The following is a 56,394-nucleotide window of genomic DNA, read 5'->3' as shown; positions in this document are numbered from 1 at the left end:
GCGTCCTCGGGGGTGCCCTTCGGGGCGCGCAGGAACCAGTACGACAGCACCGGTACGACCGTCAGCGAGACGAGGAGGGAGGCCAGCAGGGCCGCCGTCACGGTCAGGCTGAACGAGCCGAACAGCTCACCCACCATGCCGCCGACCAGGCCGATCGGCAGGAAGACGGCGACCGTGGTGAGCGTCGAGGACGTCACCGCGCCCGCGACCTCGCGGACCGCCTTGAGGATGGCCTCCTCGCGCTCCTCGCCGTAGCCCAGGTGCCGCTTGATGTTCTCCAGGACCACGATCGAGTCGTCCACGACCCGGCCGATGGCGATGGTCAGGGCGCCGAGCGTGAGCATGTTGAGGGACAGGTCCCGCGTCCACAGCACGATCAGCGCGAGCACGACCGAGAGCGGGATGGACACCGCCGTCACCAGCGTCGAGCGCACCGACGCGAGGAAGACCAGGATGACGAGGACGGCGAAGAGCAGACCGAGGGCGCCCTCGGTGGTCAGGCCGTCGATGGCCTTGGCGACCGCCGGGCCCTGGTCGCTGACGACCGTGACGGTCGCGCCGGCGCCGAGGTCCGCGCGCATCTGCGCGAGCTTGTCGTCCACCGCGTCCGAGATGGCGACCGCGCTGCCGTCGCGGTCCATGGTGACCATGACCGCGAGGCTCGGCTCGCCGTTGGTGCGGGTCAGGGAGTCGGCCGGGGCCTGCTCCTGCTCGACCTCGGCGACGTCGGCGAGGCGGACCGGCTTGCCCTCGCCCTTGATCCGCAGGTTCTCGATCTGCTCCAGCGAGGTGAAGCCGCCGCCGACCTGGACGGTCCGGTTGGCGCCGTCCTCGTCGAAGGAGCCGGCCGGCACGGTGGCGCCGCCCGCCTGGAGGGCCTGGGTGAGGGACTGGAGGGTCAGCCCGGCCTTCGCGAGCTTCGCGTCGTCCGGGGTGACGCCGACCTGGAGGTCGCGCACACCGTCGACGGTGACCTGACCGACGCCGTCGATGTCCTTCAGGTCCGGTACGACCGTCCGGTCGAGCCGGTCGGCCAGGGCCTGCTGGTCCTGGTCGGCGGTGACGGCGAGCACGACGGTCGGCATGTCGTCCGTGGAACCGGCGACGACCTGCGGGTCGACGTCGTCCGGGAGCTGGACCCGGGCCCGGTTGACGGCCTGCTGCACATCGGCGACGAGCTGCTGGGTGTCGTTGCCGTACTCGAAGGACGCCATGATCAGGGCGTTGCCCTCGCTGGCGGTCGAGGTGACGCCGGTGATGCCGTCGACACCTTCGAGGCTGTCCTCGATGGGCTCGACGACCTGGTTCTCCACCACGTCCGGGGACGCGCCCTGGTAGGGGGCGAGGACGGACACCATGGGCAGTTCGATGGACGGCAGCAGTTGCTGCTTGAGCTGGGGTATCGCGATCGCCCCGAAGGCGAGCGCGATGATCGAAACAAGCCCGATCAGGGCTCTTTGCGCGAGGCTGAACCTGGACAGCCAGGACATGGGATCAGGGTCTCTCTTCTGTCGAGCAGAGCGGCTCCTACACCCTGAGCCATCCGGAACCCCTCATTCGTAGCCCCGAGGTCCCGTTCCTTATACGGCGCATACTCCGGGCGCAGTACGCCGGGCCGACGTCAGTCCACCCTTGGGCGTACCAGCCCGGACTCGTAGGCGATCACCACGAGCTGGGCCCGGTCCCGGGCGCCCAGCTTCGCCATGGCCCGGTTGACGTGGGTCTTCACCGTCAGCGGGCTGACCACGAGCCGCTCGGCGATCTCGTCGTTGGAGTGGCCCCCGGCGACCTGCACCAGCACCTCGCGCTCCCGGACGGTGAGCGCGTCGAGCCGTTCGGCGCGGGACGGGTCACGGTCCTCGTCGCCCCCGTCGCCCTGCGCGAGGAAGCGGGCGATCAGGCCCTTGGTGGCGGCCGGGGAGAGCAGGGCCTCGCCGCCGGCGGCGACGCGGATGGCGTTGAGCAGTTCGTCGGGCTCGGACCCCTTGCCGAGGAAGCCGGAGGCGCCGGCCCGCAGCGACTGCACGACGTAGTCGTCGACCTCGAAGGTGGTCAGTATGACCACCCGGACGTGGGCGAGGGAGGGGTCCGCGCTGATCAGGCGGGTGGCGGCGAGGCCGTCGGTGCCGGGCATCCGGATGTCCATCAGGACGACGTCGGCGCGCTGTTCCCTGGCCAGCGCCACGGCCTCGGCACCGTCGGACGCCTCGCCGACGACCTCCATGTCGGGCTCGGAGTCCACCAGGACGCGGAAGGCGCTGCGCAGCAGGGCCTGGTCGTCGGCGAGCAGGACACGGATGGTCATGCGGTCTCCCCCGGCTCTCCCGTGGTGGCGGTACGGGTCTCGACGGTCACACCGGCGCGCCTGGCTCGCCTGTCGTGGCCGTACGGGTCTTGACAGGCAGGATCGCATGGACGCGGAAGCCGCCGCCGTAGCGGGGACCGGTGGTCAGGGTGCCGCGCAGGGCCGTGACGCGCTCGCGCATCCCGAGCAGTCCGTGGCCGCCGCCCTCGACGGGGGCGTCTGGGTCGTGGACGCCGTCGTCGAGGACCGTGATCTCCACATGGGGTCCCACGCGGACGACGCTGACCTCGGCCTTGGCCTCGTTGCCCGCGTGCTTCTGGACGTTGGTGAGGGCTTCCTGGATGACCCGGTAGGCGGCGAGGTCGACCGCGGCGGGGAGGGTGGTGCCCTGGTCGGCGCGGGCGACCTCGACCTGGAGTCCGGCGCTGCGGAAGGTGCCGACGAGTTCGTCGAGCCGGTCCAGGCCGGGCGCGGGTTCGGTGGGAGCCTCGGGGTCGCCGGACTGTCGCAGCAGACCGACGGTGGCGCGGAGTTCGTTGAGCGCGGAGCGGCTGGCCTCGCGGACGTGGGCGAGCGCCTCCTTGGCCTGGTCGGGGCGCTTGTCCATGACGTGCGCGGCGACTCCGGCCTGCACGTTGACCAGGGCGATGTGGTGGGCGACGACGTCGTGCAGGTCGCGGGCGATCCGCAGGCGTTCCTCGGCGACCCGGCGGCGGGCCTCCTCCTCCCGGGTGCGTTCGGCGCGTTCGGCGCGTTCCTGGATGGCGTCGACGAAGGCGCGGCGGCTGCGGATGGCGTCGCCGGCGGTGGCGCCGATGCCGGTCCAGGCGAAGATCGCGAGGTTCTCCTGGGCGTACCAGGGGAGGGGGCCCGCGAGCATGGCGGCGCCGGTGAGGACGGTCATGGTGAGCAGGCCGAGGCGCCAGGTGGTGTGGCGGTCGGTGGTGGAGGCGACGGTGTAGAGCGCGATGACCGCGGACATGGCGACCGGGGCGCGGGGGTCGCCGGTGACGCTCTCTACGACGGCGACGGCACCGGTGACGGCGAGGACTGTTCTGGGGGCGCGGCGGCGGAAGACGAGGGCGATGGCGCCGATCGTGATCAGGAGCAGGCTGGGGACGTCGGGGCTGCGGATGCCCCAGGTGACGCCGTCCTTGCCGTGCGGGTCCACGAACGAGCCGGCCACCATGCAGATCAGGGCGCCGGCCGCGATGGCCGCGTCCAGTGCGAGGGGGTGCGCTTTGAGGTGGGCTCTGGCGCGGTCGAGGGTGTTCACGGCTGATTACGGTAGCCGGGCGTGCCTCCGGCGGAAGCACCGTGTCGAATCCGCGGGCCGGTGAGGGCTGGTCGCGCAGGTCCCCGCGCCCCTGACGCAGATCCCCGCGCCCCTGAAGGGGCGCGACACCGCACCGGAGACATCCTCAACCCGGGATCAGGCCATCGTCGCTCAACAGTTCCCGTACTTCCTCCAGCGTCGCGTCCGGGGACGGGAGGATGAGTTCCGAGGGTTCGAGGGAGTCGTCGGGCAGGGGGTCGCCGAGTTCGCGGACCTTCGTCAGGAGGGCTTGGAGGGTGCGGCGGAAGCCGGGGCCGTCGCCGTTCTCCATTTCGGCCAGCAGCTCGTCGTCCAGCTTGTTGAGTGCGGTGAGGTGGCTGTCGGCCAGCCTCACCTGCCCCTCCCCCATGATCCGTACGATCATGTCGCCCTCCTAGGCGTGGGCCCTACTGCTTGTCGAAGCGCGGGGTGTCCTGCGGCTGCTGCTGGGGCTGGGACTGGCCGTTGCCGCCCTCGATGGCCTGCTGCTGTGCCGAGGTGCCGCCCGCCAGCTCCGCCTTCATGCGCTGCAGTTCCAGCTCTACATCCGTACCACCGGAGAGCCGGTCCAGCTCGGCCTGGATGTCGTCCTTGTGCATGCCGGTGGGGTCGTCGAGGGCACCGGAGGCGAGCAGCTCGTCGATGGCGCCGGCCCGCGCCTGGAGCTGGGCGGTCTTGTCCTCGGCGCGCTGGATGGCCAGGCCGACGTCGCCCATCTCCTCGGAGATGCCGGAGAAGGCCTCGCCGATCCGGGTCTGTGCCTGGGCGGCGGTGTAGGTCGCCTTGATGGTCTCCTTCTTCGTACGGAAGGCGTCCACCTTGGCCTGGAGCCGCTGGGCCGCGAGGGTGAGCTTCTCCTCCTCGCCCTGGAGCGTGGCGTGCTGCGTCTCCAGGTCGGTCACCTGCTGCTGGAGCGCCGCGCGCCGGGACAGCGCCTCGCGGGCCAGGTCCTCACGGCCCAGCGCGAGCGCCTTGCGGCCCTGGTCCTCCAGCTTGGAAGACTGGGACTGGAGCTGGTTGAGCTGCAACTCCAGGCGCTTGCGCGAGGTGGCCACGTCGGCCACGCCGCGGCGCACCTTCTGGAGCAGTTCCAGCTGCTTCTGGTACGAGTAATCGAGGGTTTCGCGCGGGTCCTCGGCCCGGTCAAGGGCCTTGTTCGCCTTCGCGCGGAAGATCATCCCCATACGCTTCATGACACCGCTCATGGGCTTCGCGCGCCCCCTTCTGACGTCCAGCTCCAGCTCTGCGACAGAACCCACAGTACGGGCCCTGCATCCATTGACGCACTGTTCGGGGACGGATGCGCTCATCCCCAAGGACGACTGCGTTCGCTCCAGCTCCGGCGTGAGGAGTAGGTGCTCCCCGGGGTTCCCGGAAACGTGCACGACGTCCCCTCTGTCCCCTACATGACGACTGGTGTTGCCGATTCGTTCCCCACCGGACTGGGGTCCATGCGCGGGGACCCCGTACCCTTGGGTTTTGTGTTCCGTAGCCGTGCCAAGGATGAGAAGGCATCGGTCGCCGACAAGGCGCCCCTGACCGACTCCAATCAGCCCCGCGACCCGCAGGCCCCGAAGGGCAGGCCCACGCCCAAGCGCAGTGAGGCCCAGTCCCAGCGCCGCAGCGTCGCCAATACGCCGACCACGCGCAAGGAGGCGGCCAGGCGTTCGCGCGAGGAGCGCCGGCAGGCGCTGGCCAAGCAGCGCGAGGCGCTGGCGAGCGGCGACGAGCGGTATCTGCCCGCCCGTGACAAGGGGCCGGTGCGCCGCTTCGCCCGCGACTTCGTCGACTCGCGCTTCAACGTCGCGGAGTTCTTCCTCCCGATGGCCGTGGTCATCCTCGTGCTGAGCATGGTCCGGGTGGGCGCCCTGCAGAGCATCGCGCTGCTGCTGTGGCTCGTCGTGATCGTGCTGATCGTGCTGGACTCGATCGTCACCGGCTTCCGTCTCAAGAAGCAGCTGAACGAGCGCTACCCGGACGAGAACAAGCGCGGCGCCGTCGCCTACGCCCTGATGCGCTCCCTCCAGATGCGCCGGCTCCGGCTGCCGAAGCCGCAGGTCAAGCGCGGGGCGCGGCCCTGAGCACGACGCCGTTCTCCGGGGGCGCGGCGGATGCCTGGCTGAGCAAGCTGGGCGGACTGCGGGACGTCGTACGACAGGAGCTGGTGGCCCGGCAGCTCGATGAGCAGATAGCCGGGCGCTACCCGGTCGGGCAGCGACTGAGGATCCTCGACGTCGGCATGGGCCAGGGCACCCAGGCCCTGCGGCTCGCGCGGGCCGGTCATCAGGTGACCGGCCTGGAGCAGGACGCGCGGATGATCGCCGCGGCGCGGCAGTCGCTGGCGGGCGAGCCGGACGGGATCCGCGAGCGGATGTCGATCATCGAGGGCGACGGCCGGGACACCGGCGTGCACTTCCTGCCGGGCAGCTTCGACGTGGTGCTCTGCCACGGCGTCCTCATGTACGTCGAGGAGCCCGACCCGCTGCTGGCGGGCCTCGCCCGGGTGCTCGCCCCCGGCGGACTGCTCTCCCTGCTGGTCCGCAACGCCGACGCGCTGGCGATGCGCCCTGGCCTGTCCGGCGACTGGACCGGAGCCCTGGCCTCCTTCGACACCACCGCCTACCGCAACCGGCTGGGCCTGGACGTCCGGGCGGACCGCCTGGCCACCCTGACGGCGACGCTCGCCGGCATCGGCGCCCCGCTGCACAGCTGGTACGGCGTACGGGTCTTCACGGACACCGCCGCGGACGACGCCGAGATCCCCGCCGACGTGGAGACGCTGCTGGCGACCGAGGAGCGGGCGGGGCGCACGGACCCGTACCGCGGGGTCGCGGCGCTGCTGCATCTGTGCGGCGTGCGGGGCTGACGAGCAGTGCGGAGGGGGCGGCCGCTGTCGCCTCTACGGCTCCACGACCGCCCCTGCGCTCGCTCCTACGCCTCCTCGGCGTGCAGGCTCATCGGCCCGTAGATCTCCGTGGTGTCCTCGAACAGGCGCACCTGGTCCACTCCGCCGGCGAGGAGGTCCTTCCAGACCTCGCCGATCCAGGACTCGGCGTCTCCCTGGGTGGTGAACTCCTCCGGCTCCACGGGGGGTGCCGTCTCCGACCCGTCGGCCTTCTCGAAGCGCCAGATCCATGCTGCCATGCAGGCCTCCTCGGTGAGCTTGGTGTGGTCACCCTATGCGTTGGGACGGACGCGGCGAACAAGATCGGCGCCCCTATAGGGGGTCTCGAGTGAGCATGTCATCGGGGCACCGGCGAAAATCGGGACGTGGAACTGACGCTGCTCGGCACCGGAGCCCCCACCGGCCTCCCCCGCCCCGACTGTCCCTGTGCCGCCTGCGCCACCGCCCTCGGGGCGGAGGTACGGGCGGCGACCGCGCTGCTCCTCGACGGGGCACTGCTGCTGGATCTGACGCCGGGGGCGGCTTTCGCGGCGGCCCGGGCCGGGAAGTCGCTGGCCGGGGTGCGGCAGGTGCTGTTGTCGCACCCGCACGACGGGCCGGCCGTCGAGGTGCCCGCCGGGCTGCCCGCCCCGGCCCGGGTGCCGGACGGCCGGGAGCTCGCGCTGCTGACGGGCCATCGGGTGCGGGCCATGGCCATGGACGCCGGGGGTACGGGGTACGCGGTGACCGGGCCCGGCGGTCAGCGGCTGCTGTATCTGCCGCCCGGGAGCGCGCCGGCGGGGATCGAGGACGCGGACGTGGGAACGTACGACATGGTCGTCGCGGACGTGACCGGGCGGCCGGACGCGCTGGCGCGGCTGCGGGCGGTGGGGGCGATCAGGCCGACGACGGACGTCATCGCCGTACATCTGGACCATGACGTGCCGCCGGGGGGCGAGTTGCGGCGGCGGCTGGCGTCCTTGGGGGCGCGGGCGGTGGCGGACGGGACGACCCTGGTGGTCGGGGCGTACGAGGAGGTGCCGGACGTGCCGCGACGGACCTTGGTGCTGGGCGGGGCCCGGTCCGGGAAGTCGGTGGAGGCGGAGCGGCGGCTCGAAGCCTTCCCCGACGTCTTGTATGTCGCGACCGGGGGGCTGCGGGGCGGGGACACCGAGTGGGCGGCCCGGGTGGCGGCGCACCGGGAGCGGCGGCCGGGGTCGTGGCGTACGACGGAGACGTGCGACCTGGTGCCGTTGCTGGCGGAGGACGGGACGCCGCTGCTGATCGACTGCCTGTCGCTGTGGCTGACGGACGCGATGGACTCGGCCGGGGCGTGGGACGACGCGGTGTGGGCGGACGGGGGCGAGCGGGCGCTGCGGGAACGGGTGCGGGAGCTGACGGAGGCGGTGCGCTCCACTCGCCGTACCGTGGTGGCGGTGTCCAACGAGGTCGGCTCCGGAATCGTGCCGGCCACGGCCTCGGGTCGGCGCTACCGGGACGAACTGGGGCGGCTGAACGCGGCGTTCGCGAACGAGTGCGAGCACGTGCTGCTGGTGGTGGCGGGGCAGGCGGTCACTCTGCGCGGGTGACGAGGCGGGCGACGAGGCGATGGCCGCCGGTGCCGACGGGGATCCGGCGGGCGGTCACGATCTCGCAGTGCAGGGCGTCCAGTTCCGCGCGGACGTTGTCCGGGGGGATGAGGTGGCGGGGGCGGGTGCGCGGGTGGGTCCAGCGGCCCAGGAGCTGTGCGAGCGGGGTGTGGGGGTCGGGGAGTTCCAGCAGGAGGTGGCCTCCGGGGCGCAGTGCCGCCACCGCCGCGCGCAGGAGTGCGCGGGGGTCCTTGGCCTGTGGCAGGTGGCGCAGGACGCTGACGACGTCGTAGCGGCCGCGCAGATGGGCCATGAGGTGAGGGTTGGTCAGGTCGCCCGCGTAGCCCTCCTCCACGCGGTCCGCCGCCCGGGCCCGTTCCACCCTGCCGGTGGGGTCCACGCCGTCGAAGGACGTGTACGGGAAGACCTCCTTCGCCACCGCCGGGAACTCCGCGTCGCCCGTGCCGACGTCCAGCCAGCTCTCCGGTTCGCCATACGGCAGCATCGCGCGGGCGGTCGCGAGCAGCCGCCGGCGGCCGTACGCGCGCTCGCACCGGTGGCGCGTGGGGCCGGGGTTCTGGAAGGCGTGGGCGCAGTCGTGGCATGCGTCGAGCGTGTAGCCCTCGGCGCTGAGCCGGGTGCGCAGGCGGTGTGAGCCGCACCAGGGGCAGTCGTCGCGGCGCGGTGCGAGGAAACCGTCCGTCGCGGGGGCGAGTTCGGTGGGTGCGGACATGGGCGACTCCGGGCGCGAGGGGCGTACGACAATCCGCTGCAAAACGGAACGTATGGGATCGCGATCTTGGGTGCAACGACGTCGCGCCGGAGCGGGGGTGACGTGGCGGGGCGAGTGGTGGCCATGTGGCGATGTTCCGTTCGACCGGTGCCGGTACTGTTCGGCGAATGAGCTCGCTTAATCTCGACGACTTCACCGATCTGATCGAGCGCCCCGACGGTGGGGTGCGCCGCGACGCGGAGGCGCGCCGGGAGCGTCAGATCGTGCCGCCCGGGTCGCTGGGCCGCCTCGACGACCTGGGTGAGTGGCTGGCCGCGGCGCAGGGCGCCGTACCGGTGCGGCCGGTGGAACGGCCGCGGGTGGTGCTGTTCGCCGGTGACCATGGGATCGCCGAACTGGGCGTCTCGGCGCGGCCCGCGGGCAGCGCGGGGCAGTTGGTGCGGGACGTCCTGGAGGGCGGCCGGCCGGTGTCCGTGCTCGCGCGGCGCCTCGGCGTTCCGGTGCGGATCGTCGACATGGGCCTGGACTGCGACCCCGAGACCCTGCCCGAGGACGTCGTACGGCACCGGGTGCGGCGCGGCAGCGGGCGGATCGACATCGAGGACGCGCTGACGCTCGAGGAGGCGGAGGCCGCGTTCCGCGCCGGGGTCGCGGTGGCCGACGAGGAGGCGGACTCCGGTACGGATCTGGTCGTGCTCGGCGATGTGAGCGTCGGCGGCACCACCGCGGCGGGCGTGCTGGTGGCCGCGCTGTGCGGGACGGACGCGTCCGTGGTGACCGGGCGGGGCGGGCTCGCCATCGACGACCTGGCCTGGATGCGCAAGTGCGCGGCGATCCGGGACGCCCTGCGGCGGGCCCGGCCCGTGCTCGGGGACCAGTTGCGGCTGCTGGCGACCGTCGGCGGCGCCGACCTCGCGGCGATCACCGGGTTCCTGCTGCAGAGCGCGGTGCGGAAGATGCCGGTGATCCTCGACGGCGTGGTCGTGGCCGCGTGCGCGCTGGTGGGCCAGCGGGTCGCGTTCCGGGCGCCGGACTGGTGGCTGGCGGCGCACGACAGCGGGGAGCCGGGCCAGGCGAAGGCGCTGGACCGGATGGCTCTGGAGCCCGTCCTCACCCAGGGCGTGACCGTCGGGGAAGGCGCCGGAGCCCTGCTGGCGCTCCCGCTGGTCCAGGCCGCGGCGGCACTGGCGGCGGAGCTGCCGGAGAAGCCGGAGCCCGAGGAGAAGGCGGAGTCGGAGTCGGAGTCGGAGGAGAAGGACGACGAGTCCGGCGAGGCCGCACCCTCACAGTAGTTCTGGAGACCGCCGGTGAAGACGCCGTCGCCGGGGTTCCGGCCCCGCGCGGGGCGCTGAAGGCGCGTCAGGGGCGTTCCGGGTCCGGTTTGCCGCCGATCCAGTCCTGGACGGCGCGGCTGGGCCCCGCCCAGCGCTTGTCGTGGCGGTCGGCGCGCAGCTCGGACTTGGCGCGGGCGCGCGGGCGGCGGCCGTAGAAGCGGCGGAACCAGAAGGAGCCGGGGCGCGCCAGGCGGATCGCGCCGACGAGCGCGATGACCGGGATGATCACGCCGAAGACGGCCATCAGGGGCTTGCCCTTGAACAGGGCGACAAGGGCGATGAGGAAGTTCGTCGCGACCGTCCAGGCGAGGGTGCCGCGGTCCTGGACCTCCTCCTGGCTGAGGTCGTTGACGCCGAAGGGCACGAAGCCCACGAGGACCAGCCCGACGAGTGCGGCGGTGAGGACGACGACCTCGACGCTGCGGCGGCCGGCCTCGGTCCAGTAGACGTCGTCCAAGTGCAGGATCATCGCGAACTCGTCGAGGACGAGACCGGCGCCGATCCCGAAGACCACGGCGCAGGCGCCGGATCCGAAGCCGCGCCCGCCGGTCGCGACCGCGCCGAAGCCGCCGACGATGGTGAGGACCACGCCCGGGACGACGTGGTGGATGTGCACCCCGCCCGCCTCGACGTTGCCGAAGGGGCCTTTGCCCGCGCGGATGAGGCGTGTGACGACCCGGGTGACGACGAACGTGATGATGAACGCGCTCAGCGCGAGCAGCAGGGGCAGCTTGCCCGGTTCGATGATGTTGCGCTCCAGCCAGTGCCCCATGCGCCCCAGTTTGACCGGGGGTTCCGTCGCCCGCCCCCGAGATACGGCCGAAGGGGGGCTCACGTACCCTTCCGGCGTGTTCACCAGCCCTCTCCCGCACGGTCTCCGTTTCGCCTTCGGCACCCTCACCGTCCTTCCGGTCAAGGTGGAGCGATGGGACCGGGAGGCAGCACGGGGCGGGATGCTGAGCGCTCCCGTGGTCGGCCTCGTCGTCGGCGGCTGCGCCGCCGCCCTCGGCCTCGCGCTGCTGTTCCTGGGCGCCGGCCCGCTGCTCGCCGCCGTCGCCACCGCGGCCGTACCCGCCGTGCTCACGCGCGGGCTGCATCTGGACGGTCTCGCCGACACGGCGGACGGGCTCGGGAGCGGCAAGCCCGCCGAGGACGCGCTGCGGATCATGAAGCAGTCGGACATCGGGCCGTTCGGCGTGATCACCCTGCTGTTCGCGCTGCTCGCCCAGGTCGCCGCGCTCGCTCAGGTGTACGACGACTCCTGGGCCCGAGGCGCCCTCGCCGCCCTCGTCTCCGCCGTCGCCGCCCGGCTCGCCCTCACGCTCGCCGCCCGCGCGGGAGTGCCCGCGGCCCGGCCGGAGGGGCTCGGCGCGGCGGTCGCCGGAGTGGTGCCGGTGCGGTGGGCGACGACCGTGGCCGTCGGTGTCGTGCTGGCCGCCGGTGCCGCCGGTGCGCTTCTCGGCGCCGACGACGCCGTACGCACCGCCCTCGCGGTCCTCGTCGCCCTCGGCCTCGCCGAACTCCTCCTGCGCCGCTGTGTCCGCCGCTTCGGCGGGGTCACCGGGGACGTGTTCGGCGGCCTCGCGGAGACGGCGGCGACGACCGCGCTCGTGGTGCTGTCACTGGGCTGACCCGGCCTCCAGCCCGTGCGGCAAGGTCCCCCAGGGGTGATCCCCCGCTCCGGGCACCGCGCAGTGCACCGCGGCCCCGCGCGCCCGGGCCAGGGCCTCCGCGCCGGCGCCGGGAGGGACGCCGTACAGCAGATGGCCCACCCGGACCCCGGGGCCGTACGTCCCTTGCGGCGGGGGCTGTTCGCGGTACGTCGTCCAGGTGCCCTCGAAGGTGATCAGGAGGTCGGCGATCCTGGCGTACGACGGGTGCGGTGGGGTGCCGTGGTTCAGGGCGAGGGTGCCGAAACCGGCGCGCCAGGCCGCGGTCGCGAGGTCCTGGTAGTACGGGAACTCCTCGCGGGCCGCGGCGACTTGGTCCAGGAACACGCCGTCCGCGTCGTACCAGTCCCGGTGCCGTGCGAGGTCGCGGGCGACGTGGGCGTGCGGTCGGCGGCCGTAGGCGGTGTCGACGTAGCCGAGCACCCGGACGTCCGCTTTCCGCAGTCGGGCCGCGACCTCGGCGAACGCCGGGTCGGGTGTCTCGCCGGGGCCGCTGGCCGGGTTCAGGACGACCCCGTGGAGACGGGGTGCGGCCGCGATGATCGCCGCCCATTCGGCGGGGCGGACGGACGGGTGCTCGTAGTAGGGGATCAGCAGGTCGTTCATCGGTGGGCCGTCACTCTTCCCAGCAGGGCGCAGACCAGCGCGGCTTGGGCGACCGCCGCGGTGCCGTGGACGATCAGGCCGGTCCCGTGCGGGCTGCCCGTGTGGGTCACCAGGGCGAGCGTCTGGGCCACGGCCGCCGCGCAGCAGATCGCGGCCGCGCCGAGCACCGCGCCGAAGGACTGGAGCAGCAGGCCGGTCCACAGCACGACGCCGAGCAGGAGGAGGGCGGCGAGGTGGGCGACGGTGGGGGTGGGGGTGTGCGGCCACAGGGCGGCGGTGGTGAGGGTGAGCGCGGCGAGGATGGTCAGGTAGGCGGTGAGGCAGGCGGCGACTGTGCGGACGGTGGTGCGGCGGAAGGTCGTGGTGGTGCGGCTGTCGCGGAGGGCGGTGGCGGTGCGGCCGCGGAAGCGGTGCAGCAGCCATTCGGCGGGGCCCATGCTGAGGGTGAGGGCGACTGCGGAGGGGGCGGATTCGAGGGCTGCGTGTACTACGAGGACACCGGTGGCCAGGCCGAAGAGGGCGTACGGGAGGGAGCCGGTGAGGGAGCCCGGGGTGGGGGTTGCCGTGGGGGTGGGGGTCGCCGTGGGGGTGGGTTTCGCTCGCCCGCGCTTGCGGAGTGCCGCCCGCGCCCATCCGTGCCGCCCCAGCGGCAGGACTGCCCGCAGGCTTGGCCGGTTGGACGGATCCACCAGGGCCAGTACCACCACCGCCGCCAGTGAGCCCAGCAGGACCGCGAGTCTTGCCGGGTCCGGGACGGGGTGGAGCGGGCTCAGGGTCGCGGCCGCCGTCATCGGCAGGAGTGCGGCCAGCAGGGCTCGTTCTCTGCCCAGTACCAGCAGGACCGTCGCCGCCGCCAAGTAGCAGGACTGGCCTGCCGCGAACGCGACCGCCGTCGCGGGTGCCGTGCCTGCCGCCGCAATGGCCACCAGCGTGCCCAGGAACGCCCCCACCGGGCCGCCCACGAGGAGCGCGCGGCGGGCCGCCGTGCGGTCCCCCATGCCCAGCCAGGTGTACGCCCGGTGCGCCAGGCCCTGGTTCCAGGTCCAGCCGAACAGGGCCGCGGACAGGAGGGGGACCGTTCCTGCCGGGAGGCCGAAGTCGCCCTTCGGGCCCGCGAGGAAGGGCGCGCCCAGGACGTACGCGAGGCCGGGGAGGGCGAAGACCACCCCGCGCAGGAGGCAGGCCGCCAGGCCCACCTGCCAGGGGTCGCCGGCCGGGCCGGGCGGCTCGGGATAGGCGCGGGGCACCCGGTCGTACAGTTCCTCGGCCAGCGCGAAGGAGTTCCTCACGCCGTAGCGCTCGCGTATCTGGTCGTCCGAGAGGCCGTCGGACTCCAGCAGGGCCGCGATCTCGTCGGGGTGGACGGCGGCCGCCGTGAAGTCGGCCAGGCGTTCGGCGAGTTCGTCCACCGGGTCGGGCCGCGCCCAGCTGGGGGTGCGCTGGCGGGGGATCGACGGGAGGGCCTCGGCGCGGGTGCCGGGCGGGATCCAGAGGCCGCCGCTCACCAGTCGGTCCCGTCCGTCGCCACCTTCTCGTACCAGGGGTCCCGCAGTTCCAGGGTCCAGTCGGCGACCGTCTCGACCGTCGGCTCGTACACCTCGGGCAGGCCCGCCAGCTCCTGGTAGATCGTCCGGAAGGCGTCCACGGAACGGCGGAGCGTGAACCGGTCGATCACCCGCTGACGGGACAACTCGCCGAGCTTTAGGCGTCTTTCGTCGTCGGTGAGGAGGGTGAGGGCCGCCGCCGCCATCTTCTCCGGCTCCCGCGGCGGGACCACCAGGCCCGTGTCGCCGACCGCCTCGCGCACTCCCCCGACGTCCGTCGAGACCGTCGTACGGCCGCAGGACATCGCCTCGATGATCGAGAACGGGAAGCCCTCGGAGATGGAGGAGAGCATGACGACATGGCCGGCCGCGTAGGCGCGCCAGACCTCGCTGATCCGGCCCTCGAAGGTCAGGCCGTCGGTCACACCCAGTTCGGCGGCCAGCTTCTCCAGCCTCGTCCGGTACGCCTCCCCGCCCGGCGGCACCGGGCCGAACAACCGCAGCCGGGTCTCGGGGAGTTCGGCGCGGACCATGGCGTACGCCCGGAGCAGGGTCTCCAGGTCCTTGATCGGGTCGACCCGGCCGCACCAGGTGAGCGTGGGGACCTCGGGTTCGGGGCCCGCGTGCGGGAAGGCATGCGGGTCGACGCCGTTGTACACCGTGCGGATCTTGTCGGCGTCGGCGCCGCCGCGCTCCTCCCACCGGCGGTTGTACTGGTTGCACGGCGTGATCAGGTCGGCCGTCCGGTACCCGTGTGAATTCAGTTCACGGTAGAAGCCGAGCATGAACGCCTTAACGGGCCACCGCTGTTCGGCGCTGCGGTAGCCGAGGTAGCGCTCGCGCAGATAGATGCCGTGTTCGGTGAGCAGGAACGGTACGCCGTCCAGCTTGCGGGCCGCGAGCGCGGGCAGCGTGGCGAGTCCGCTGCTCACCGCGTGCGCGACCGAGTCCTCGGGGATCCGCACGCCGAGGGGGCGCAGGGCGTGTTCCAGCAGGTCGGTCGCGGTGAGCGCGTCGTGCACGGTCGGCTCGGCTGCGGCCGTCGGCAGGTGCGGCATCGTCCAGATCCACATCAGCGAGCGGAGCGCGGCCTCCGTGCGCAGGGCCGCCGAGAGGCGTCCGGCGCGGGCCAGTTCGGCCAGCTCGTACAGGGCCTCGCCGAAGTCGGCCCGGGCCCCAGGGTCGAGGAAGGCGAGCAGGAACCGCTCGTAGGAGTCGAGGAACCGCCGGCGGGCCCGGCCGAAGGGCGCGCGCCCGCTTCCGGGACGCGGGCCCCAGGTCGGCACGGAGGTGTGCCGGTAGACGTTGGACGGCAGTTCCCAGGTCACCGGCTCCCTGCCGGTGCCGGTGAGCGAGACGACGTGGAAGTCGACCTCCGGCATGCCCTTGACGAGCTGGTCGCACCAGGTGCTGACGCCGCCGTGGACGTGCGGATAGGTGCCTTCGGTGAGCATGGTGACATGACGGCCCGATCGCCTCATGCGTGGTTCCCCCCTGCGGAACAGGTCTTACGGCCCGGCAGCGCACCCCGGCCGGTCAGGATCCGGGGTGCGCGTGCCGGCGACTCGCCTCAGGCCGACGGAAGTTTCAGCGTCAGCGCCGACTGGAGCGCACCCGGTGCCGCCCACGCCGAGCGCTTGCCCGCGTACGCCGTGCCGAAGACGGTCGTGCCCAGCAGCTGCTGCTGCCTGGTGCCCTCCGGTGCCGTCACCGGGATCTGGGTCCCGGACGGACCGGTCACCGTCACGGTCGTGCCGATGCGGTACGCGGTGACGCGGTTGTTCGCCACCGCCGTACGCCAGGCCGTGCGGCGCTGGAGTTCGGTGCCGATGGCCTTCTGGGAGAGGTTCTCCACCGGGGTGTTGTCGGCGAACAGGCCCCGGTAGTCGGCAAGGACCTTGTCCAGGACCGGGTAGAGGATGCGGTCCTCGGCCAGGTTGGACTGGTGCACGTAGTGCGGGCGCGGGTCGTTGTTGACGACGTGGCTCAGGGCGATGCGGGCCTCCTGCGGGACGATGTAGTCGTCGTAGCCGGTGGCCGGGTCGAGGGGTTCGTCCAGGCAGGTGGAGGCCGGGTTGGTCGTGCAGATGCCGCTGCCGCCGTCCTCGGCGGAGGTGTAGATCCAGTTGTACTCGTCGGCCATCTCGGCCTTCGTGCCGACGTTGTAGTACACGTTCATCGGATGCCGGGGCACGGTCTGGGCGGCGCCCACCGCGCGCTGTTCGGGCTCGCGGGAGTTGTCCGAGGCGACCCATCTGACGCCGGTGTCGGCGAGGGCGCCGGCCAGGTTCGGGTTGTCGTTCGGCTGTTGCGGCAGCGTCCTGAGGCCCGAGTGCTCACCGGTGACCAGTTCGGTGCGGTCGACCGGGAGGCCCTTGCCGACGGCCCAGTTGTGGTTGTCGCGGATCTGCCCGGCGATCTCGGCGCGGCTCATGTACTTCGTCGAGCCGTCGGCGTTCTTCGCGCAGGTCCACGGCACCGTCGAGGTGTCCTGAACGCAGCCGAGGAAGGGGTGCGTGTAGGTGTGGTTGATCCAGCGGTACTGCGCCTTGTCCGCGAGCAGCCGGGCGGTCAGCGCGTCGGTGCCGCCGTGCTCGGCCTTCCACTCCTCGCCGGAACCGGCGTTGTAGACCATGTCCATCGTGAAGCCCCGCGTCCGCTGCCACTGGGCGGCGTGGACGGCGTCCTCGGCCGTCATGCGGATCGGGTTCGTCTCCTCGCCCCCGCCCACGCAGTCGATGTCGCCGGGCGTGCAGTTGCGCTCCATGTCCCAGCGGGCGTCGGGCGCGAAGACGTCGTCGATGTGCACGGCGAAGTAGTTGCGGTCCTGGCCCAGGTGGACACCCTGGGTCAGCCACTCCACGATGCCCCGGGCGAGCAGCCGGAACTGCCGCTGGTGCTGGTTGTAGGCGAAGGTGACGACCAACTCGCGGCGCCCGTCGTGGGCGTACTCCCCGACCAGGCTGCCGCGCCCGGAGCCCTCGGGGACGGGGAGGTCGACGTAGCTGGTGAAGCCGGCCCGGGGGCGGGCGACGTAGCCGTAACTCTCCTGGATGGAGGGGGCGTTGTCCTCGAAGGCGAAGGCGCCGTCGAGGTAGCCGAAGGCCCCCGCGCGTCCGGCGTCGGTGACGGAGGCCTGGCGTCCGTCGAGGCTGCCGGACCAGCCGCCCTCGGTGGTGTAGTCGAGGCCGACGCCCGGGTGGGCCCAGGTGTAGGCGTCGACCTGCGGGATGCCGTAGGTCCGCTCGTAGGTCTCCAGCGCGGTCTGCTCGGCGGAGCCGGCGCCGAAGGGGGCCTCGTTCGGCAGGACCACGCCCTGGAACTTCGCCCGCGGCCGCCCGTTCACCGTGTCGCTCAGGAACGCCCCGGTCACCGCCGGACGGGCGGAATCGTTCAGGTCGATCGTGGTGTACGGGACGCCCGCGCCGCGCAGCTGGGCCGCGATGGCCCGTACGGCGCTGCCGCCGTCGTCCACCACCAGGACCCTGAGGTCGATGCGCGGGTCGACGGCGGCCGACGCCTGCGGGGCCCCCAGCCCCAGGGTCAGCAGTCCCGCGGCCGTCAAAGTGGCGGCGGTGTTTCGCAGAGCGGTGTTGCGCAGAGCGGTCCCTCTGCGTCGATGCGCACGGTGCGCCATGTGTCGTCCTCCCCCCAGAAGATCCCCCTGTGCCACACCCGGGGAGGATCCTTGGAAATCATGCGAAGCGGTGAACCACGGGCTCACCGGAACGCGATGAGTGTGTCTCAGGTCACGGGGAGTGAGAGTTGGGAAGTGGCCACGACGCCACCGACAGGTGAACGCCCGTAGGAATGAGCGAACGGGACACACGCGCGTAGGCTCGTCCCGAGTGTCAGCCGCACCGGGGAAGGCCCCGGCTGAGCCAGGACCCTGAGGTCGGAACTAGGGTCGGCCGTCGGGCCCGGTCGACCCACACCTTTCGGCCACTGCAACTTCACATCGGAAGCGAGATTTCACCACCGTGACTGCTCTCACTCTCAGCACCGCCGCGGCGCCCGGCCTGCGGGCCGACGCGATCGTGATCGGTGTCGCCAAGGGCGCCAAGGGCCCCGTGGTCGCCCCGGGCGCCGAAGCCCTGGACAAGGCCTACGACGGCCGGCTCGCCGGCGTCCTGGAGACCCTCGGTGCCTCCGGCGGCGAGGGCGAGGTGACGAAGCTCCCGGCCCCGGCCGGCTTCAAGGCTCCCCTCGTGGTGGCCGTGGGCCTCGGCGCGGAGCCCGAGAAGGACGCCGAGTTCGGCGCGGAGGCGCTGCGCAAGGCCGCCGGTGCCGCCGCCCGCGCGCTCGCCGGGTCCAAGAAGGCCGCCTTCGCCCTGCCCCTCGCGGACGCCGCCGACGCCGGCGCGGTCGCGGAGGGCGCGCTGCTCGGGGCCTACTCCTTCGACGCCTACAAGGACAACGGCAAGAACGGCAAGGGCAACGGCAAGGCGCCGCTCGCCGAGATCGCCCTGCTCGGCGGGAAGCCGCGGGACAAGGCGTTCAAGGCCGCCCTCGAGCGCGCCACCGCCGTCACCGAGGAGCTCAACCGCGCCCGTGACCTGGTCAACACCCCGCCGAACGACCTCAACCCGGAGTCGTTCGCCGCGGTCGCCCAGGTGGCGGCCAAGGAGCACGGCATCAAGGTGCAGGTGCTCGACGAGAAGGCCCTGCAGAAGGGCGGCTACGGCGGCATCCTCGGCGTCGGCGCCGGGTCCGCGGCGGGTCCGCGGCTGGTGAAGCTGTCGTACACCCACTCGAAGGCGAAGAAGCACCTCGCGTTCGTCGGCAAGGGCATCACCTACGACTCGGGCGGCATCTCGCTGAAGCCGGCGGGCCACAACGAGACCATGAAGTGCGACATGAGCGGTGCGGCGGCGGTGTTCGCGGCCGTCGTCGCGGCGGCGCGGCTCAAGCTCGAGGTCAACGTGACGGGCTGGCTGGCGCTCGCCGAGAACATGCCGTCCGGCTCCGCCACCCGCCCGGGTGACGTCCTGCGCATGTACAGCGGCAAGACCGTCGAGGTGCTCAACACCGACGCCGAGGGCCGGCTGGTGCTGGCGGACGCGCTGTGGGCCGCCTCCCTGGAGAAGCCGGACGCGATCGTGGACGTGGCCACGCTGACCGGCGCGATGGTGCTGGCGCTGGGCAACCGGACGTTCGGTGTCATGGCCAACGACGACGCGTTCCGCTCTGCGCTGGTGGAGGCCGCGGAGGAGGTCGGCGAGGCCTCGTGGCCGATGCCGCTGCCGGAGCACCTGCGCAAGGGAATGGACTCTCCCACCGCCGACATCGCGAACATGGGCGAGCGGATGGGCGGCGGCCTGGTCGCCGGTCTGTTCCTGCGCGAGTTCGTGGGCGAGGGCATCACCTGGGCGCACCTCGACATCGCGGGCCCGGCCTTCAACGAGCAGGGGCCGTTCGGCTACACCCCGAAGGGCGGTACGGGGTCGGGTGTGCGGACGCTGGTGCGGCTCGCGGAGCTGACGGCCGCCGGCGAACTGGGCTGATCTCCTCGACGGGGCCTCGCACATCACTGGAGCGAGGCCCCGGCACCTTTTTGGCCTGCCCTCCCTTGTGAGCGTGTGGTGTCTCACACGTCGGCCCGGCGTCTCGTCCGGTGGCGACAAGTGCGAAGATGGGGCTCGGCAGGACAGGGCCCCCACCGAAGGGCCGAAAGCAAGAGCGGCCGGACACCAGCCGCCGACCGGTCACTGGAGACCGGCGTGGCGCACATGCATGGAGGACGTGACGTGGCGAACGACGCCAGCACCGTTTTCGACCTAGTGATCCTCGGCGGTGGTAGTGGCGGTTACGCCGCGGCCCTGCGCGGGGCGCAGCTGGGCCTGGACGTCGCCCTGATCGAGAAGGACAAGGTCGGCGGCACCTGCCTGCACCGGGGTTGCATCCCCACCAAGGCCCTGCTGCACGCGGGCGAGATCGCCGACCAGGCCCGCGAGAGCGAGCAGTTCGGTGTGAAGGCCACTTTCGAGGGCATCGACATCGCCGGGGTCCACAAGTACAAGGACGGCGTGATCGCCGGTCTGTACAAGGGCCTGCAGGGTCTCGTCGCCTCCCGCAAGGTGACGTACATCGAGGGTGAGGGCCGGCTGTCCTCCCCGACCTCCGTCGACGTGAACGGTCAGCGCGTCCAGGGCCGCCACGTCCTGCTGGCGACCGGCTCCGTGCCGAAGTCGCTGCCCGGCCTGGAGATCGACGGCAACCGCATCATCTCCTCGGACCACGCCCTCGTCCTGGACCGCGTGCCCAAGTCCGCGATCATCCTGGGCGGCGGCGTCATCGGCGTCGAGTTCGCCTCCGCCTGGAAGTCCTTCGGCTCCGAGGTCACCGTCATCGAGGGCCTGAAGCACCTCGTGCCGGTCGAGGACGAGAACTCCTCGAAGCTGCTCGAGCGCGCGTTCCGCAAGCGCGGCATCAAGTTCAACCTGGGCACCTTCTTCCAGAAGGCCGAGTACACCCAGGACGGCGTGAAGGTCACCCTCGCCGACGGCAAGGAGTTCGAGGCCGAGGTCCTCCTCGTCGCCGTCGGCCGTGGCCCGGTCTCCGCCGGTCTCGGCTACGAGGAGCAGGGCGTCGCGATGGACCGCGGCTACGTCCTCGTCGACGAGTACATGCGCACCAACGTTCCGACCATCTCCGCCGTCGGTGACCTCGTCCCGACCCTCCAGCTCGCGCACGTCGGCTTCGCCGAGGGCATCCTGGTGGCGGAGCGTCTGGCCGGTCTCAAGACCGTTCCGATCGACTACGACGGTGTCCCCCGCGTGACCTACTGCCACCCGGAGGTCGCCTCCGTCGGTATCACCGAGGCCAAGGCCAAGGAGATCTACGGTGCGGACAAGGTCGTCGCTCTGAAGTACAACCTGGCGGGCAACGGCAAGAGCAAGATCCTGAACACCGCGGGCGAGATCAAGCTCGTCCAGGTGAAGGACGGTGCCGTGGTCGGCGTCCACATGGTCGGCGACCGCATGGGCGAGCAGGTCGGCGAGGCCCAGCTGATCTACAACTGGGAGGCGCTGCCGGCCGAGGTCGCCCAGCTCATCCACGCCCACCCGACGCAGAACGAGGCGCTCGGCGAGGCCCACCTGGCCCTGGCGGGCAAGCCGCTCCACGCGCACGACTGACCCCTCGGTCGAAGAACGCGACGACACAGACTTCCGCAATCCGTTAGGAGCAACCGAAACCATGGCGGTTTCCGTAACCCTTCCGGCGCTCGGCGAGAGCGTCACCGAGGGCACTGTCACCCGCTGGCTGAAGGCCGAGGGCGAGCGCGTCGAGGCCGACGAGCCGCTGCTCGAGGTGTCGACCGACAAGGTCGACACCGAGATCCCCTCGCCCGCCGCCGGCGTCCTGGCGTCCATCAAGGTCGCCGAGGACGAGACCGTTGAGGTCGGCGCCGAGCTGGCCGTCATCGACGACGGCACCGGTGCGCCGGCTGCCGCCCCCGCCCCGGCCGCCGAGCCCGAGCCGGAGCCCGCCGCGGCTCCGGAGCCGGCCGCTGCCGCCCCGTCCACCGAGCAGGCCGCCCCGGCGCCCGCTCCCACCGCCGAGGCCGCCGCCGGCGGCGGTTCCGCCGAGGGCACGGACGTCGTCCTGCCCGCGCTCGGCGAGTCCGTCACCGAGGGCACCGTCACCCGCTGGCTGAAGTCGGTCGGCGACTCCGTCGAGGCCGACGAGCCGCTGCTCGAGGTCTCCACGGACAAGGTCGACACCGAGATCCCGGCGCCCACCTCCGGTGTGCTGCTCGAGATCACGGTCGGCGAGGACGAGACCGCCGAGGTCGGCGCCAAGCTCGCCGTCATCGGCGCCCCGGGTGCGGCTCCGGCCGCCGCCCAGGCCCCCGCCGCCCCGGCCCCGGCCGCCGAGCCCGCGCCCGCCCCGGCCGCCCCCGCGGCACCGGCTCCGGCTCCGGCCGCGCCCGCCGCCCCGGCTCCGGCTCCCGCCCCGGCCGCCCAGGCTCCGGCTCCGGCCGCCCAGGCCCCCGCGCCTGCCGCTCCGGCTCCGGCTCCGGTCACCCCGGCCCCGGCCGCTCCGGCGCCCGCCGCCGCGCAGGCGACCGACGAGGGTGCCTACGTGACCCCGCTGGTGCGCAAGCTCGCCGCCGAGAACGGCGTCGACCTGGCCTCCGTCAAGGGCACCGGCGTCGGCGGCCGGATCCGCAAGCAGGACGTCATGGCCGCCGCCGAGGCCGCCAAGGCCGCCGCCGCTGCTCCGGCTCCCGCCGCGGCCGCTCCGGCTGCCGCCAAGAAGGCCCCGGCGCTGGAGGTCTCCCCCCTGCGCGGCCAGACCGTCAAGATGCCGCGCATCCGCAAGGTCATCGGCGACAACATGGTCAAGGCCCTGCACGAGCAGGCCCAGCTGTCGTCGGTCGTCGAGGTCGACGTCACGCGTCTGATGAAGCTGCGCGCCCGCGCCAAGGACGCGTTCGCGGCCCGTGAGGGCGTCAAGCTCTCCCCGATGCCGTTCTTCGTCAAGGCCGCGGCTCAGGCGCTGAAGGCCCACGCGCCGATCAACGCCAAGATCAACGAGGCCGAGGGGACCATCACCTACTTCGACACCGAGAACATCGGTATCGCGGTGGACTCCGAGAAGGGCCTGATGACCCCGGTCATCAAGAACGCCGGCGACCTCAACCTCGCCGGTATTGCCAAGGCCACCGCCGACCTGGCGGGCAAGGTCCGGGCCAGCAAGATCACGCCGGACGAGCTGTCGGGCGCGACCTTCACCATCTCCAACACCGGTTCGCGCGGCGCTCTCTTCGACACGATCATCGTGCCGCCGGGCCAGGTCGCGATCCTCGGCATCGGTGCCACGGTCAAGCGCCCGGCGGTCATCGAGACGGAGGACGGCCCGGTCATCGGCGTCCGCGACATGACCTACCTGACCCTCTCCTACGACCACCGCCTGGTGGACGGCGCCGATGCCGCCCGCTACCTGACGGCGGTCAAGGCGATCCTGGAGGCGGGCGAGTTCGAGGTCGAGCTCGGCCTCTGACGCCACAGCGGTCCCACCACGGTGCCCCCGTCCGGAGTCGTCCGGGCGGGGGCACCGTCGTCGGTGCGTGTAAGTCTCGTCTCACCTGCGGGAAAGCGCCCCTGTGCGCCCCTACGGGAAGGGCCCGCGGCCTTATTGTCTAAACGTCAAACGCGCGCCCTAAGGAGCCCTCATGACCGCGCCCGTCGTCCACTCGCTGCGCGAACAGATCCGCGAGCACATCCTGGAAGGGATCATCAGCGGGCGCTGGCAGCCGGGTGAGCGGATCGTGGAGCGGCGGATCGCGACGGAGCTGGAGGTCAGCCAGACGCCGGTGCGGGAGGCGCTGCGGGAGCTGGAGTCGCTGCGGCTGATCGAGTCCGCTCCCAACAAGGGCGTCCGCGTGCGGAATCTGACCGCCGCCGATCTCGAGGAGAGCTACCCCGTGCGGGCCGGCCTGGAGGCCATCGCCGCCGAGCTGGCGGCCGAGCGGCTGGCGCAGGACTGCACGGCCCTCGAGTCCCACGTCGCCGCCCTCTACGAGGCCGACAGCAAGGCGGACGGCACCGCCCAGGTGCGGCACACCGTCGCCTTCCACCGCGAGATGGTCCGCGCCGCCGGGAACTCCGTGCTGCTGCACACCTGGGAGGGCCTCGGCATCGAGGTGTTCACGGCGCTGTCCATCCGGTGGCTCGGCACCGTGCAGCAGTCGTACGCGGAGGAGCACGAGGAGCTGGTGGCCGCGTTCCAGCGCCGGGATCCCCGTATCGCCGAACTGGTCAAGAGCCACGTCCTGGGCTGCGCACCCCGGGCCTGAACGCGCCCGAAGGGGCGCGGGGAACTGCGCGATCAGCCACAGCGCACCCGCACTCGCCAACGCGCCCCCTCCATCCGAGCCCTACCGCGCTCACCTGCACAAACCCCCTCCCGAACAGTCACCCCGTGCCATCGCCGAAGGCACCGCGTGCCGACTTTCTCGTGATCAAGAGGTTTTGGCCCTCAACCCTTTGATCGATCATCGATCAGGGAGTTACAGTCGCCGACGGACCTCCACCGAGGTCCGCATGCCCTGTCCTGCCAAAGACCAAGGGCACCCCCGAACCCTTACCGATGAGGGAACCCCCTTCGACTGAGGAAGGCGGCGACATGACCGACCCCTACGCCATCCAGCCGAGCGAGCTCGACCAGCTCCCCGACCGCGACCCGGAGGAGACCGCCGAATGGCAGGCCTCCCTGGACGCTGTCGCCAAGGCGGCCGGCCCGCACCGTGCGGCTTACCTGATGCGCCGTACGCTGGAGCGCGCGGAGGGCACCGGCGTCGCGCTGCCCAAGCTGCTCGAGACCGACTACGTCAACACCATCCCCACCGCCGCGGAGCCCGCTGTTCCCGGTGACGAGGCGATGGAGCAGCGCATCACCGCCTGGAACCGCTGGAACGCGGCCGCGATGGTGACCCGCGGCAGCAAGTACGGCGTCGGCGGCCACATCGCCACCTTCGCCTCGGCGGCCTGGCTGTACGAGACCGGCTTCAACCACTTCTTCAAGGGCAAGGAGGCCGACGGGTCCGGCGACCAGCTCTACATCCAGGGCCACGCCTCCCCCGGCATCTACGCCCGCGCCTTCCTCGACGGCCGGCTCAGCGAGCAGCACCTCGACAACTTCCGCCAGGAGGCCGGCGGCAACGGCCTCCCGTCGTACCCGCACCCGCGCCGCCTGCCCTGGCTGTGGGAGTTCCCGACCGTCTCCATGGGTCTCGGTCCGCTCTCCGCCATCTACCAGGCGCGCTTCAACCGGTACCTCACCAACCGCGGCATCAAGGACGTCTCCGCCTCGCACGTGTGGGCGTTCCTCGGCGACGGCGAGATGGACGAGCCCGAGTCGACCGCGGCTCTCGCACTCGCCTCCCGCGAGGGCCTCGACAACCTCACCTTCGTCATCAACTGCAACCTGCAGCGCCTCGACGGCCCGGTCCGCGCCAACTTCAAGATCGTGCAGGAGCTGGAGGCCCAGTTCCGCGGCGCCGGCTGGAACGTGATCAAGTCCCTGTGGGGTTCGGCCTGGGACGAGTTGTTCCAGCTCGACACCACGGGCGCGCTCGTACGCCGGCTGCGCGAGGTACCGGACGCGCAGGTCCAGACGTACCAGACCCGTGACGCCGCCTACATCCGCCAGGACTTCTTCGGCAAGGACCCGGAGCTGGCCGAGCTAGCGAAGCTGCTCAGCGACGACAAGATCCTGGAGATCTTCCACCTGTCCCGCGGTGGTCACGAGCCGCGCAAGGTGTACGCCGCCTACAAGGCCGCCGTCGAGCACAAGGGCGCGCCGACCGTGATCCTGGCCCAGACGGTCAAGGGCCACACCCTCGGCGAGGGCTTCGCGTCGAAGAACGCCAACCACCAGATGAAGAAGCTGACGGTGGACGAGTTCAAGACGATGCGTGACCTGCTGGAGCTGCCGATCTCCGACGCGCAGTTCGTCGACGGGGTCGTGCCCTACGGCCACCCCGGCGCCGACTCCCCCGAGGTCCGCTACCTCCAGGAGCGCCGCGCCGCCCTCGGCGGTCCGGCCCCCGCGCGGCGGGTGCACCCCGTCGCCCCGCTGCCCGCGCCCGCGGAGAAGGCGTTCGCCTCCTTCGACAAGGGCTCCGGCTCGCAGAACGTGGCCACCACCATGGCCTTCGTCCGGCTCGTCAAGGACCTGGTCCGCGACAAGGAGACGGGCAAGCGCTGGGTGCCGATCGTCCCCGACGAGGCGCGCACCTTCGGCATGGAGAGCCTCTTCCCGTCCCTGGGCATCTACTCGCCCAAGGGCCAGACGTACGAGCCGGTCGACCGTGACCAGCTGATGTACTACAAGGAGGCCAAGAACGGCCAGATCCTCAACGAGGGGATCACCGAGGCCGGTTCGATGGCCGACTTCATCGCCGCGTCCACCGCGTACTCCACGCACGGCGAGACGATGATCCCGTTCTACATCTTCTACTCGATGTTCGGCTGGCAGCGCACGGCCGACCAGATGTGGCAGCTCGGCGACCAGCTCGGCCGCGGCTTCCTCGTCGGCGCGACGGCCGGCCGTACGACGCTGACGGGCGAGGGCCTGCAGCACGCCGACGGCCACTCCCCCGTCATCGCGGCGACGAACCCGGCGGCGCTGACGTACGACCCGGCGTTCGCGTACGAGGTCGCGACGATCGTCAAGGACGGTCTGCGCCGGATGTACGGCCAGGCGGCCCCGGGTGAGGACCCGGACGTCTTCTACTACCTGACCGTCTACAACGAGCCGCTGCCGCAGCCCGCGAAGCCGGCCGGGCTCGGTATCGACGAGGGCATCGTCAAGGGCCTGTACCGGTTCAACACGGCCGAGTCCGCGGGCCTGTCCCCGGTCGCCAACGCCCCGCGCATCCAGCTGCTGGGCTCGGGTACGGCGATCCACTGGGCGCTGAAGGCGCAGCGGATGCTCGCCGAGGAGTGGGGTGTCGCGGCCGACGTCTGGTCGGCGACGTCCTGGACCGAGCTGCGGCGGGACGCCCTGGAGGCGGACGCGGCGCTGCTGCGCGGCGAGGAGCGGGTGCCGTACGTGCGGCAGGCGCTCCAGGGTGCCGAGGGCCCGGTGCTGGCGGTCTCCGACTACATGCGCCAGGTTCCCGACCAGATCGCGCAGTGGGTGGAGCAGGACTGGTCCTCGCTGGGCGCCGACGGCTTCGGCCTCTCGGACACCCGTGAGGCGGCCCGCCGCCACTTCGGCGTCGACGCCGAGTCCATCGTGGTCGCGGCCCTCGCCCAGCTCGCCAAGCGCGGCGAGACGAAGGCGGCGGCGGTGAAGGAAGCCCGCGAGAAGTACGAGCTGTAACCGCGGCTTGTAAGACAGGACGTCAGGGAGGCCCCCACTTCGGTGGGGGCCTCCTGCATGATGGCCGTATGCGTGCTGCCCGGCTGATCAAGATGGTGCTGCTGCTCCAGGGGCGGGTCTCCATGACCGCCGCCGAGCTGGCTCGGGAGCTGGAGGTGTCCGAGCGGACCGTCACCCGGGACGCGCAGGCGCTGTCGGAGGCCGGGGTGCCGGTGTACGCGGACCGGGGGCGGGCCGGAGGCTACCGGCTGATCGGGGGCTACCGGACCCGGCTGACGGGGCTGCATCGCAGCGAGGCGGAGGCGCTGTTCCTCTCGGGCGTGCCGGGGGCGCTGCGCGAGATGGGTCTGGAGGACGCCTCCTCCGCCGCGCGGCTGAAGGTGTCCGCCGCCCTGCTGCCGTCGCTGCGGGACGCCTCGCGGACGGCGTCCCAGCGGTTTCATCTGGACGCGCCCAGCTGGTTCAGGGAGCCCGAGACACCCGCGCTGCTGCCCGCCGTCGCGGAGGCCGTGTGGGACGACCGGCGGGTCACGGCGGTCTACCGGCGCGGCGAGGGGGACGTACGGCGGGAGCTGGAGCCGTACGGGCTCGTGCTGAAGGCCGGGGTCTGGTACCTGTGCGCCCGGGTCGCCGGGCACGGGGCCTACCGGGTCTACCGCATCGACCGGTTCACCGCCGTGGAGACCGAGGACGACGTACGGTTCGAGCGCGACCCCGAGTTCGATCTGCCCGCCTTCTGGGAGGAGCGGGCCGAGCAGTTCGCGCGGTCGATCCTGCGCGCCGAGGTCGTCGTACGGCTGTCCCCGGACGGCGTGCGCAGGCTGCCGTACGCCGTCGATCCGCAGGCCGCCCGGGAGGCGCTCGCGGAGACGGAGACGGAGACGCCGGACGAGCACGGGTGGGTGACCCTGACGCTGCCCGTGGAGTCCGAGGAGGTCGCCCATTCCCAGCTCGCCTCCCTCGGACCGGAGGTCGAGGTGCTGGCACCCGAGAGCCTGCGGTCCCGCTTCACCGCCGACGCGGGACGCCTGGCGGCCCTGTACGGCGCCCGAGACGGCCGTGGCGGCGCGGAAGACGGCCGATAACAATCCGCCACACTCCACGTGCGCCCCACCCGTCCAGGGCCGATGCTTGTCCCGTGATGGACGAGACGGAGTTCTGGGAGCTGGTCGACGCCGCCCGCGAGGCCGCCGAGGGCGACCCGGAGGAGCAGGCCGACCTGCTGGTGGACCGGCTCCTGCAACTGGACCCCGAGATGGTCCTGGACTTCGCCCGTCACTTCGAGGCCCGCTACAACCGCGCCTACACCTGGGATCTGTGGGGCGCCGCCTGGGTGCTGCTGGACGGGGCCAGCGACGACGCCTTCGACTTCTTCCGGTGCTGGCTGATCGGCCAGGGCCGGGAGGTCTACGAGGGCGGGGTGCACGACCCCGACTCGCTCGCCGATCTGCTGGACGAGTTCGACGAGGAGTTCGACGGCGACGCCGAGGAGCTCGGCTACGCCGCTGACGAGGCCTACGAGCAGCTCACCGGCACCGTCGCCCCGGACCTCGGCATCCCGCCCGCCGCCGCGGAGCCGGAGGGCGCGCCGGTCGACTTCGAGAACGAGCAGGCGCTGGCGGATCGTTACCCCAAGCTCTGGGAACGCTTCCGCGACCAGCCGTGAGCGGCGGGGGCCGGACCCGGGGCTAGAACCGCCGACGGCTCGGGTCGGACGGGATGTACGCCTGCGTCCGGTCCGCCTTCATCGCGTAGTGCTGCGGCGCCGCGTTGGCCTGGTCCAGCGCCGACGCCGTGACGGCGGCCGGTCCCAGGACGACGGTCGCGACCGCGCAGACCACCGTCCACACCCGACTGCTGCTCCTGCTGCTGCTCATGATCTTCACCTCCGGTCGGCTTGTGGGCACGACGGTAGGGCGGCGGGATCTGAGCGCCCTGCGGGACTGCTGTGGCCTTCCTGTGAGCGTCATCGGCGGCCTTGGAGGCGGGCGGCCAGCGCGCGGATCTCCGGCAGCTCGGCGGTGAGGGCCGCGCCGGGGCAGCTGGTCATGTAGCCGTCCTTGTGCGCGGCGAGGGCGGGCAGCGTGGCGGCGGTGCCCCGGGCGAAGCGGCTGCCGCTGTTGCTGGAGACCAGGCGGACCTTCGCGCGCGGGTCGGTGCCGGACAGACCGAGCTTCCAGGCGGCCAGCGCGGCGATGGAGTCGGTCATGGCCTTGGGCACCTCGGCGCCCTCGGTGAAGGTGCCGAGCGCGGCGATGCCTGCGGTGCGGTGGTTGAAGCCCTGGGTGTGGGCGCCGGTGACGGCGCGGTCGGCGCCGCCCGCACGGCCCTCGTAGATCGTGCCGCAGCGGTCGACGAGGAAGTTGTAGCCGATGTCGTCCCAGTCGCGCCCGCCCGTCTGGCCCGCGTACAGGTAGCGGATGATCCGGGGGGCCTCGGCGCACGAGTAGGCGTTGGGCGAGTCGGTGTGGTGGAGGAAGACGGCGACGACCTCGTCGTCGTAGCGGGGCGGCGGCTGCTCGCGCCGGGTGTCCCCGTCGAGCCACTCCGAGCGCGGCACGATGGGCGGCCGGGTGGCGGTGTGCGCGGCGGCCGGCCGGGCCGAGAGGGGCCGTAGGGCGGCCGTGGCGGTGCGTTCCACTCCGCTCGCGCACAGGGCGAGGGCGGTGACGGCGGCGAGCCCCGGCAGACAGCCGAGGGCCACGAGGGCCGGGCCCGGTATCCGGGCGGCTCGAGGTCTCCGTGCCCCCCGCGTTCTTCGGAGGGCCGGTCGGAAGACACGCATGGACCCACTGTCCGACGGATCCCCGCCGCCCGCGATGTGTGCTCTGCCACCTGGTGGAACCATCGTCATGGTCTGGGGCGTTTTCCGGGGTACACGCACGCGTGGCGGAATCCGGCGGCCACGCGCGCGTGGCTGATCACCGGGCCGTTCGGTGCGTACGGGCTGATCACTGGACCCGTTCCGTGCGTACTGGAGGGCCCGAGGGAAAGGCGGCTTGCGTGGACCTGCTCGACATCCTGCTGGTGCTGGCGATCGTGGCCTACGCGGCCTCCGGCTACCGGCGCGGTCTGGTCGCCGGGTGCGTCGCGCTGGCCGGGTTCGTGGGCGGCGCTGTCGTCGGTGTGTGGGTGCTGCCCTGGGTGATGGACCTGGTGGAGCCGGGGACCACCGCGGCGACGGTGACCGCGGTGCTGACGGTGCTGGTGCCGGCGGCCCTCGGGCACGAGCTGGCGGGGCGGCTCGCGCTGCGGCTGCGCCGGGAACTCGATCAGGGGCCCTTGCGAGTGGCCGACGGGATCGGCGGCGCGGTGGCGAACTCGGTGGCCGTGCTGATCGTGGCCTGGGTCGCGGCGAGCGTGCTGGCCGCGTCCTCCTCGCCGCTGGTGACGTCGGCGATCCGGGACTCCCGGCTGCTGGGGACCGTGCAGGACGCGATGCCGGACACCACGCCCGCCTGGTTCTCGGGGGCCACCTCCGCGCTCACCGAGGCGGGGTTCCCGCAGGTGTTCAACCCGTTCGAGAACGAGTCGACGGCCGAGGTCGCGCGCCCCACCGGCGACAGCGTCACCGTGGCCGCCACGAACGCCGCCAAGATGAGCACGGTCAAGATCGAGGGCTCCTCGGGCACCCAGGGCCGCGAGGGCAGCGGCTTCGTGTACGCGGCGCGGCATGTGATGACCAACGCCCATGTGGTGGCCGGGATCGACGAGCCGAGCGTGCGGGTCGGCGGGGTGGGACCGGCGTACGAGGCACGGGTGGTGCTGTTCGAGCCGGACAAGGACGTGGCGGTGCTCTACGTGCCGGAGCTGAGCGCGCCGGTGCTGCGGTGGGACGACGACGCGGAGCGCGGCGACTCGGCGGTGGTCGCCGGTTATCCGCAGGACGGCGACCTGAACCTCCAGGCGGCGACGGTCGCGAACCGGGTGCGGGCGACGGGCCAGAACATCTACAACGACGAGACCGTCACCCGCGAGATCTACTCGATCCGCTCCACCGTCCGCCCGGGCAACTCCGGCGGCCCGCTGCTGACCACCGAGGGCCGGGTGTACGGCGTGGTCTTCGCCCGCTCCACCTCCGACGACGAGACCGGCTACGTCCTGACCGCGGCGGAGGTCGCCGAGGAGGCCGAGCGGGCGGCGGACGCGACGGCACCGGTGGACACGGGCGAGCTGGTCACGTCGTAGGGCGTTCCCCTCGACGATCATGGGAGCCCGCTCACCTCAAGGAGGCTCCCGTGGCCGTCTTCTTCCTGATCTCGCTGTTCGTGGCGGGTGCCGCCCTGTTCCTCGCCGTGCGGAAGCGGCGGGCGGCCGCCGTGGCCGACCAGGTCAGAGACTGCGCCCCATGACGACGTCGTCGACGTAGACGCCGCCCACGAAGAACTCCTCCGGCATGACGCCCTCCACCACGAACCCCTCGGACTCGTACAGCTTCCGGGCCGGGGCGTTGTGCCCGAGGACGCGCAGGGTCAGCCGGCGCGCGCCACGGCGGCGGGCCTCCTCGACGGCCGCCCGGACCAGCCACCGCCCGACTCCCCGCCCGCGCGCCTCGTCGGCGACGGCGAGGCCCTGGATCTGGCGCACATGCGCGTTCGAGGCGAGCGGCGTGGGGAAGGCGAGCCGGATGTAGCCGACGACGCGGCCGTCCAGCACGGCGACCAGATAGTCCTCGGGGAGGTGGCGCTCGTCGAAGAAGGGGCCGTACGGCGGTTGCGGGCGCGGTGTGACGGCGTGCAGCGTCGACCAGGTGGCGCGGTCGAGGCGCGCCAGCTCTTCCTCGTCGCCGGGTCGGGCGGTGCGTATGTGGGGTGACTCGGGCATGGGCGTCACCCTACGGCGACGACAGGCTCAGCTGACCAGGCATTTATGACGGCGGACACAGGATGGGGCCATGGAACTTTCAAGAATCGCGGTGGCCGGTGCCTCCGGGCTCATCGGGGGCGCTCTGGTGGAGTCCCTGAAGGCGGACGGGCACGAGGTGGTGCGCCTGGTGCGGCACGCGCCGCGGGCGCGGGACGAGATCCGCTGGGACCCCGAGGCCCGGTTCGTCGACGCGGACTCGCTGGCCGGCTGTGACGCCGTGGTCAACCTCGCGGGCGCCGGGGTGGGTTCGCGGCGCTGGACGGGCGCGTACAAGGCACGGATCCGGTCCAGCCGGGTGCATGGCACGGCGGCGCTCGCGGAGGCGATGGCGTCGATGGACGCGCCGCCGCGGGTCTTCGTCAACGGCAGCGCGATGGGCTACTACGGCGAGACCGGCGACCGGGCGGTCGACGAGAGCGCGCCGCCCGGGACGGGTTTCCTGCCCGAGCTGTGCGTGGAGTGGGAGGCGGCCGCGGCGCCCGCGGAGCGGGTGGGGGTGCGGACGGCGTTCGTGCGCACCGGCCTGGTGGTGGCCCGACAGGGCGGGGCCTGGGGGCGGCTGTTCCCGCTGTTCAAGGCGGGGCTCGGGGGGCGGATGGGCGACGGGCGGCAGTACTGGTCGTTCGTGTCGCTGTACGACGAGGTGGCGGCGATCCGGCATCTGCTGCGCACGGACGGTCTGTCCGGCCCCTTCAACGTGACCGCCCCCGAGCCGCTGACGAACCGTGAGATCACCGAGGCGATGGGCCGGGTGCTGCACCGGCCGACGCTGTTCACGGTCCCGGAGCCGGTGCTGCGGACGGCGCTCGGGGAGATGGCCGGGGATGTGCTCGGCAGTGCGCGGGTGGTGCCCAAGAGGCTGCTGGAGTCGGGGTTCAGCTTCACGTTCCCGGACATCGAGGGGGCGATCCGGGCCGCGCTGTGACGTCGTACGGCCGACTGCCCGACCGTATGCGACCGTTGTGCGACCGTGCCCTGTCGATGCGCGACTTCCCTTGACCGATCACAGCCCTAACCTCGACCCGAACTCGGGTATCCCCGGAGCCTGTTGGGGGCATGACGTCTCCACCGGCCGCGCAACCTCGAGGAGGGGCACGTGCTTGAGCCCGCGTACCAGGCGGATGTCGTCGTGGTGGGAGCCGGGATCGCCGGCCTCGCGGCGGCGCATCGGCTGACCAGCGCAGGAGTGACCACCGCAGTCCTGGAGGCCGCCCATGACGTGGGCGGCCGCATGTCGACCGAGAAGGTCGACGGCTTCCGGCTCGACCGCGTCGGGCAGTTGATGTCCACGTCGTATCCCGAACTACGGCTGACCCCGGGACTCGACGCGCTCGTCCTGTGCGCCTTCGCCCCGGGTGCCCTGCTGCACAGCGACGGACACCGGCATCGCGTCGGTGCCGTGGCGTCCCAGAGAGGGGCGAAGGGTGGCGCGAGGGGCGCACTCCATGTGGCGCGCGCCCTGGCGAGCGCCCCCCGGCCTCCGTCGGCGCCGCGCGCGCCGCTGGGGACGGCCGTCGACCAGGCGCGGCTCGCCGCCGCGCTGTCCCGGATCGCCGGGACGCCGGCCGAACGGCTGCTGGCCCGCCCGGAGGCACCGGCGAGCCGGGCACTGGCTGCCCGCGGTCTTTCGGCCCGGACGGTGGACGGCTTCCTGCGGCCGCTGCTCTCCGCCCTCCTCTGCGATCCGGAGCTGTCGGCCTCCAGCCGGTGCGCCGATCTGGCGCTGCACTCCTTCGCGAGCGGGCGGCTGTGCGTGCCGGAGGGCGGCGCCGAGGCGCTGCCGCACCTGCTGGCGCGCTCGCTGCCGCCGGGGACCGTGCGCACCGGGGTGCGCGTCACCTCCGTCTCCACGACCTCGGTGACCACGGCGGAGCACGGGGAGATCCGGTGCCGGGCGGTCCTGCTGGCGACCGGGGCGCGCACCGCCGCCGCACTGCTGCCCGGCCTGCGGGTGCCGGAGTTCCACCCGGTGACGGTGGTCCACCACACGACGGACGAGCCGCCGGCGACGGGCGGCGCCCTGCTGCTGGACGCCGACCGGGGCGGCCCGGTGGCGCACACGGCGGTGCTCAGCGCGGTGGACCCGACCCGGGCCCCGGCGGGCCGGGCCCTGGTGTCGTCCACGGTCCTGGGCGCCCCGCCGGCCGGCCTCGACACGGCGGTCCGCACCCACCTGGCCCGCCTGTACGGCACCTCCACGTCCCGCTGGGAGACGCTGGCGGTCCACCACACCGCCGACGCGGTCCCGTCGATGCGCCCGCCGCACGACCCGCACCGCCCGGTACGCCTCCTGGCGGGCCTGTACGTGTGTGGCGACCACCGGGACACCAGTACCGTCCAGGGCGCCCTGCACTCGGCCCACCGCGCGGCCCGGTCGATCCTGACGGACCTGGGCGCGACGGGCTCGATGCACAGGGCGGACCCCGTGCCCTCGGTGCCGAGGGCGGCCTAGCTCCTGGGTGCCGGTCAGCTCAGCGCCGCCACCTTGTCCCGGTACCCCCTCACCGGTGCCGCGTCCTTGTAGGGCTCCAGCCTGCGCTCGAAGTCCTTGATGTACTCCACGGCCCGGACCGAGCGCATCTCCGCCGCCTGGCCCGCGGCCTCCGCGCCAAGGGCGCAGGCCTGGTCCAGCTCGCCGAGGCCCAGCCGGGCGGAGGCCAGCACCACCCGGCAGAACAGGCGGCTGCGGGCGAAGGCCGGGGCCCGCAGCTGCAGGGAGCGTTCCGCGTGCTGCGCCGCCGCCCGGAACTGCTGCAGGTCGCGGTGGCAGTGGCCGAACTCGTCCGCCAGCTGCGCCTCGTCGAAGAAGCGCGCCCAGTGCGGGACCTCGTCGCCGGGCCGGGCCGCCTCCAGCGCCCGCTCGGCGCGGACCAGCGAGGCCGTGGACGCCCGTACCTCCCCCAGCACGCCGTGCCCGCGCGCCTCGGCCGCGTGCAGCAGCGCCTGGACGGTGGGCGGCGCGTTCGTGCCGACGCCCTGCTGGGCCACCCGCGCGAGCTGCACCGCCTCCCGCCCGTGGCCGAGGTACACGGCCTGGCGGCTCATGGTGACCAGGACGTAGGAACCGTACGCCCGGTCCCCCGCCGCCTGTGCCAGCCGGAGCGACTGGACGTAGTACCGCTGCGCCAGCCCGTGCGCGGCGATGTCGTACGACGTCCAGCCCGCGAGCCGGGTCAGGTCAGCCGCCGCGGCGAACAGGCGCCGGCCGGTGGTCTCGCCGTACGTGCCGCGCAGCATCGGCTCGCACTCGTGCTCCAGGTACCGCACGAGCGCCTGCCGGGCGTGGCCGCCGCCGTACATGTTGTCCAGGGTGCGGAAGAGCTCCCCGACCGAGCGCAGGGCGTTGATGTCGCCGCCGGTGACCTTCTGGCCGGGGCCGCGCTCGGCCTGGGCGCGCTGCCGGGGCACGGCGGGCCGCCCCTGCACCGGCACCCGGACCGGTGCCTCGCCGTGCGCGACCTTGTCGTCGGCCCGGCCGATCAGCCAGTCCCGGCTGGGCACCACGAGCCCGGCCGGGGTGAAGGCGATCTTGCGGAGTTCGGCGTGACTGCCGGAATCCTTGCGCCACAGGCCGCTGACGATGTCGACGGCCTCCTCCGGGGTGGCGGCGAACTCCAGACCCGCGTAGACGGGGGCGCAGGCGTCCAGGCCGAGGTCCTGGGCGGTGAGCCGGCGGCCGAGGCGGCGGGTGAAGACCTCGGCGATGAGGGCGGGGGTGGTGCCGCGCGGCTGCTGTCCGCGCAGCCAGCGGGTCACGGATGTCTTGTCGTATCTCAGATCCAGACCGTGTTCGAGTCCGAGCTGGTCCACGCGACGGGCGAGACCCGCGTTGGAGAACCCCGCTTCTGCGATGAGCGCGGCGAGCTGTCGGTTGGGGGTGCGCTGCGCGGGTCGTTCCGTCATCTGCGGTGCGGTCTCCTGCCTTCCAGGCCTCTGACTTGCCCGGATTGCCTGTGAGCAGCCCTTATGGCCTCTGCGAACGGCGCGAATGTAGCGGAGAGTGAGCAGGTGATCGCACACTTCCTCACCCGTTCATCCGATCGTGTGAGGATTGGCCGCCCGGCTGACGCTCGACCGGCAGTCGTACAGTGGCGTAGGCACCCTTCGTGCCTTACGACGTCCAGGGAGGCGCTTGCCGTGAGTGAGTTGCGGTTCGTCCGTATGGGGTTCGGAGCGAACGCCGTCGAGTACCAGGAGGCGTGGGACGAGCAGCGCCGGGTGCACGCGGCGCGGTTCGCCGACGAGACCCCCGACACCGTGCTGCTGCTCGAACACCCGCCGGTCTACACGGCCGGGCGGCGCACGGAGGACAGCGAGCGCCCGCTCGACGGCACCCCCGTCGTCGACGTCGACCGCGGCGGCAAGATCACCTGGCACGGCCCGGGCCAGCTGGTCGGCTACCCGATCCAGAAGCTCCCGCGCCCGGTGGACGTCGTGGCGCATGTACGACGGCTCGAGGAGGCCCTGATCCGCACCTGCGCGGAGTTCGGCCTGGAGACCACGCGCGTGGAGGGCCGCAGCGGCGTCTGGGTGCTCGGCGACCCGGTCGAGCAGCGCCCCTCGCTCGGCGGACTCTCCCTCGACTTCGACCCCCGCCTCCAGGACGAGGAGTTCGACCCGCGGCTGAACGGCCCCGAGTACGCCCCGTCCAACGCGGGCCAGCGCCGCGAGGACCGCAAGATCGCGCAGATCGGCATCCGGGTGGCCAAGGGCGTCACGATGCACGGCTTCTCGTTCAACGTGAACCCCGACATGAAGTGGTTCGACCGGATCATCCCCTGCGGCATCCGGGACGCGGGAGTCGCCTCCCTGGCCGCCGAGCTCGGCCGGGACGTCACGATCGACGAGGTGCTGCCCGTCATCGAACGGCACTTGAAGGACGTACTGGAGAACGCGGAGCTGAAGCCGCGGGAGATCGAGAAGGCGACCGCCTGACGCCGGGAATCAGCCCCGCGGCGATGGGGTTGGCCTCACAGCAGGGCTGAGTAAACACGGGCGTACGCTGGTGTATGCCGAAGAATCGAAGACTACGTCAGTCAATCAGCAGGGAGCCGATGTGTCCGCAGTCACCCCCGACGGACGCAAGATGCTGCGCCTTGAGGTCCGGAACGCCCAGACCCCCATCGAGCGCAAGCCCGAGTGGATCAAGACCCGGGCGAAAATGGGTCCCGAGTACACCGCGATGCAAAAGCTCGTGAAGAGCGAGGGACTGCACACGGTCTGCCAGGAGGCCGGCTGTCCCAACATCTACGAATGCTGGGAGGACCGCGAGGCCACCTTCCTCATCGGCGGCGACCAGTGCACCCGGCGCTGCGACTTCTGCCAGATCGACACCGGCAAGCCCGAGGCCCTCGACCGCGACGAGCCCCGCCGCGTCGGCGAGTCCGTGGTCACCATGGACCTCAACTACGCCACCATCACCGGCGTCGCCCGCGACGACCTGGAGGACGGCGGCGCCTGGCTCTACGCCGAGACCGTCCGCCAGATCCACCAGCAGACCGCCGGCCGCGAGGCCGGCCGCACCAAGGTCGAACTCCTCGCCCCCGACTTCAACGCCGTCCCCGAACTGCTCCAGCAGGTCTTCGCCTCCCGGCCCGAGGTCTTCGCGCACAACGTCGAGACCGTCCCGCGGATCTTCAAGCGGATCCGCCCCGGCTTCCGCTACGAGCGCTCCCTGAAGGTCATCACCGAGGCCCGGGACTACGGTCTGGTCACGAAGTCCAACCTGATCCTCGGCATGGGCGAGACCCGCGAGGAGATCAGCGAGGCCCTCCAGCAGCTGCACGAGGCGGGCTGCGAGCTGATCACCATCACCCAGTACCTGCGCCCCTCCGTGCGCCACCACCCCGTCGAGCGCTGGGTCAAGCCGCAGGAGTTCGTCGAGCTCAAGGAAGAGGCCGAGCAGATCGGCTTCTCCGGCGTGATGTCCGGCCCGCTGGTGCGCTCCTCCTACCGCGCCGGCCGGCTCTACCAGATGGCCGTCGAGAAGCGCGGCGCGTACGTCGCCTCGCAGGCCGTCTGAGGTTCCTCTGAGCTTGCCTGGCACGCAGTGCCATCCGGCGCGTGTGAATCCGAGCACAAGCAACTACCGCTCGGTAGCGGCCGATTGACGCGGTCCTGGGCGTCCCCGCAGATGGGGGCGCCGTCAGGGCCGCGTCAACGTTTTCGGGGCGCGCATCAAGGCTTCATTGGTGTTTGACCGGTCGGTCACGCCCTGGTAACACCAATCAGTGACCCTGGTTGTACACCCCGTACACCGTTCACCCAAGCCGCCATTCCCGAGGGGGGAACCTCCACCATGCAGGCCGCGCCGGTTCGCGCCAATGCCATTCCGTCGTTCACCACTGCACTCCGTGCCGTCGAATCGCTGCTCATGAGCGGCGGCCAGCGCACCGCCCGCCGCAACGCCTGGACCTCCGTCCTGGAGGACCGCCGCCGGGCCAAGGACCGGGTCGAGGCCCAGCGCGTCCTGGAGCAGACGCTCATTCCTCGTTCCTGAGGCACTGCCGTCGTCGGCACTCCGGGGGGACACGTAGACTTCGTGCCATGGCGAGGAAGGACACGGCAGCGGACGCTGCGAACCCCGGGCGACTCAAGCAGATCGCTCTGACCTACAAGATGACCCGCAGGGCCGACAAGAAGATCGGTCTTGTACTCGCGGCTGTCGGAATCGTCACCCTCGGTGTCTTCCTCGCGATCGGTTTCTTGATCGGTCACCCCATCTATCTCGGCATCCTGGGCCTCGTGCTCGCCTTCCTCGCGACGGCGATCGTGTTCGGGCGCCGGGCCGAGCGGGCGGCCTTCGGGCAGATGGAGGGACAGCCGGGCGCCGCGGCGGCCGTACTGGACAACATCGGCCGGGGCTGGACGACCACCCCCGCGGTGGCGATGAACCGCAGCCAGGACGTGGTGCACCGGGCCGTCGGCAAGGCCGGCATCGTCCTGGTCGCCGAGGGCAACCCGAACCGGGTGAAGGCCCTGCTGGCCGCCGAGAAGCGGAAGATGAACCGCGTGGTCGCGGACGTGCCGGTGCACGATCTGATCGTCGGCGTCGGCGAGGGCCAGGTCGAGCTGAAGAAGCTGCGCACGACCATGCTGAAGCTGCCCCGCGTGCTCTCCGGCCCCCAGGTGACCGCCACCAACGACCGGCTGCGCGCCATGGGCGACCTGATGAGCAACATGCCGCTGCCGAAGGGCCCGATGCCGAAGGGCATGAAGCTGCCGAAGGGCGGCCCGAAGGCCCGCTGACTCCCGCTGTACGACGAAGGGGGCGCCCGGATCACTCCGGGCGCCCCCTTCGTCGTACGCCGATCGCCTTACGGCCGGACTAGATGCGCACTTCCACCGTGCGGGCCAGCCGGTCGTGCAGGCCCCGGCCGTCGCGGTCCCAGATCAGGGCCGGTACGGCGAGGCAGAGCAGGACCGAGCGGAGCAGGGCGCGCAGCGGATTGACGCGACCCGTCTCCAGGGCCACCACCCGCATGCCGAACAGCCGCTTGCCCGGGGTGAAGCCGACGCTGCCGACGGTCAGGGCGTTCATCAGGAACAGGATGAGCAGCGCCCAGTTCCCGGTCGCCGCGTCGTAGCCCTGGGTGATCAGGCCGTATGCGATCAAGAGGCACAGGCCCCAGTCCACGGCCAGGGCGCCGAGCCGCCGGCCGGGGCGGGCGATCGAGCCCGGCCCGTGCTCGGGCAGACCCAGCTGCTCGCCCCGGTATCCGAAGTCGACACCGGCGTCTTCCATGGCCGCGCGGGGCCCGGACAGCCACGATCCGATTGCTTGCCTGTTGTCCACCCGTCCAAGGTACTGCGCCCGCATATGACCCAGGACAGGCGGGGTGCGTCGGGGCTACGGTGGAAGCCGGGCCGGTTAACTTGTGCGAAACAAATGGGTCACGCCCGAGAAATCACGCGTCCCTAGGGTCGAGGTCAGCGTGTGCCACCGCACTGGCCGCACGAACGAACTACCACCCCGGCACGGACGGTCGGGAGTAGGAGGAGCTGGATGTTCCAGAACGCCGACGAGGCCAAGAAGTTCATCGCGGACAAGGACGTCAAGTTCGTCGACGTCCGCTTCTGCGACCTGCCGGGCGTCATGCAGCACTTCACTGTGCCCGTCGAGGCGTTCGACCCGGATGAGGAGCTCGCGTTCGACGGTTCGTCGATCCGCGGTTTCCAGGCCATCCACGAGTCCGACATGGCGCTGCGCGCGGACCTGTCGACCGCCCGGGTCGACCCGTTCCGCCGGGACAAGACGCTGAACATCAACTTCTTCATCCACGACCCGATCACGGGCGAGCAGTACTCCCGTGACCCGCGCAACGTGGCGAAGAAGGCGGAGGCCTACCTCGCCTCGACCGGTATCGCGGACACCGCGTACTTCGGTCCCGAGGCCGAGTTCTACGTCTTCGACAGTGTGCGTTTCGCCACCTCGGCGAACGAGTCCTTCTACCACATCGACTCCGAGGCGGGCGCCTGGAACACCGGTGCGCTGGAGGACAACCGCGGTTACAAGGTCCGCTACAAGGGCGGTTACTTCCCGGTCCCGCCGGTCGACCACTTCGCCGACCTGCGCGCCGAGATCTCCCTGGAGCTGGACAAGCAGGGCCTGAAGGTCGAGCGCCAGCACCACGAGGTGGGCACCGCGGGCCAGGCGGAGATCAACTACAAGTTCAACACGCTGCTCGCCGCCGCCGACGACCTCCAGCTCTTCAAGTACATCGTGAAGAACGTGGCCTGGCGCAACGGCAAGACCGCGACCTTCATGCCGAAGCCGATCTTCGGTGACAACGGCTCGGGCATGCACGTCCACCAGTCGCTGTGGAGCAACGGCGACCCGCTGTTCTACGACGAGGCCGGCTACGCGGGCCTGTCGGACATGGCCCGCTACTACATCGGCGGCATCCTCAAGCACGCCCCGTCGCTGCTGGCCTTCACCAACCCGACGGTGAACTCCTACCACCGCCTGGTGCCGGGCTTCGAGGCGCCGATCAACCTGGTGTACTCGCAGCGCAACCGCTCCGCCGCGATGCGTATCCCGATCACGGGTTCGAACCCGAAGGCCAAGCGCGTCGAGTTCCGCGCGCCCGACTCCTCCGGCAACCCGTACCTGGCCTTCTCGGCCCTGCTGCTCGCGGGCCTGGACGGCATCAAGAACAAGATCGAGCCGGCCGAGCCGATCGACAAGGACCTCTACGAGCTGGCTCCCGAGGAGCACGCCAACGTGGCCCAGGTCCCGACCTCCCTCCCGGCCGTCCTCGACTCGCTGGAGCGCGACCACGAGTTCCTCCTCCAGGGCGACGTCTTCACGTCGGACCTGATCGAGACGTGGATCGACTTCAAGCGCGCGAACGAGATCGCCCCGCTGCAGCTGCGTCCGCACCCGCACGAGTTCGAGCTGTACTTCGACGTGTGATATTGCCCCAGGTCAGAGCGGGTAACCGCTCCCCTGGGCCGTCTCTGGGCCGTCGGCCGGCTCTCCGCTTCAGGAGAGCCGGCCGACGGCTTTACCAATTTCGGGGCACTTTTGGGTGCTGCAATACGCCGCCGCCAAATGTTGCGGGGAGCTTCAAGGTTGGCAGTGCACCCATCTCATAGGGTAGAGTTTTAGGTAGCGAAGTGGACCTAAAGCAGGGTGGGGATGGAAGCCAGCGCAGCAGATCCGACGGTGTGGGACATCGCTGTCGGCGACATCGTGAAGCGTGTCGATGTGCACGAGCGCTACGGGGGGCGCCGCCAAGGCGGCATCGGCCCTTCCCGCGTTTCGCGCAACGTTCTCCTCTTCACGGACCCGGTCAAGGGCCACAGGCACGGCTACTTCGATGGCTGGGGCGAGGACGACTGCTATCACTACGCCGGCGAGGGCCAGATCGGCGACCAGAAGATGACCCAGGGAAACCTGGCCATCCTGAACCACAAGTGGGAAGGGCGCGCCCTGCGTCTCTTCCGAGGCGTCTCCTCCGGCATGTGCGAGTACCTCGGCGAGTTCACGCTTCCCGACGAGCGTCCTTGGTACCGCACCGACGCGCCAGAGACGAACGGCGGGCCGATCCGCAGCGTAATCATGTTCCGACTGCAGCCCGTCTCAGCGGAGGCACCGGCCGGAACGCAGCTCCCCCACACGCCGACTGATGAGCTTGTGGTTGAGTCGATAGACGTCGAGGCTCAACACACTGAGCGGATGCTGGTAGACCCGTCGCGCAAGCCATACGAAGCTGAGCGCACGGAGGCGAAGCTGGTTCGGGCATACGCAAATCACCTGCGGCTACAGAGGCACATCGTCAATCGGCACCGGATCGCCCCAGCCGGCGTCGCGAAACAACTACTGACAGACCTGTACGACGTCACGGCCAACCGCTTGTACGAAGCCAAGGGTTCGGTCTCTCGCGAGGCGATTCGCATGGCGATCGGCCAGCTCCTCGACTACGCGCGCTTTCTGCCTCAGCCGGAGCTAGCCGTTCTTGTGCCGTCGCGCCCCGAACCCGACCTGCTCGATCTGTGCGCTCAGCTACAGATCGTCGTCGTCTGGCAGGAAGGAGACGGGTACTGTCGCCACCCCGAGCCGGCTTGACCGCACACCACAGGAGTGGTGTCCGAGAGGGAGCAGGCCACCCGCGGCGCCTGGTAACGATGCGGGTGGCCCCTGCTCACAGTCCCACTGAAAGAGACAGAAGCAGGTCAAGTATGTCCGATGAACCGGAGGGGCGCGAAGCCCCACTCATGCGAGCCCTGATGTACGCAGGTGCACTCGCAGCCGGTGTAGCGCTCGTTCTGTCCGGCAAAACGACACCCTTGGAGGCTTCGGCGTTTACATCGCCATTTTTGATGTACCTCCAGAAGGTGGTCCCAGCGCCGGTCTCCCGGGCTGTCAGTCGTAGGCAGACAGCCCGGAAGTAGCACGCGTGACCCTGTGAGGGTGCGTCTGGCCACACCGGACGCACCCTCACCCCTTATCGTGATCGGCACCCTGAAACATCTGGTCGATGGCCTTACGGGCCCGATCCCGACTGTTTGGCATCATGTGCGTGTACGTACGCAGAGTGAAGCCGGGGTCAGAGTGCCCCAGGTACTCGGCTAACGCTTTGACGTTCTCTCCAGCATCCAGCAGTACAGACGCGTAGTAGTGCCGCAGGGCATGCATGCCGTGCTCGCGCGACGGACGAAACTTCTCTCCAGGCGGCCGCTTCGGGATAACGCCAGCGGTGACCAGTGCCGGTTTCCACAAGTACATGTTGAAGTAGTTCCTGTTGAGCGCCTTTCGTTCCCGCGAGTAGAACAGCAATTTGGCCGTGAACGGCGGGCCATCCGGGGTCCTCCACGGCAAGGTGACATCGATGGGGGGTTGACGGGTGATGTGCGTGGCGAGCGCATCTGAAACCACGTCGGGCAGCGGTACGTCGCGCAGTTTGCCGCCCTTGGGCGGGGCAAACACCATCTGCGGGCCAACCATCTTGACCTGCCGCACGACGTGTACCGCTCCCCCGGCGAAGTCGACTTCGTCGACAGCGAGCCCGAAAATCTCGCCTTGTCGCAAACCGCACCCGGCACCGACGTCGACCGTCGGCGCGTACTGGCTCGGAAGTCCGTCCCGGACTGCCATCACCCGGTCACGCGTCCACGGCTTGATCTTCCGCGGATCCAGCTTCGGTACCCGCACAGAACCCGCTCGGCAGGGGTTCCGGGCCAGAATGCCGTCATCAACGGCGGCGCCGAACACGGCAGAGACGTTCGCGAAGACCGTCCGCTGATACGAAGCTGCCATCCCGGAGTCTGCGAGGGCCCGTGCCCAAGCACGGACGTGTGCGGGTTGGAACGCGCTCAGCGAGCGAGCGCCGATGTAGGGGAAGGCGTGCAGCCGGAACCTCAGCTCCATGTTCACGATGGTGGAAGGGTCCGTGGTCTGAGACGCCAGCCACTGAGTGGCGAACTCCTTGAACGTGACCTTGCCGGACGATGGGTCGACGTACTGACCACGGGTCATGTCAGCCGCGATCTGAGTCAGCCAAGCTTCCGCAAGTCGCTTCTGCCTGTCCGGGAAAGACTTGCTGCGTTCGGTCCCGTCCGGCGCGACGTAGCGGGCCCGGTAGCGCAAGCCCGTCCCGTACCGATCTGTCTTTGCCTTGGTTAGCTTGCCGTTGGATGTCTCGGTCTTGTACCAGCGGTCTTGGATGTGGCCTGCCATGAGGCAGAGGTCCTTTCTTATGCAGCAGGGAGAGCCGCTGGTAGCGGCTCTCCCTGCTGCGTCTGGCCGATGTGGGGTTAGGCGGCGTTGCGGTCGAGGTTCTTTCGTTGGGTGACGTATGCGCGTACGTCGGCGGGGTCGTAGCGGAGGTGTTTGCCTATCCGGAAGCCGGGTGGGCCGGTCCGCTTCTTGCGCCACTGGTAGACGGTTTCGCGGGGAACCTCGAACATCGCGGCGATGTCATCGGGGGTGAGGTACCGGTCGGGGAGGCCGCGCCGGAGGATGGCTCGAGGGTCGGGGTCTGTTCGCTGTGCCATAGGGACTCCAAACGGGGGCGGGCGTGGCCGCGTGTGTCCGAGGTTCGGATTTCTGCGTCACAGCGTCACCTGCGTCATTCAGCCGCCTGACCTGCGGTTTTGCGTGACGCAGGGCGCTGGGGGTGCGTCACGGGTGACGCAGGCTGTCCGTCCCGCGTGACGCGGTGACGCAGGTGTGACGCAGAAATCGCCGTCTGCGTCACGCCCGTCTGTGCAGGTCACGGTGCGGTTTCCATGATCGTGTGACGCTGTGACGCAGCGCTTCCCTACTTAGGAAAAGGGAGGGGTTCTGGTGGTGGTTTCAGGTGCGGCTCAAGGCGTGAAGAAGGAGCCGCTGCGCGGCACGTCCAACGCAGGGCGGCGCCCCGCCGAACACCAAGAGGAGCACCCCTGCCCCGGCGTGCTCCTCTTGCTTGTGCGGGTCAGGAGCCAGAAAAGCGCTGCTGTTCGTGCGCAGGTGGGGCTGCTTGGCGGGTCATGACGGTGTAGCGGCCCTCTCGGGTGCGTCCGAAGTCGATGAGGACGCCACGGGCCGCGAGTGTCGGCTGAAGCCGCTTGAGGCGGTCAGAGAGCACTTTGCCGGTGGTCGGCCAGCCTTTGGGCAGGGGGCGCAAGTCGTCCCCGCTGTAGACGCCGCTGAGGCAGTGCAGCCACTGCGTGGACGTCATCTGCTGCTCGGCTCCCACCTTCAGGCCGGCTGCATGCTGCAACACGGTCTGCGCCAGAAGGTCGCCCTCAATGACGTCGTCGTTGAGGTCGTCCAGGCTGGCCCGGTAGGCGGACAGGGCCCCGAGGCCGGTAGCCGCGTCGAGCTGCGCGCACAGGTGGGCGAAGTCCGCCATGCGCAGGTCGGTCGGTGTCTCCGCCTGCGCGGCGCGCACCTTCACGGTCAGGTCCAGCAGGGAGCCGAGAACGACCGGAAGGATCTCCGCGTACTCCGTCCATAGTTCCGCCTCGGTGCGCCGCACCTGGGGCCTGACGAGTCGGAGTGGGAGGAGGCGTTCGGCGAGGTCGGGGCGGATGACGCCGACGTCGATACCGGTCAGCAGCATGGGGCGCCGGTAGCGGGACCGGACGACATCTCCGTCGGTGAACAGCGCGCGCTTGATGCTCTCGGCTCCGGTGACGATGCAGCACATGAGGTCGGACAGGTCCGGGGACAGGTGGGAGAGGTTGTCCAGGGCGGTCACCCAGCCGGCAGCGACGGCCGTGATCATGTTCTCTTCGTCCTTCGGCGCCCGCCGCAGATCGCCGCTCATCCCCTCGATGATCCGCACCAGCATCCGGCCGCCGGTGGACTTGCCGGCTCCTTGGGGGCCGGTGAGGAACGGGGCGGGGACGGGCACGGACGGCTCCAGGCAGCCGATCAGCCACGCGATAGCCAGGCACTCCGTCTCGGCGCTGGCGAAGTTGCACAGCCGCAGCAGGAGATCAATGCCCTTGCCGTTGGTGTCCTTGGCGGGCAGGGGCAGTTCGCCGGTGAGCTGGGTGCGCCGCCAGCACACTTCCTGCGGATCGGGGACTGCAATGTCCCAGCGGCCCGGATGGATCCGGACGGACGTGCCGTCGTCCCGGCCCAGGTCGAGCCAGGTCGCGCCGTCGAAGCCGGGCGCCACGCGGATGTAGGTGGGCTGTACGTCCTCGGTGAGTGCGAGTGCTTCGATCAGGTCCAACGCCTCCTTCAGAGCCGTCCCGTTGAAGACACCCAGTCCGTCCCTGAACAGGCCGACCATGAGTTCCTGCCTGTGGCTCCCGGTCGTGCCCTGGGAGCGGATGGGGCGGGCCACGGGGTGGCCGGTGCGCTGCGCGTACACGGTCCCGTCCACGGTGCGGAAGTACCGGAAGTGGGCTTGCGCGTAGTCGGTGATGACCTTGCGGGCCGGGTCCTTCTCGTCGTCGGCCATGGTCACAGTCCCAACGTGGTCAGGGCGTTGGTCCACGCGTCGGTGCAGTGCCGGGGTGACTCACCCTTAGCCTGCGCGGCGGTGAACAGCCGTGCGATGTGCGCCTCGGTGAGGCAGCCGCACCGGCCGTGCGTCGACAGCACCGCGAGGAAGGTCCGGTACACGGTCGTGTGGATCGCATTGCGGGCCTCGGTGATGCGCTGCTCCGCCATGGCGATGCCACGTTCCAGGTAAGCGGGTGTGCGGTGCGGGCACTCCCCGCCACCGGACAGTGCGGGCGCGGTGAGAGCCTGTGCCTCCGGACGGACAATGGAGGGGGTCTTCACGGCCAGCTCGCGGACGATGGCCGGTAGCGCCGTGATGGTGCCAGTCCCTATGCCGAGCCACCGGGCGTACTGCATTGAGGACTTGATATCGATGCCCTCTCGAACGGCGTTCGCGGACCGCATGGTGCCCTGGTAGATCCAGTGTTCGCCCCTGGTGGTGCGCACGGTGCGGGTAGCGGGCAAGGCGTTGCGGGCCCATTCGACGGCCGCATCGTTGTCGAGGTCTACGACGGTCCATCCGGCGCCGCCGGGGTGGTAGGCGACAGCCTCGGCGCGGCGCCAGGCGCGCAACCACGGGCGCGAGGTGAGGACCTCGGGGTCGGTCGTGGCGGCGGCCCATGCGTGGCAAGGGGCGAGGCAGTAGCAGGGTCCAGCCTGTTTCATGTTCGGCCGCCCGCCGCAGGCGTTTTGAGCGCAGGCGCGGCAGTTGCCGAAGGGGACCTTGCCGTGCCGCAGGGGTAGCGGCGGGATACCCATTTCCGCGAGGTCGAGGGCGATGCGCAGGGTCTCGGGAAGCGCGGTCATCCGGCCACCCCCCGAGCCGGGGCGACATAAGCGAGCACTCGCCGGATGTCGGTGGGTTGCGTCATGCTGAAGGTCTCCAGTTCCCTGGTCGGATGCTGGCGAGCAAGGGCGGCCCCGAATCTTTGGCGAGACGAGGGGGCCGCCCTTGGCGTAGCTAGAAGGGCGGTTCGGCGCTGTAGGAGCGCTGGCGCCTCAACCACCGGGGCAGGGGCAGCAGGGGCATTGCCCACCCCGTCCAGCACGGGCAAAAGTCGAAGTCGCTACCGGCGTACTCGCCGGTGTCGTCGCCGTAGAAGGACTCGATGCTGCCCACCCCGTTGCAGTCGGGGCAGTCGGGATGGGGCGTGTCGGTCAAGCCGAGCGCCGGGCGGGGACAGCCCAGGATAGTGAGCCGGAGCCGGATCATGAGTGGCTGGCCTCCTGTGTCAGTGCTTGGGACGGGCGAGTCGGAGGGTGATGCCGCCGATGCCGATGGGTCCGGCGGTGGCGATGACCGTGATGGCATGGGCGGTGGCGTCGAGCAGTGCGCAGAGCGCGACGACCAGTCCCCAGCCGCCCATGGCGGCGGCGCCAGCGGCACCGAGCGCGATTACGACGCGGCGCCACGGCACGCCGCTCGGGGCGATTGTGTGGACGACGATCACGACCGGGGCGCCGGTGTCTTCGGCGCGGCGGTAGGCGTCGGCGGGGATGTGCGGGGCGAGGATTCCCGGCGGGTTGCCGGGCGTCTGGGAGTGCATGCGGAATCCCTTCCGGTGCTGACTCGGGGAGGCAGGGACACCCCCTTGCCGGGGGCGTGTGGAGGGGGTTACGGGGGTGCTGACCTGCGCGCCTCCCCGCCTCCCCGAAACGCTGTTTTCGCTGATCAACGCGGGGGAGGCGGGTTGGGGAGGCGGTTGGGGAGTTCTCCCCGCCTCCCCGGCGCGGACGGGTCTGCCTCCCCGCTACTGGGAGGTGGAAGCGGAACCGTCGGAGTCGCGGTTGGCGAGGGCGCGCAGGACGTGATCGCGGTGGACGACCATGCGGCCGTGGGACTTCTTCGGCTCCTCGCCCTCGGCCTCCAGCACGCGCTTGAGGTCGCCGTTGGTCCAGTCGCCGTAGGCGTCCGTGTCGAGCATCGCGAGCCGCTTGAGGACGTCGGTCGTGGGCAGTCGCGAGGCCTCGCCGATGGCGGCGGCGATGTCGGCGAGCGCATCGCGCTTCTCGCCCCGCTCGATCACCCGCAGCGTCGTCACGCCGTCGCGCAGAGCCTTGGCACGGTCGGCGATCTCGACGGCCGGCTCGTCGTCGATGAAGTGCGTCCGCACCGTGATGGACGCCTGGCCGGCGGGGATCGTGATGCCGTCGGACGCGACCACGAGGGTGCCCTTGTCCAACCCCTGGCGCAGCAGGTGCGGGGCAGCCCCACCGTCGACGGCCTTATCCCCGAGTGCCATGCGGGCCTGCGATTCCGTGCCCAGCACCAGGGACGCACGCGTGTGCGCGCCCTCGCGGACCAGTTTGGGAAGGTTCTGGTCGGTGGGATCCTGCGTGCCCTGCCACATCAGCACGTCGACCGCACGGCCCTGGTTGTGCACCTTGCGGACGGCCATGAAGTACCGGGACGTGGCCTTGGAGCCGCCATACGGGCGCTTGTCGTCGCCGACGACCGGGCACATGAACGCCAACTGCGCCTCGTCCACCACCACGATCAGCGGCTCGAACACGATGCTTGGATCGCGGCGGCGCTCCTCGATCCGCCGGTTCATCTCCGCTACCGCGTCCTCGACCATCTCGGTCGCCTGGATGACGTGATCGTCGGAGGGACCTTCGATCAGCACCTGCGCGATGCCCTCGAACATCGCCCAGTCACCGATGCCCTTGAGGTCAGCGATCCAGAACTGCACTGACCTGTCCAGGGCCAGCCACAGGGCGAGCGCGCGCAGTGCGGCGGTCTTGCCCTGATTGGACAGGCCAGTGACCAGCAGGTGCCGCTGATACAGGCTGAGCGTGGCGGCGTCGCCGCGCAGGTCCTGCCCCCACGGCGCCTTGCCCTTCTTGTAGTCGGCCGCCATGGTCTCGTCGGTGACCAGCGGGGACGGACCGATCGGCTCATCCAGCGCCCCCGAGTCGGCGATCCACAGCCGCACCGTGCGGGCCGCCTGCGGGATCGTGATGAACACCTCGTGCTCATGCCGGGTCAGGTTCTCCGCGAGCTTCCTGCGCCGCTTCTGCACCTCATCCGTCGCCACACCCGACGGCAGGGTGACGTCGACTTCCACACCGCATCCGGCGATGGTGATCGGCCCGAGCATGGACGCTCCGGCGTCACCCATCTCCTTGATGGCTGCCTTGAGCGGAGCGATGCCCAGATCGCGCAGGGCCTTCACCACGATCGACGGGGTGATCGGCTCACCCTCGCCCGACCGTACGTTCGCGGGGAGCGCCCACTGGGGTGCGGCCTGTTGTTTCCGGCCGACCGACCACAGCGCGAGCAGGGCGAGGAACGGGCCGATGGTGAGCGCGGGACCCCAGACGATCTGCACGATCCGGATCAGCGCGGCGATGAAGTCGATCGTGGCCGCGAGTGGGGTGATGACGTCGGTGGCGTCCTTGTTGTTGATGGCCATCACGATCCCGAGGGCGACCAGCGCGCCGACCCCGACACCCACGCCGACCCCGATGCCCTTCGCGGCCTCGACGGGTGAGTGCAGCAGGTCCATGCGGCGGCGGTGGCGTGCCTCGCGGAAGCGCTGAAGGCGGTCCTCCCATTCCTCGGCCACTTCGAAGTTCCCGGCGGCTTCGGCGGCGCGGAGCATGCGTTCGTAGCGGGCGCCGGTGCGGCCGTCCCAGGTGCGGCGGGCCACGATCCGGCCCCCGTTCCAGGTGTAGAGACTGTGCCGGGCGATAGTGCGGACCGTGGTCGTGGTCCGCTCATGAGTGGCGATCCGCTTCACTGCGCGCCCGGAGCGCACCCACAGCGGTATGGGCCGCGTCGGCGGGGCATCGGGGACGACCGTGAGCGAGGTCGGGGCGTTCTCGTCGGTGGGCTTGTGGAGGTGAATGACGTTCTCGGTCATGCTGGCAGTGCTCCTGACTACCCCTTCAGGGGCGGGAGTTGAAGGAAGGCGTGGCTGGTCAGAACCAGCGGGAAGACTTCTTCGCGGCCTTGGCGCGGGCGCCCTCGGTGATCAGGCGCTGGCGCTCGCCGTACAGGGCGGTCAGCTCTGCAGTGAGGCGGGCCTCGACGCTGGTGCCGATGGACTCCATCCGGTCCTCGGCACGCCCGGCGCTACGGCCCCGGGAGACGCGGTAGGCACCGCCCGCCAGGGCGCGGCTCATGTCGAGGCGTTCGCGGCTGGTCAGCGGCCACCACTCGCCCTTGCGAACGGCATCCAGCTTGCGGCGGGTTTTGTCGATTTCCTTGTCCAGGCGGCGGATGTCGGCGTTGCCCATCTCGTGATCCCTTCAGAAGGCGGGGTAGCGATGGGTCGTTACGGTGTGCGGCATGGGTGGGGAATCCGCGGCCTCTACGCGGCCGTGCAGGTGGTGTGATGTGCCGGTGCCGCAGCCGCGGGGTTGGTGGCGCAGGCGGCGGTATTGCAGCAAGCGGCACCGGCGCTGGTTTCGCTTCTGGGCGGCCCTCGCGCGGATCTTTGACGGCCTGTAGCCGGTCAGGTCATGCACCAGCCGGAGTCACAGCCGGGGTCGACGTCGTCGAACGGCAACGTGTCCACGCCGTCCGGGATCGCCGCACGCAGCGGCCGGTTGAACCGGGTCAGCCACACGTGGTCCTTGCCGAGTTCGTCGCGGCGGCGGTTGAGGAGTTCTTCGAGCCGGCACGCCTTCTCGAACAGCTCGGGTTCGTTGCGGCGCATGTCGTGCCAGGTCTCCGGCCGGTGGAACGGGCAGAACCAGCACGACGACTTCGGCGGCACCGGCAACCCGGCGCTGCGGATGATCCGCATGCAGTCGATGCGGCGGATCCCGCGTTCCAGCAGCGGGTATTCGATGACCTCGTGCGGCTCGCAGCGCCGCTTGTTCGCCCGGCCGATCTCATCGAGGCTGATGCCGATCCCGACCGTGGCAGGCGCCTCCTTGGTGGCGCCGCGGCGTTTGAGTTCGTCGCCAACGACCTTGATTTTGAACTGAGCCGTGCACGAGCGGGTGCCGGGGGCCCCGTTCGACATCCGAATGGGGATCTTCAGCGACCGCGACCCCTCCCGGGTCAGGTCCTGATACAGCGTGCGGACCTCACCCGTACGCTTCATCACCCTGTCCAACACGACCAGCTCAAGGCCGTTGGCGTGGGCGTAGGGGATGGCGTACTGACGCAGGTAGGCCAGGGTGCCGGGGTGCTCGGAGTCATCCCCGACGTTCGCCATCAAGAACGTGCGGTAGTCCAGCTCACCCCTGGCCGCGAGAACCATCGCGGCCATCGACTGCACACCCCCGCCAAAGCTGAACGACTTCACCACAGCCGTAGTCGGTGTGGTCACTGCGCCACCCCCACCGTGACCGTGCCGGCCCGCTCAGCGAGCAAGGCATCCCGCAGCATCCGCGCGTTCGCCGGGGACGTACGGATCGCACGGCGGATGCCCTCAGCGGTCACCTTGGCGTCCGGCCAATCGGCCGTCGCGCCACGCGCCTCATCGAGCAACTGGGCCTCGGTCCGCCGAGGGCGAGTCGACTTTGCCGACTCCGGGACACGGCCAGTTGCCCGGCGCGGCGGGGTCGACTCCGAGGCCAGCGCACGCCGCTCGATCGAGACGACCTCAGCCGATTCGGCGGTTACGACGTCGGGCACCCGCTCCATCTGCGCCGTGATCGGCGCGGGGGTCGATTCGGGCAGGTCAGCCGTAGACCGATTCCTCTTGGTCTCGGTAGATTCCTCCGCATTCGTGTCCGGAGTAGGGATCGGGGTGGGGCGGTGGTGCAGGACCTTGGCGACCAGGTCCGATCCGAAGTAGATCGACCCGACCGGTAGCGACGTGGCGAGCAGTACCAGGGCCCAGTTCGCCGGACCCCACTCCGCCAGGCGCGCCCAGTCGACCTCACGGTCGTGCAGTTCGGGCACCAGGCCGTGAACGTAGTTCAGGGCCAGCGAGGCGAGGGTGTAGGTGCCCAGCACCCGCAGGGCGAACTTCCTGGCGTCGTCGGTCAGTACGAGGGTGGCGACTAGGGCGAGCGCCATCAGGCCGTCGACGACGAACGGGTACAGCGTGGCGGCGGTGTCGTCCGCGCCAACCGCGTTCGCGATGTCCCGCAGCGCGTTCCACGAGACACGGAACGCCATGGCGACAACCGCGACCAAGGCCAGCACGAGGGCGGCGCGGCCCTTGCGGTGCAGGTTCATGCCGCACCACCGGGAAGCATCGCGCCGGCCGTGCGGTTGAGCAGCGCCACGCGGGCGGTGAGCGCCCGGCGGCGGGCCCGACGGATACGGCGGACGTCCAGCTCGGTCGGCGTGCGGTCGAGGGTGGCGATCTGCGCGTCGAGCAGGTCGACGTCCGCCAGGATCACGGGCATCTCGCCCTCGATCGCGTCCAGCTCCGCATCCGTCGGCTCAAGCCAGTCGGCGAACGCGGTAACAGCGTCCTGAACAGTGACGATGTGGCTCATGGGTCGTGGTTCCTCTCAGCAAGGGAACGGCCCGAACCGCGCCCCCGGTGTTCCAGCACCGGGGGCGCTTGCCGTTGTGAGTGACAGCCGCGCCAGATGCGCGGCACGGCCACTACGCGTGGCCGGAGTGCCCCGGGCGAGATTCGATCTCGCGCCCTCACGACTGAATGCCGGGGCGACGTGCGTGTCTCCTTCGGGGGTGCCGCGCCCGTATCAGGTAGCGCGGCATGACCCCGTTGTAGGCGTATGGAGACGCGACCTTTCGGTCTAAGCCCTCCCGAATGACCAGGGTCGGGGGCGCCCTCGGCCCGCTCTATCCCGGGCCCCTTGACCTCAATGCGCCCCGAAGCAAGGCGCATTGAGGTCCGGCACCCGCTGTTCGGCCGAACCGACCGGCGGGCACATCCATAGGGTTCCCTAGGGTTCTCTGCGGTGTCAAGCGGTAAGCTAGGGAACCTCAGGGATGTGACGACAAGGAGCGGAAGAAATGGCAGGCCAGGCCGACAATCGGGCGCCCTACGCGAGGATCGCCGCCCACTACACAGAGCTGATTACGTCTGGTCAGCTACAGCCAGGGACCCTCTTGCCGAGCATCAAGAACCTCTCGGAAGAGTGGAAGGTGAGTACGGCGACTGCCGAGAAGGCCCTGCGCAAGCTGCGCAATGAGGGGCTTGTCCGTGGCATCCACGGCATCGGTACCGAAGTGCTGGACCAGCCGGCTCCCATGTCGTCCGGGGCACAACGGCAAGACCGGGGACGTCGTACCGGGTCTAGCTGGGGGACAGGCGAGCGCTCCGACTCGCACCAGGCGGCCGTGGTACCCGCGCCCGATGAAGTGGCGCAAGCGCTGGACATTCAGCCCGGCTCCGACGTGGTACGCCGAAGCCGCGTCTACCGGGACCGGCACGGCATCGTCGCTCACAGCACGTCATGGATTCCCGCGCGGTACGGGAAGCTGATCCCGCAGCTAGCAGCAAGCGAGCGTCTGACCGGGGGAACGTCGCTCCAGCTCATTGCCCAGGCGACCGGCCACCCGATCAGCCACCGCATCGACACCGCTTCCGCGCGCCTGCTGACGCCGGAGTACGCACGACTTTTGGAGCTGGACCCTGACAACCCGCCTGCGGACCCGGTGGTCGTGATGACAGCCAAGTTCGTGGACAGCGAGAACAACACCGTGGAGTACGGCGTGGACCTAGGGGGCCCCGGCAGGACATGGCGCACAGAATCGGACGTCTCCCCGTGACAGTCGTGGATGACACCGCTTAGCGGGCTCGAAGACCGCCTGGAAGCACTGCTTACCGCCCGCAGGGCTGGCACAATCACGCCCGCAGCCGAAGCGGAGATGGCCCCCATCTCCCGAACCATAACGAGACCGATGCACCCACACCCGCCGTTCTGCGTCCTTATGGCCGGGCTCCCCGGCTCCGGCAAGACGACTCTTTCCCGGGCCCTCACCGCCCGTGGGTTCATACGACTGTGCCCAGACGAAGAGATGTTCCGCCGGCACGGCGTCTATGGCGTGGACTTCCCCCGGGGAGTCTTCCCCACCCTTGAGCGCCCCGTCCTCGAAGACGTGGCAGTCGACCTCCGAGAGCAGCTCAAGGCCGGGCACGATGTCGTCGTTGATCACGGCTTTTGGACCCCGGAGGACCGAGCGAGGTGGCGAGCGATCGCCACCGACGCCGGCGCCACTCCTGTACTCGTCTACCTAGCGGCCAACCATGACGACCTGTGGGCGAGGATCAGCAAACGCAACGAGTTCCACGCGAATGATCCCAACTCGATCTACTTCTCAGAGAGCGACCTACAGCGGTACCGCAACCGCTTCATCCCTCCGCAGGCAGACGAACCGCATCTGCTATACGACGGTGACCCGGCGTCCGTGACCGCAGCCCTCGAAGCCTCGCGCCCTTAACTCTTGGAACGCCGAATGAATGATCCTGGATTGTTTTCCTCTCTGGCGAGAGGAAGGCAGGCCGCAGAAGATCACATGAATTTCATGTGGAACAACGGGGATTTTTGGCACGAGCGAACCGTGACTCACACCCTGTTTCAGCATTCCGCACCCCATGTTCGCCCGATCGAGTTCACACAGAACCAGGAGGGTGAGCTTGGAGCCGACTGGCTATGGTGGTGGATAGATCCATCTGGTGACTGCTTTGGGATGTTGGTGCAGGCGAAGAGCCTGAAGCGTGAGCGAGGAAAATGGTATGTAGACTTCAACTATCGAGGCGGGCATCAGATTGCGCGCCTAATGCAAACAGCTGCGCACTTTGAAGTACCCGCCGCATACGTGTTGTACTGCGGCGATTTCTCCTATCGAGCGGATTTGACGTGCGGCTCGAAAGCACATGACGCCACCTGCGGAAACTGCTCACGTGCTGGCGTTTCCATCATTGACGGATTCGGGGCAAAAAAGCTATCGATGCTCCCCGAATCGGTAGGTGTCAACGCTTTTCAATTTTCGTCGCCCCTCGAAGATATCGCTGACCCAAACTACAGCACAGATTGGCTCTCCAAGCCAATCGGTCCAGTCCTGCGAGATTTCGTTACTGGCTCGCATTCCGGCGCCCGCAAAGTGGCTCTGCGGATATTTCAGCTAGCTATGCGAACAATGATTTTTGCCTATGCAGGACCAGCTTGGCAAAAAGTCGATGCACTTTCACCGTACTTCCTTCAGGGGTGGCGAAGTGAGGTTCCGCCGTATGTCCGCGACGCGATGGCAGGAGAGTTCATTTCTCCGGAGATCAGTGGCAATGTCGCGGGGATCGTGGTCCTTCAGCTCTGAGAGACACCTCGGCCGCTCGTAGAGCTCTCACCCAAGTTGCTTCGAGACGAAGCGGCCGTGCCCCCATATACGGATGGTTGCTGGCGGGGGATCGACGCGCCAACCCAGTAGCGCGCGGCGCACCTCTAGCCAACCAAGTGCAGGCGGCGCACAGCGAGAGCGGGCTTACGCCGGTCAAGCCGCACTGGGATGTGCAGATCCGGCCGGCCGTGAGAGCCGTCTTGGCACAGCTGGGCACGCGTGCCTGCCGCGACGTGGGGCGACTCGCTGGCAACCCAGGTCCCTGCGCCAGGTCTTCCCGGGCCCATGAGCGGAACCGGTCCCGTGAAACGCGCTACTCTCGGACAGTTTTGGGACGCTGGCGACGGCCCCATCCCTCTGAGCTGGGGGAATGACCTCCACACCCCGGAGGAGTAGGCGCCGATAATATACGGCCGTCCCGGACGAAATTTTGGCATCGTTGGACACGGGAGTCGGCTCATTGCCACGCTCTTGTTGTCCCAAGAGGCGGACACGCGTCGTAATAACGTCTTAGGGGGGCCGGTGCGACGTCACGGATTCAATGACCCACACATGGCAAACGGACCTTTGCAATCCTGGCTGCTGGCGGAGAAGCGGCGGAGTGGTCTGAGCTTCAGCCAACTAGCCACACTGACATTCGTCTCGAAATCTTCGTTACAGCGGGCAACGCGAGGGTTTGAGTTGCCCAGTCGACAGGTGTTCGATGCTTTCGTTAGTGGCTGCGCTGCGGATCCCGACGTCGCTGAATCGGAGTGGCGAACGGCCACGGCGATGCGTCAGTATTTCCTGGGGCGCAGGATGTACTCAATCCGCCCCGAGAATGTCACAAGTCACGTGGAATTGCGGGAGGCTCTTCAGGACCTCATTGATCGACATGGGCTCAGCCTTCGGCAGATTGAAAAGCTGACTGAAAAGCGAAATGGGAAACTGCGGCGCAGCACATTGAGTGACGCGGGTCACGTCCGCTGGAGTGGTGTATCGACGGCCACTCGGTGATCTCGGTTTGAGGCTATGCGGTGAGTTCGGTCGGGAGGACGGTCTCGTCGGT

General features: G+C 70.5%; 53 protein-coding genes (1 of these 53 only partly in view). 25 read left to right on the top strand and 28 right to left on the bottom strand.

Annotated features, from left to right (window positions below; all coding sequences use genetic code 11):
- The 5 genes from AC068Z_RS41430 to AC068Z_RS41410 form a co-directional block, all read right to left on the bottom strand.
- A protein-coding gene (locus AC068Z_RS41430) for an efflux RND transporter permease subunit (protein WP_478568682.1) crosses the window boundary here: on the bottom strand, positions 1 to 1,490 show its 5' end (the start). 1,612 nt of this gene lie to the left of the window's left edge; 1,490 of the gene's 3,102 nt are visible here — the first part of the coding sequence; it begins with the start codon at positions 1,488 to 1,490; its stop codon lies beyond the left edge, outside the window.
- A 131-nt stretch (positions 1,491 to 1,621) separates the two neighbouring features.
- Positions 1,622 to 2,305: a response regulator gene (locus tag AC068Z_RS41425; RefSeq protein ID WP_478568679.1), complete on the bottom strand. Its 684-nt coding sequence runs from the start codon at positions 2,303 to 2,305 to the stop codon at positions 1,622 to 1,624.
- A gap of 46 nt (positions 2,306 to 2,351) precedes the next feature.
- Positions 2,352 to 3,581 (bottom strand): sensor histidine kinase, encoded by a 1,230-nt coding sequence (locus tag AC068Z_RS41420; RefSeq protein WP_478568676.1) that lies wholly within the window; start codon positions 3,579 to 3,581, stop codon positions 2,352 to 2,354.
- Positions 3,582 to 3,726: 145 nt separating this feature from the next.
- Positions 3,727 to 4,005, bottom strand: coding sequence for a PspA-associated protein PspAA (gene pspAA / locus AC068Z_RS41415; protein ID WP_478568673.1), 279 nt, complete (start codon positions 4,003 to 4,005; stop codon positions 3,727 to 3,729).
- Positions 4,006 to 4,027: 22 nt separating this feature from the next.
- Positions 4,028 to 4,825, bottom strand: coding sequence for a PspA/IM30 family protein (locus AC068Z_RS41410; protein WP_478568670.1), 798 nt, complete (start codon positions 4,823 to 4,825; stop codon positions 4,028 to 4,030).
- 201 nt (positions 4,826 to 5,026) lie between these two features.
- Here AC068Z_RS41410 and AC068Z_RS41405 point away from each other — a divergent pair, with 201 nt between their 5' ends.
- Both AC068Z_RS41405 and AC068Z_RS41400 read left to right on the top strand, forming a co-directional pair.
- A complete protein-coding gene (locus AC068Z_RS41405; RefSeq protein WP_478568667.1) occupies positions 5,027 to 5,701 on the top strand; it encodes a DUF3043 domain-containing protein in 675 nt (224 codons plus the stop codon).
- 83 nt (positions 5,702 to 5,784) lie between these two features.
- Positions 5,785 to 6,486, top strand: a complete 702-nt coding sequence (locus AC068Z_RS41400; RefSeq protein ID WP_478568664.1) for a class I SAM-dependent methyltransferase — start codon at positions 5,785 to 5,787, stop codon at positions 6,484 to 6,486.
- A 65-nt stretch (positions 6,487 to 6,551) separates the two neighbouring features.
- On the opposite strand, the gene AC068Z_RS41395 is transcribed toward AC068Z_RS41400, so the two are convergent.
- Positions 6,552 to 6,764: a hypothetical protein gene (locus AC068Z_RS41395; protein WP_451729845.1), complete on the bottom strand. Its 213-nt coding sequence runs from the start codon at positions 6,762 to 6,764 to the stop codon at positions 6,552 to 6,554.
- A gap of 126 nt (positions 6,765 to 6,890) precedes the next feature.
- Here AC068Z_RS41395 and AC068Z_RS41390 point away from each other — a divergent pair, with 126 nt between their 5' ends.
- Positions 6,891 to 8,093, top strand: coding sequence for a bifunctional adenosylcobinamide kinase/adenosylcobinamide-phosphate guanylyltransferase (locus tag AC068Z_RS41390; RefSeq protein ID WP_478568660.1), 1,203 nt, complete (start codon positions 6,891 to 6,893; stop codon positions 8,091 to 8,093).
- Here the strand turns inward: AC068Z_RS41390 and AC068Z_RS41385 are convergent.
- Positions 8,077 to 8,826, bottom strand: a complete 750-nt coding sequence (locus AC068Z_RS41385) for a class I SAM-dependent methyltransferase (protein ID WP_478568657.1) — start codon at positions 8,824 to 8,826, stop codon at positions 8,077 to 8,079. The two genes, AC068Z_RS41390 and AC068Z_RS41385, sit on opposite strands and share 17 nt — an antisense overlap.
- A gap of 167 nt (positions 8,827 to 8,993) precedes the next feature.
- Here AC068Z_RS41385 and cobT point away from each other — a divergent pair, with 167 nt between their 5' ends.
- Positions 8,994 to 10,118 carry a nicotinate-nucleotide--dimethylbenzimidazole phosphoribosyltransferase gene (gene cobT, locus AC068Z_RS41380; protein WP_478568654.1) on the top strand — a complete coding sequence of 375 codons (1,125 nt, stop codon included), beginning with the start codon at positions 8,994 to 8,996 and terminating at the stop codon, positions 10,116 to 10,118.
- A 67-nt stretch (positions 10,119 to 10,185) separates the two neighbouring features.
- Here the strand turns inward: cobT and AC068Z_RS41375 are convergent, their stop codons facing one another.
- Positions 10,186 to 10,932, bottom strand: coding sequence for a hypothetical protein (locus AC068Z_RS41375; protein WP_478568651.1), 747 nt, complete (start codon positions 10,930 to 10,932; stop codon positions 10,186 to 10,188).
- Positions 10,933 to 11,008: 76 nt separating this feature from the next.
- On the opposite strand from AC068Z_RS41375, the gene AC068Z_RS41370 reads away from it, so the two are divergent.
- A complete protein-coding gene (locus AC068Z_RS41370) occupies positions 11,009 to 11,791 on the top strand; it encodes an adenosylcobinamide-GDP ribazoletransferase (RefSeq protein WP_478568648.1) in 783 nt (260 codons plus the stop codon).
- Here AC068Z_RS41370 and AC068Z_RS41365 read toward each other — a convergent pair.
- The 4 genes from AC068Z_RS41365 to AC068Z_RS41350 form a co-directional block, all read right to left on the bottom strand.
- Positions 11,780 to 12,436: a spherulation-specific family 4 protein gene (locus tag AC068Z_RS41365; protein WP_478568645.1), complete on the bottom strand. Its 657-nt coding sequence runs from the start codon at positions 12,434 to 12,436 to the stop codon at positions 11,780 to 11,782. The two genes, AC068Z_RS41370 and AC068Z_RS41365, sit on opposite strands and share 12 nt — an antisense overlap.
- Entirely contained in the window at positions 12,433 to 13,941 is a 1,509-nt protein-coding gene (locus tag AC068Z_RS41360; RefSeq protein ID WP_478568642.1) for a hypothetical protein, read from the bottom strand. Before AC068Z_RS41360 ends, AC068Z_RS41365 begins: the two co-directional genes overlap by 4 nt.
- On the bottom strand, positions 13,938 to 15,461 hold the full coding sequence (gene pelF, locus AC068Z_RS41355; RefSeq protein WP_478568639.1) for a GT4 family glycosyltransferase PelF: 1,524 nt from the start codon (positions 15,459 to 15,461) through the stop codon (positions 13,938 to 13,940). The genes AC068Z_RS41360 and pelF overlap by 4 nt, the downstream gene beginning before the upstream one ends.
- An 89-nt stretch (positions 15,462 to 15,550) precedes the next feature.
- Positions 15,551 to 17,617 (bottom strand): hypothetical protein, encoded by a 2,067-nt coding sequence (locus tag AC068Z_RS41350; RefSeq protein WP_478568636.1) that lies wholly within the window; start codon positions 17,615 to 17,617, stop codon positions 15,551 to 15,553.
- A gap of 343 nt (positions 17,618 to 17,960) precedes the next feature.
- Here AC068Z_RS41350 and AC068Z_RS41345 point away from each other — a divergent pair, with 343 nt between their 5' ends.
- The 7 genes from AC068Z_RS41345 to AC068Z_RS41315 all read left to right on the top strand — a co-directional run bounded on the left by AC068Z_RS41345 (position 17,961) and on the right by AC068Z_RS41315 (position 28,480).
- Positions 17,961 to 19,484 carry a leucyl aminopeptidase gene (locus tag AC068Z_RS41345; protein ID WP_478568633.1) on the top strand — a complete coding sequence of 508 codons (1,524 nt, stop codon included), beginning with the start codon at positions 17,961 to 17,963 and terminating at the stop codon, positions 19,482 to 19,484.
- Positions 19,485 to 19,727: 243 nt separating this feature from the next.
- Positions 19,728 to 21,116, top strand: a complete 1,389-nt coding sequence (gene lpdA, locus AC068Z_RS41340) for a dihydrolipoyl dehydrogenase (RefSeq protein WP_478568630.1) — start codon at positions 19,728 to 19,730, stop codon at positions 21,114 to 21,116.
- A gap of 61 nt (positions 21,117 to 21,177) precedes the next feature.
- Positions 21,178 to 22,986, top strand: a complete 1,809-nt coding sequence (gene sucB, locus AC068Z_RS41335) for a 2-oxoglutarate dehydrogenase, E2 component, dihydrolipoamide succinyltransferase (protein WP_478568627.1) — start codon at positions 21,178 to 21,180, stop codon at positions 22,984 to 22,986.
- Positions 22,987 to 23,158: 172 nt separating this feature from the next.
- The gene (locus AC068Z_RS41330) at positions 23,159 to 23,782 is read left to right on the top strand and encodes a GntR family transcriptional regulator (RefSeq protein WP_478568624.1); all 624 of its coding nucleotides are present in this window, start codon (positions 23,159 to 23,161) and stop codon (positions 23,780 to 23,782) included.
- 329 nt (positions 23,783 to 24,111) lie between these two features.
- Positions 24,112 to 26,814 carry a pyruvate dehydrogenase (acetyl-transferring), homodimeric type gene (gene aceE, locus AC068Z_RS41325; RefSeq protein WP_478568621.1) on the top strand — a complete coding sequence of 901 codons (2,703 nt, stop codon included), beginning with the start codon at positions 24,112 to 24,114 and terminating at the stop codon, positions 26,812 to 26,814.
- Between the two features lie 68 nt (positions 26,815 to 26,882).
- On the top strand, positions 26,883 to 27,899 hold the full coding sequence (locus AC068Z_RS41320; RefSeq protein WP_478568618.1) for a helix-turn-helix transcriptional regulator: 1,017 nt from the start codon (positions 26,883 to 26,885) through the stop codon (positions 27,897 to 27,899).
- A gap of 56 nt (positions 27,900 to 27,955) precedes the next feature.
- Positions 27,956 to 28,480, top strand: a complete 525-nt coding sequence (locus AC068Z_RS41315) for a DUF4240 domain-containing protein (protein WP_478568714.1) — start codon at positions 27,956 to 27,958, stop codon at positions 28,478 to 28,480.
- Between the two features lie 22 nt (positions 28,481 to 28,502).
- Here AC068Z_RS41315 and AC068Z_RS41310 read toward each other — a convergent pair whose 3' ends face one another.
- Positions 28,503 to 28,691 (bottom strand): hypothetical protein, encoded by a 189-nt coding sequence (locus tag AC068Z_RS41310; RefSeq protein WP_478568615.1) that lies wholly within the window; start codon positions 28,689 to 28,691, stop codon positions 28,503 to 28,505.
- An 89-nt stretch (positions 28,692 to 28,780) separates the two neighbouring features.
- Positions 28,781 to 29,518, bottom strand: a complete 738-nt coding sequence (locus AC068Z_RS41305; RefSeq protein ID WP_478568612.1) for a peptidoglycan recognition protein family protein — start codon at positions 29,516 to 29,518, stop codon at positions 28,781 to 28,783.
- Between the two features lie 299 nt (positions 29,519 to 29,817).
- Here AC068Z_RS41305 and AC068Z_RS41300 point away from each other — a divergent pair, with 299 nt between their 5' ends.
- Positions 29,818 to 31,002: a MarP family serine protease gene (locus AC068Z_RS41300; protein WP_478568609.1), complete on the top strand. Its 1,185-nt coding sequence runs from the start codon at positions 29,818 to 29,820 to the stop codon at positions 31,000 to 31,002.
- 144 nt (positions 31,003 to 31,146) lie between these two features.
- Here AC068Z_RS41300 and AC068Z_RS41295 read toward each other — a convergent pair whose 3' ends face one another.
- Complete coding sequence (locus AC068Z_RS41295) at positions 31,147 to 31,638, bottom strand: N-acetyltransferase family protein (RefSeq protein WP_478568606.1); 492 nt, start codon at positions 31,636 to 31,638, stop codon at positions 31,147 to 31,149.
- A gap of 70 nt (positions 31,639 to 31,708) precedes the next feature.
- Between AC068Z_RS41295 and AC068Z_RS41290 the strand changes: the two genes are divergently transcribed.
- Both AC068Z_RS41290 and AC068Z_RS41285 read left to right on the top strand, forming a co-directional pair.
- On the top strand, positions 31,709 to 32,605 hold the full coding sequence (locus AC068Z_RS41290) for a TIGR01777 family oxidoreductase (RefSeq protein WP_478568603.1): 897 nt from the start codon (positions 31,709 to 31,711) through the stop codon (positions 32,603 to 32,605).
- A 171-nt stretch (positions 32,606 to 32,776) separates the two neighbouring features.
- Positions 32,777 to 34,132, top strand: coding sequence for an NAD(P)/FAD-dependent oxidoreductase (locus tag AC068Z_RS41285; RefSeq protein ID WP_478568601.1), 1,356 nt, complete (start codon positions 32,777 to 32,779; stop codon positions 34,130 to 34,132).
- 14 nt (positions 34,133 to 34,146) lie between these two features.
- Here AC068Z_RS41285 and AC068Z_RS41280 read toward each other — a convergent pair whose 3' ends face one another.
- A complete protein-coding gene (locus AC068Z_RS41280; protein ID WP_478568599.1) occupies positions 34,147 to 35,583 on the bottom strand; it encodes a regulator in 1,437 nt (478 codons plus the stop codon).
- Between the two features lie 234 nt (positions 35,584 to 35,817).
- On the opposite strand from AC068Z_RS41280, the gene lipB reads away from it, so the two are divergent.
- The 4 genes from lipB (at position 35,818) to AC068Z_RS41260 (ending at position 38,928) form a co-directional block, all read left to right on the top strand.
- Positions 35,818 to 36,615, top strand: a complete 798-nt coding sequence (gene lipB / locus AC068Z_RS41275) for a lipoyl(octanoyl) transferase LipB (RefSeq protein ID WP_478568596.1) — start codon at positions 35,818 to 35,820, stop codon at positions 36,613 to 36,615.
- A 121-nt stretch (positions 36,616 to 36,736) separates the two neighbouring features.
- Complete coding sequence (gene lipA, locus AC068Z_RS41270; protein ID WP_478568593.1) at positions 36,737 to 37,702, top strand: lipoyl synthase; 966 nt, start codon at positions 36,737 to 36,739, stop codon at positions 37,700 to 37,702.
- A gap of 276 nt (positions 37,703 to 37,978) precedes the next feature.
- Positions 37,979 to 38,179, top strand: a complete 201-nt coding sequence (locus tag AC068Z_RS41265; RefSeq protein WP_478568590.1) for an SCO2195 family GlnR-regulated protein — start codon at positions 37,979 to 37,981, stop codon at positions 38,177 to 38,179.
- A 47-nt stretch (positions 38,180 to 38,226) separates the two neighbouring features.
- On the top strand, positions 38,227 to 38,928 hold the full coding sequence (locus AC068Z_RS41260) for a DUF4191 domain-containing protein (protein WP_478568587.1): 702 nt from the start codon (positions 38,227 to 38,229) through the stop codon (positions 38,926 to 38,928).
- Positions 38,929 to 39,007: 79 nt separating this feature from the next.
- On the opposite strand, the gene AC068Z_RS41255 is transcribed toward AC068Z_RS41260, so the two are convergent.
- A complete protein-coding gene (locus tag AC068Z_RS41255; RefSeq protein ID WP_478568584.1) occupies positions 39,008 to 39,475 on the bottom strand; it encodes an RDD family protein in 468 nt (155 codons plus the stop codon).
- Positions 39,476 to 39,685: 210 nt separating this feature from the next.
- On the opposite strand from AC068Z_RS41255, the gene glnA reads away from it, so the two are divergent.
- A complete protein-coding gene (gene glnA / locus AC068Z_RS41250; protein ID WP_478568581.1) occupies positions 39,686 to 41,095 on the top strand; it encodes a type I glutamate--ammonia ligase in 1,410 nt (469 codons plus the stop codon).
- A 225-nt stretch (positions 41,096 to 41,320) separates the two neighbouring features.
- Positions 41,321 to 42,250: an SRA domain-containing endonuclease gene (locus AC068Z_RS41245; RefSeq protein WP_478568578.1), complete on the top strand. Its 930-nt coding sequence runs from the start codon at positions 41,321 to 41,323 to the stop codon at positions 42,248 to 42,250.
- Positions 42,251 to 42,622: 372 nt separating this feature from the next.
- Here AC068Z_RS41245 and AC068Z_RS41240 read toward each other — a convergent pair whose 3' ends face one another.
- The 11 genes from AC068Z_RS41240 to AC068Z_RS41190 form a co-directional block, all read right to left on the bottom strand.
- Positions 42,623 to 43,861, bottom strand: coding sequence for a tyrosine-type recombinase/integrase (locus tag AC068Z_RS41240; protein ID WP_478568575.1), 1,239 nt, complete (start codon positions 43,859 to 43,861; stop codon positions 42,623 to 42,625).
- A 77-nt stretch (positions 43,862 to 43,938) separates the two neighbouring features.
- Entirely contained in the window at positions 43,939 to 44,178 is a 240-nt protein-coding gene (locus AC068Z_RS41235) for a helix-turn-helix transcriptional regulator (protein WP_478568572.1), read from the bottom strand.
- A gap of 422 nt (positions 44,179 to 44,600) precedes the next feature.
- Complete coding sequence (locus AC068Z_RS41230; RefSeq protein ID WP_478568711.1) at positions 44,601 to 46,082, bottom strand: ATP-binding protein; 1,482 nt, start codon at positions 46,080 to 46,082, stop codon at positions 44,601 to 44,603.
- Between the two features lie 2 nt (positions 46,083 to 46,084).
- Positions 46,085 to 46,933 (bottom strand): bifunctional DNA primase/polymerase, encoded by an 849-nt coding sequence (locus AC068Z_RS41225; protein WP_478568569.1) that lies wholly within the window; start codon positions 46,931 to 46,933, stop codon positions 46,085 to 46,087.
- A gap of 154 nt (positions 46,934 to 47,087) precedes the next feature.
- A complete protein-coding gene (locus AC068Z_RS41220) occupies positions 47,088 to 47,288 on the bottom strand; it encodes a hypothetical protein (protein WP_478568566.1) in 201 nt (66 codons plus the stop codon).
- Between the two features lie 70 nt (positions 47,289 to 47,358).
- Complete coding sequence (locus AC068Z_RS41215; RefSeq protein WP_478568563.1) at positions 47,359 to 47,673, bottom strand: hypothetical protein; 315 nt, start codon at positions 47,671 to 47,673, stop codon at positions 47,359 to 47,361.
- A 204-nt stretch (positions 47,674 to 47,877) separates the two neighbouring features.
- Entirely contained in the window at positions 47,878 to 49,992 is a 2,115-nt protein-coding gene (locus AC068Z_RS41210) for an FtsK/SpoIIIE domain-containing protein (protein ID WP_478568560.1), read from the bottom strand.
- A gap of 58 nt (positions 49,993 to 50,050) precedes the next feature.
- A complete protein-coding gene (locus tag AC068Z_RS41205; protein WP_478568557.1) occupies positions 50,051 to 50,368 on the bottom strand; it encodes a hypothetical protein in 318 nt (105 codons plus the stop codon).
- Between the two features lie 218 nt (positions 50,369 to 50,586).
- The gene (locus AC068Z_RS41200; protein WP_478568554.1) at positions 50,587 to 51,390 is read right to left on the bottom strand and encodes a phosphoadenosine phosphosulfate reductase; all 804 of its coding nucleotides are present in this window, start codon (positions 51,388 to 51,390) and stop codon (positions 50,587 to 50,589) included.
- Positions 51,391 to 51,407: 17 nt separating this feature from the next.
- On the bottom strand, positions 51,408 to 52,268 hold the full coding sequence (locus AC068Z_RS41195; protein ID WP_478568551.1) for a DUF2637 domain-containing protein: 861 nt from the start codon (positions 52,266 to 52,268) through the stop codon (positions 51,408 to 51,410).
- Complete coding sequence (locus AC068Z_RS41190; RefSeq protein ID WP_478568548.1) at positions 52,265 to 52,534, bottom strand: DUF6284 family protein; 270 nt, start codon at positions 52,532 to 52,534, stop codon at positions 52,265 to 52,267. Before AC068Z_RS41190 ends, AC068Z_RS41195 begins: the two co-directional genes overlap by 4 nt.
- Before the next feature lie 487 nt (positions 52,535 to 53,021).
- Between AC068Z_RS41190 and AC068Z_RS41185 the strand changes: the two genes are divergently transcribed.
- The 4 genes from AC068Z_RS41185 (at position 53,022) to AC068Z_RS41170 (ending at position 56,342) form a co-directional block, all read left to right on the top strand.
- The gene (locus AC068Z_RS41185) at positions 53,022 to 53,780 is read left to right on the top strand and encodes a GntR family transcriptional regulator (RefSeq protein WP_478568545.1); all 759 of its coding nucleotides are present in this window, start codon (positions 53,022 to 53,024) and stop codon (positions 53,778 to 53,780) included.
- Between the two features lie 9 nt (positions 53,781 to 53,789).
- Entirely contained in the window at positions 53,790 to 54,452 is a 663-nt protein-coding gene (locus AC068Z_RS41180) for a P-loop nucleotide/nucleoside kinase family protein (protein WP_478568542.1), read from the top strand.
- A gap of 15 nt (positions 54,453 to 54,467) precedes the next feature.
- Entirely contained in the window at positions 54,468 to 55,325 is an 858-nt protein-coding gene (locus AC068Z_RS41175) for a hypothetical protein (protein WP_478568539.1), read from the top strand.
- 573 nt (positions 55,326 to 55,898) lie between these two features.
- Positions 55,899 to 56,342, top strand: a complete 444-nt coding sequence (locus AC068Z_RS41170; RefSeq protein WP_478568536.1) for a helix-turn-helix domain-containing protein — start codon at positions 55,899 to 55,901, stop codon at positions 56,340 to 56,342.
- The last annotated feature ends 52 nt before the right edge of the window (positions 56,343 to 56,394 follow it).

The organism is Streptomyces sp. NPDC043726 (genome assembly GCF_056436565.1).
Note: the sequence above shows the minus strand (reverse complement) of the source record. Positions and strands in the feature narration are given on the sequence as shown.

Coding starts and splice junctions, on each gene's coding strand:
- AC068Z_RS41330 (WP_478568624.1), top strand. CDS start 23,159: ATGACCGCGCCCGTCGTCCACTCGCTGCGCGAACAGATCCGCGAGCAC.
- AC068Z_RS41185 (WP_478568545.1), top strand. CDS start 53,022: ATGGCAGGCCAGGCCGACAATCGGGCGCCCTACGCGAGGATCGCCGCC.
- AC068Z_RS41425 (WP_478568679.1), bottom strand. CDS start 2,305: ATGACCATCCGTGTCCTGCTCGCCGACGACCAGGCCCTGCTGCGCAGC.
- AC068Z_RS41205 (WP_478568557.1), bottom strand. CDS start 50,368: ATGGGCAACGCCGACATCCGCCGCCTGGACAAGGAAATCGACAAAACC.
- AC068Z_RS41225 (WP_478568569.1), bottom strand. CDS start 46,933: ATGACCGCGCTTCCCGAGACCCTGCGCATCGCCCTCGACCTCGCGGAA.
- AC068Z_RS41210 (WP_478568560.1), bottom strand. CDS start 49,992: ATGACCGAGAACGTCATTCACCTCCACAAGCCCACCGACGAGAACGCC.
- AC068Z_RS41280 (WP_478568599.1), bottom strand. CDS start 35,583: ATGACGGAACGACCCGCGCAGCGCACCCCCAACCGACAGCTCGCCGCG.
- AC068Z_RS41410 (WP_478568670.1), bottom strand. CDS start 4,825: ATGAGCGGTGTCATGAAGCGTATGGGGATGATCTTCCGCGCGAAGGCG.
- AC068Z_RS41245 (WP_478568578.1), top strand. CDS start 41,321: ATGGAAGCCAGCGCAGCAGATCCGACGGTGTGGGACATCGCTGTCGGC.
- AC068Z_RS41295 (WP_478568606.1), bottom strand. CDS start 31,638: ATGCCCGAGTCACCCCACATACGCACCGCCCGACCCGGCGACGAGGAA.
- AC068Z_RS41175 (WP_478568539.1), top strand. CDS start 54,468: ATGAATGATCCTGGATTGTTTTCCTCTCTGGCGAGAGGAAGGCAGGCC.
- pspAA (WP_478568673.1), bottom strand. CDS start 4,005: ATGATCGTACGGATCATGGGGGAGGGGCAGGTGAGGCTGGCCGACAGC.
- AC068Z_RS41320 (WP_478568618.1), top strand. CDS start 26,883: ATGCGTGCTGCCCGGCTGATCAAGATGGTGCTGCTGCTCCAGGGGCGG.
- AC068Z_RS41290 (WP_478568603.1), top strand. CDS start 31,709: ATGGAACTTTCAAGAATCGCGGTGGCCGGTGCCTCCGGGCTCATCGGG.
- cobT (WP_478568654.1), top strand. CDS start 8,994: ATGAGCTCGCTTAATCTCGACGACTTCACCGATCTGATCGAGCGCCCC.
- pelF (WP_478568639.1), bottom strand. CDS start 15,461: ATGAGGCGATCGGGCCGTCATGTCACCATGCTCACCGAAGGCACCTAT.
- AC068Z_RS41240 (WP_478568575.1), bottom strand. CDS start 43,861: ATGGCAGGCCACATCCAAGACCGCTGGTACAAGACCGAGACATCCAAC.
- glnA (WP_478568581.1), top strand. CDS start 39,686: ATGTTCCAGAACGCCGACGAGGCCAAGAAGTTCATCGCGGACAAGGAC.
- AC068Z_RS41170 (WP_478568536.1), top strand. CDS start 55,899: ATGGCAAACGGACCTTTGCAATCCTGGCTGCTGGCGGAGAAGCGGCGG.
- AC068Z_RS41395 (WP_451729845.1), bottom strand. CDS start 6,764: ATGGCAGCATGGATCTGGCGCTTCGAGAAGGCCGACGGGTCGGAGACG.
- AC068Z_RS41310 (WP_478568615.1), bottom strand. CDS start 28,691: ATGAGCAGCAGCAGGAGCAGCAGTCGGGTGTGGACGGTGGTCTGCGCG.
- AC068Z_RS41235 (WP_478568572.1), bottom strand. CDS start 44,178: ATGGCACAGCGAACAGACCCCGACCCTCGAGCCATCCTCCGGCGCGGC.
- AC068Z_RS41230 (WP_478568711.1), bottom strand. CDS start 46,082: ATGGCCGACGACGAGAAGGACCCGGCCCGCAAGGTCATCACCGACTAC.
- aceE (WP_478568621.1), top strand. CDS start 24,112: ATGACCGACCCCTACGCCATCCAGCCGAGCGAGCTCGACCAGCTCCCC.
- AC068Z_RS41260 (WP_478568587.1), top strand. CDS start 38,227: ATGGCGAGGAAGGACACGGCAGCGGACGCTGCGAACCCCGGGCGACTC.
- AC068Z_RS41405 (WP_478568667.1), top strand. CDS start 5,027: ATGACGACTGGTGTTGCCGATTCGTTCCCCACCGGACTGGGGTCCATG.
- AC068Z_RS41315 (WP_478568714.1), top strand. CDS start 27,956: ATGGACGAGACGGAGTTCTGGGAGCTGGTCGACGCCGCCCGCGAGGCC.
- AC068Z_RS41265 (WP_478568590.1), top strand. CDS start 37,979: ATGCAGGCCGCGCCGGTTCGCGCCAATGCCATTCCGTCGTTCACCACT.
- AC068Z_RS41350 (WP_478568636.1), bottom strand. CDS start 17,617: ATGGCGCACCGTGCGCATCGACGCAGAGGGACCGCTCTGCGCAACACC.
- AC068Z_RS41190 (WP_478568548.1), bottom strand. CDS start 52,534: ATGAGCCACATCGTCACTGTTCAGGACGCTGTTACCGCGTTCGCCGAC.
- AC068Z_RS41215 (WP_478568563.1), bottom strand. CDS start 47,673: ATGCACTCCCAGACGCCCGGCAACCCGCCGGGAATCCTCGCCCCGCAC.
- sucB (WP_478568627.1), top strand. CDS start 21,178: ATGGCGGTTTCCGTAACCCTTCCGGCGCTCGGCGAGAGCGTCACCGAG.
- AC068Z_RS41375 (WP_478568651.1), bottom strand. CDS start 10,932: ATGGGGCACTGGCTGGAGCGCAACATCATCGAACCGGGCAAGCTGCCC.
- AC068Z_RS41365 (WP_478568645.1), bottom strand. CDS start 12,436: ATGAACGACCTGCTGATCCCCTACTACGAGCACCCGTCCGTCCGCCCC.
- AC068Z_RS41180 (WP_478568542.1), top strand. CDS start 53,790: ATGACACCGCTTAGCGGGCTCGAAGACCGCCTGGAAGCACTGCTTACC.
- AC068Z_RS41385 (WP_478568657.1), bottom strand. CDS start 8,826: ATGTCCGCACCCACCGAACTCGCCCCCGCGACGGACGGTTTCCTCGCA.
- AC068Z_RS41195 (WP_478568551.1), bottom strand. CDS start 52,268: ATGAACCTGCACCGCAAGGGCCGCGCCGCCCTCGTGCTGGCCTTGGTC.